General features: G+C 44.8%; 57 protein-coding genes, 1 riboswitch and 1 other annotated feature. Of the genes, 1 reads left to right on the top strand and 56 read right to left on the bottom strand.

The window, feature by feature from the left end:
* Positions 1-100: 100 nt before the first annotated feature.
* From JL57_RS30165 to JL57_RS30030, 28 genes are all read right to left on the bottom strand, one after another.
* A complete protein-coding gene (locus JL57_RS30165) occupies positions 101-1,099 on the bottom strand; it encodes an RluA family pseudouridine synthase (protein ID WP_034145575.1) in 999 nt (332 codons plus the stop codon).
* Between the two features lie 42 nt (positions 1,100-1,141).
* Complete coding sequence (gene lspA, locus JL57_RS30160; protein WP_034145574.1) at positions 1,142-1,636, bottom strand: signal peptidase II; 495 nt, start codon at positions 1,634-1,636, stop codon at positions 1,142-1,144.
* A 342-nt stretch (positions 1,637-1,978) separates the two neighbouring features.
* Positions 1,979-2,647 carry a TraR/DksA C4-type zinc finger protein gene (locus JL57_RS30155; protein ID WP_034145573.1) on the bottom strand — a complete coding sequence of 223 codons (669 nt, stop codon included), beginning with the start codon at positions 2,645-2,647 and terminating at the stop codon, positions 1,979-1,981.
* A 20-nt stretch (positions 2,648-2,667) separates the two neighbouring features.
* Positions 2,668-2,958 carry a DUF5665 domain-containing protein gene (locus JL57_RS30150; RefSeq protein WP_034145584.1) on the bottom strand — a complete coding sequence of 97 codons (291 nt, stop codon included), beginning with the start codon at positions 2,956-2,958 and terminating at the stop codon, positions 2,668-2,670.
* Positions 2,959-3,186: 228 nt separating this feature from the next.
* The gene (locus JL57_RS30145; protein WP_034145572.1) at positions 3,187-3,765 is read right to left on the bottom strand and encodes a phosphate propanoyltransferase; all 579 of its coding nucleotides are present in this window, start codon (positions 3,763-3,765) and stop codon (positions 3,187-3,189) included.
* A gap of 307 nt (positions 3,766-4,072) precedes the next feature.
* Positions 4,073-4,798 (bottom strand): 2-phosphosulfolactate phosphatase, encoded by a 726-nt coding sequence (locus JL57_RS30140; RefSeq protein ID WP_034145571.1) that lies wholly within the window; start codon positions 4,796-4,798, stop codon positions 4,073-4,075.
* A 135-nt stretch (positions 4,799-4,933) separates the two neighbouring features.
* Positions 4,934-5,746 (bottom strand): biotin/lipoate A/B protein ligase family protein, encoded by an 813-nt coding sequence (locus tag JL57_RS30135; protein ID WP_034145570.1) that lies wholly within the window; start codon positions 5,744-5,746, stop codon positions 4,934-4,936.
* A gap of 2 nt (positions 5,747-5,748) precedes the next feature.
* Positions 5,749-6,729 carry a radical SAM protein gene (locus JL57_RS30130; RefSeq protein WP_034145569.1) on the bottom strand — a complete coding sequence of 327 codons (981 nt, stop codon included), beginning with the start codon at positions 6,727-6,729 and terminating at the stop codon, positions 5,749-5,751.
* A complete protein-coding gene (locus tag JL57_RS30125; RefSeq protein ID WP_034145568.1) occupies positions 6,726-7,616 on the bottom strand; it encodes a radical SAM protein in 891 nt (296 codons plus the stop codon). The genes JL57_RS30130 and JL57_RS30125 overlap by 4 nt, the downstream gene beginning before the upstream one ends.
* A 69-nt stretch (positions 7,617-7,685) precedes the next feature.
* On the bottom strand, positions 7,686-9,146 hold the full coding sequence (gene gcvPB, locus JL57_RS30120; RefSeq protein WP_034145567.1) for an aminomethyl-transferring glycine dehydrogenase subunit GcvPB: 1,461 nt from the start codon (positions 9,144-9,146) through the stop codon (positions 7,686-7,688).
* Positions 9,143-10,483 carry an aminomethyl-transferring glycine dehydrogenase subunit GcvPA gene (gene gcvPA / locus JL57_RS30115; RefSeq protein ID WP_034145566.1) on the bottom strand — a complete coding sequence of 447 codons (1,341 nt, stop codon included), beginning with the start codon at positions 10,481-10,483 and terminating at the stop codon, positions 9,143-9,145. The genes gcvPB and gcvPA overlap by 4 nt, the downstream gene beginning before the upstream one ends.
* A gap of 1 nt (position 10,484) precedes the next feature.
* Positions 10,485-10,871, bottom strand: a complete 387-nt coding sequence (gene gcvH, locus JL57_RS30110) for a glycine cleavage system protein GcvH (protein WP_034145565.1) — start codon at positions 10,869-10,871, stop codon at positions 10,485-10,487.
* Positions 10,872-10,965: 94 nt separating this feature from the next.
* The gene (gcvT, locus tag JL57_RS30105) at positions 10,966-12,063 is read right to left on the bottom strand and encodes a glycine cleavage system aminomethyltransferase GcvT (protein ID WP_034145564.1); all 1,098 of its coding nucleotides are present in this window, start codon (positions 12,061-12,063) and stop codon (positions 10,966-10,968) included.
* A gap of 286 nt (positions 12,064-12,349) precedes the next feature.
* Positions 12,350-12,457: riboswitch (glycine riboswitch) on the bottom strand.
* Between the two features lie 79 nt (positions 12,458-12,536).
* Positions 12,537-15,305: an isoleucine--tRNA ligase gene (ileS, locus tag JL57_RS30100; RefSeq protein WP_034145563.1), complete on the bottom strand. Its 2,769-nt coding sequence runs from the start codon at positions 15,303-15,305 to the stop codon at positions 12,537-12,539.
* A 91-nt stretch (positions 15,306-15,396) separates the two neighbouring features.
* Positions 15,397-15,604, bottom strand: a binding site (T-box leader).
* Positions 15,605-15,628: 24 nt separating this feature from the next.
* Positions 15,629-16,099: a hypothetical protein gene (locus JL57_RS30095; RefSeq protein ID WP_034145562.1), complete on the bottom strand. Its 471-nt coding sequence runs from the start codon at positions 16,097-16,099 to the stop codon at positions 15,629-15,631.
* Between the two features lie 86 nt (positions 16,100-16,185).
* Positions 16,186-16,647, bottom strand: coding sequence for a DivIVA domain-containing protein (locus JL57_RS30090; protein WP_034145561.1), 462 nt, complete (start codon positions 16,645-16,647; stop codon positions 16,186-16,188).
* A gap of 11 nt (positions 16,648-16,658) precedes the next feature.
* Positions 16,659-17,381, bottom strand: a complete 723-nt coding sequence (locus JL57_RS30085) for an RNA-binding protein (RefSeq protein ID WP_291300773.1) — start codon at positions 17,379-17,381, stop codon at positions 16,659-16,661.
* A gap of 77 nt (positions 17,382-17,458) precedes the next feature.
* Positions 17,459-17,713, bottom strand: a complete 255-nt coding sequence (locus JL57_RS30080; protein WP_291300774.1) for a YggT family protein — start codon at positions 17,711-17,713, stop codon at positions 17,459-17,461.
* Positions 17,714-17,737: 24 nt separating this feature from the next.
* On the bottom strand, positions 17,738-18,181 hold the full coding sequence (locus JL57_RS30075) for a cell division protein SepF (RefSeq protein ID WP_034145558.1): 444 nt from the start codon (positions 18,179-18,181) through the stop codon (positions 17,738-17,740).
* A 58-nt stretch (positions 18,182-18,239) separates the two neighbouring features.
* Positions 18,240-18,944, bottom strand: a complete 705-nt coding sequence (locus JL57_RS30070) for a YggS family pyridoxal phosphate-dependent enzyme (protein ID WP_045690895.1) — start codon at positions 18,942-18,944, stop codon at positions 18,240-18,242.
* Positions 18,945-19,009: 65 nt separating this feature from the next.
* Positions 19,010-19,945 (bottom strand): HlyD family efflux transporter periplasmic adaptor subunit, encoded by a 936-nt coding sequence (locus tag JL57_RS30065; RefSeq protein WP_034145557.1) that lies wholly within the window; start codon positions 19,943-19,945, stop codon positions 19,010-19,012.
* A 79-nt stretch (positions 19,946-20,024) separates the two neighbouring features.
* Positions 20,025-21,398, bottom strand: coding sequence for a HAMP domain-containing sensor histidine kinase (locus tag JL57_RS30060; protein WP_034145556.1), 1,374 nt, complete (start codon positions 21,396-21,398; stop codon positions 20,025-20,027).
* Between the two features lie 6 nt (positions 21,399-21,404).
* Entirely contained in the window at positions 21,405-22,091 is a 687-nt protein-coding gene (locus JL57_RS30055) for a response regulator transcription factor (RefSeq protein WP_034145555.1), read from the bottom strand.
* A gap of 11 nt (positions 22,092-22,102) precedes the next feature.
* A complete protein-coding gene (gene pgeF / locus JL57_RS30050) occupies positions 22,103-22,981 on the bottom strand; it encodes a peptidoglycan editing factor PgeF (protein ID WP_045690891.1) in 879 nt (292 codons plus the stop codon).
* 234 nt (positions 22,982-23,215) lie between these two features.
* Positions 23,216-23,491: a YlmC/YmxH family sporulation protein gene (locus JL57_RS30045; protein WP_034145554.1), complete on the bottom strand. Its 276-nt coding sequence runs from the start codon at positions 23,489-23,491 to the stop codon at positions 23,216-23,218.
* 258 nt (positions 23,492-23,749) lie between these two features.
* Positions 23,750-24,523 carry an RNA polymerase sporulation sigma factor SigG gene (gene sigG / locus JL57_RS30040; protein WP_034145553.1) on the bottom strand — a complete coding sequence of 258 codons (774 nt, stop codon included), beginning with the start codon at positions 24,521-24,523 and terminating at the stop codon, positions 23,750-23,752.
* A 56-nt stretch (positions 24,524-24,579) separates the two neighbouring features.
* On the bottom strand, positions 24,580-25,305 hold the full coding sequence (gene sigE / locus JL57_RS30035; protein ID WP_034145552.1) for an RNA polymerase sporulation sigma factor SigE: 726 nt from the start codon (positions 25,303-25,305) through the stop codon (positions 24,580-24,582).
* Complete coding sequence (locus JL57_RS30030; RefSeq protein WP_034145551.1) at positions 25,306-26,223, bottom strand: sigma-E processing peptidase SpoIIGA; 918 nt, start codon at positions 26,221-26,223, stop codon at positions 25,306-25,308.
* Positions 26,224-26,742: 519 nt separating this feature from the next.
* Here JL57_RS30030 and JL57_RS30025 point away from each other — a divergent pair.
* Entirely contained in the window at positions 26,743-28,362 is a 1,620-nt protein-coding gene (locus JL57_RS30025; protein ID WP_034145550.1) for a methyl-accepting chemotaxis protein, read from the top strand.
* A 139-nt stretch (positions 28,363-28,501) separates the two neighbouring features.
* Here JL57_RS30025 and ftsZ read toward each other — a convergent pair whose 3' ends face one another.
* The 28 genes from ftsZ to JL57_RS29890 form a co-directional block, all read right to left on the bottom strand.
* A complete protein-coding gene (gene ftsZ / locus JL57_RS30020) occupies positions 28,502-29,563 on the bottom strand; it encodes a cell division protein FtsZ (RefSeq protein ID WP_034145549.1) in 1,062 nt (353 codons plus the stop codon).
* Positions 29,564-29,860: 297 nt separating this feature from the next.
* On the bottom strand, positions 29,861-30,190 hold the full coding sequence (locus JL57_RS30015) for a small basic family protein (protein ID WP_034145548.1): 330 nt from the start codon (positions 30,188-30,190) through the stop codon (positions 29,861-29,863).
* Between the two features lie 20 nt (positions 30,191-30,210).
* A complete protein-coding gene (locus JL57_RS30010; protein ID WP_034145547.1) occupies positions 30,211-30,936 on the bottom strand; it encodes a cell division protein FtsQ/DivIB in 726 nt (241 codons plus the stop codon).
* Between the two features lie 126 nt (positions 30,937-31,062).
* Positions 31,063-32,316: a UDP-N-acetylglucosamine 1-carboxyvinyltransferase gene (gene murA, locus JL57_RS30005; RefSeq protein ID WP_034145546.1), complete on the bottom strand. Its 1,254-nt coding sequence runs from the start codon at positions 32,314-32,316 to the stop codon at positions 31,063-31,065.
* Positions 32,317-32,340: 24 nt separating this feature from the next.
* The gene (gene murB, locus JL57_RS30000; RefSeq protein ID WP_291300772.1) at positions 32,341-33,252 is read right to left on the bottom strand and encodes a UDP-N-acetylmuramate dehydrogenase; all 912 of its coding nucleotides are present in this window, start codon (positions 33,250-33,252) and stop codon (positions 32,341-32,343) included.
* On the bottom strand, positions 33,167-34,030 hold the full coding sequence (locus JL57_RS29995) for a hypothetical protein (RefSeq protein WP_291300771.1): 864 nt from the start codon (positions 34,028-34,030) through the stop codon (positions 33,167-33,169). Before JL57_RS29995 ends, murB begins: the two co-directional genes overlap by 86 nt.
* A gap of 204 nt (positions 34,031-34,234) precedes the next feature.
* A complete protein-coding gene (gene murG, locus JL57_RS29990) occupies positions 34,235-35,344 on the bottom strand; it encodes an undecaprenyldiphospho-muramoylpentapeptide beta-N-acetylglucosaminyltransferase (protein WP_034145544.1) in 1,110 nt (369 codons plus the stop codon).
* A 99-nt stretch (positions 35,345-35,443) separates the two neighbouring features.
* On the bottom strand, positions 35,444-36,538 hold the full coding sequence (spoVE, locus tag JL57_RS29985) for a stage V sporulation protein E (RefSeq protein WP_034145543.1): 1,095 nt from the start codon (positions 36,536-36,538) through the stop codon (positions 35,444-35,446).
* 17 nt (positions 36,539-36,555) lie between these two features.
* Positions 36,556-37,929, bottom strand: coding sequence for a UDP-N-acetylmuramoyl-L-alanine--D-glutamate ligase (gene murD, locus JL57_RS29980; RefSeq protein ID WP_034145542.1), 1,374 nt, complete (start codon positions 37,927-37,929; stop codon positions 36,556-36,558).
* A 77-nt stretch (positions 37,930-38,006) separates the two neighbouring features.
* Entirely contained in the window at positions 38,007-38,354 is a 348-nt protein-coding gene (locus JL57_RS29975) for a PAS domain-containing protein (protein ID WP_291300770.1), read from the bottom strand.
* 34 nt (positions 38,355-38,388) lie between these two features.
* A complete protein-coding gene (locus tag JL57_RS29970; RefSeq protein ID WP_291300769.1) occupies positions 38,389-38,955 on the bottom strand; it encodes a GNAT family N-acetyltransferase in 567 nt (188 codons plus the stop codon).
* A gap of 461 nt (positions 38,956-39,416) precedes the next feature.
* Positions 39,417-40,424: a phospho-N-acetylmuramoyl-pentapeptide-transferase gene (mraY, locus tag JL57_RS29965; protein ID WP_034145541.1), complete on the bottom strand. Its 1,008-nt coding sequence runs from the start codon at positions 40,422-40,424 to the stop codon at positions 39,417-39,419.
* A gap of 15 nt (positions 40,425-40,439) precedes the next feature.
* Positions 40,440-41,861 (bottom strand): UDP-N-acetylmuramoyl-tripeptide--D-alanyl-D-alanine ligase, encoded by a 1,422-nt coding sequence (gene murF, locus JL57_RS29960; protein WP_034145540.1) that lies wholly within the window; start codon positions 41,859-41,861, stop codon positions 40,440-40,442.
* Positions 41,854-43,335, bottom strand: a complete 1,482-nt coding sequence (locus JL57_RS29955; RefSeq protein WP_034145539.1) for a UDP-N-acetylmuramoyl-L-alanyl-D-glutamate--2,6-diaminopimelate ligase — start codon at positions 43,333-43,335, stop codon at positions 41,854-41,856. Before JL57_RS29955 ends, murF begins: the two co-directional genes overlap by 8 nt.
* A 102-nt stretch (positions 43,336-43,437) precedes the next feature.
* Positions 43,438-45,492: a penicillin-binding transpeptidase domain-containing protein gene (locus JL57_RS29950; protein WP_034145538.1), complete on the bottom strand. Its 2,055-nt coding sequence runs from the start codon at positions 45,490-45,492 to the stop codon at positions 43,438-43,440.
* A gap of 53 nt (positions 45,493-45,545) precedes the next feature.
* Positions 45,546-46,028: a hypothetical protein gene (locus JL57_RS29945; RefSeq protein WP_034145537.1), complete on the bottom strand. Its 483-nt coding sequence runs from the start codon at positions 46,026-46,028 to the stop codon at positions 45,546-45,548.
* A gap of 29 nt (positions 46,029-46,057) precedes the next feature.
* Positions 46,058-46,990 (bottom strand): 16S rRNA (cytosine(1402)-N(4))-methyltransferase RsmH, encoded by a 933-nt coding sequence (gene rsmH, locus JL57_RS29940; RefSeq protein WP_034145536.1) that lies wholly within the window; start codon positions 46,988-46,990, stop codon positions 46,058-46,060.
* A 16-nt stretch (positions 46,991-47,006) separates the two neighbouring features.
* Positions 47,007-47,438, bottom strand: coding sequence for a division/cell wall cluster transcriptional repressor MraZ (gene mraZ / locus JL57_RS29935; RefSeq protein WP_291300768.1), 432 nt, complete (start codon positions 47,436-47,438; stop codon positions 47,007-47,009).
* A 259-nt stretch (positions 47,439-47,697) separates the two neighbouring features.
* A complete protein-coding gene (gene lpdA / locus JL57_RS29930; RefSeq protein ID WP_034145535.1) occupies positions 47,698-49,104 on the bottom strand; it encodes a dihydrolipoyl dehydrogenase in 1,407 nt (468 codons plus the stop codon).
* 213 nt (positions 49,105-49,317) lie between these two features.
* A complete protein-coding gene (locus tag JL57_RS29925) occupies positions 49,318-49,818 on the bottom strand; it encodes a LysM peptidoglycan-binding domain-containing protein (RefSeq protein ID WP_291300767.1) in 501 nt (166 codons plus the stop codon).
* A gap of 456 nt (positions 49,819-50,274) precedes the next feature.
* Positions 50,275-50,472: a DUF1858 domain-containing protein gene (locus tag JL57_RS29920; protein WP_034145534.1), complete on the bottom strand. Its 198-nt coding sequence runs from the start codon at positions 50,470-50,472 to the stop codon at positions 50,275-50,277.
* Positions 50,473-50,879: 407 nt separating this feature from the next.
* Positions 50,880-51,944, bottom strand: coding sequence for a methionine synthase (locus JL57_RS29910; protein ID WP_034145532.1), 1,065 nt, complete (start codon positions 51,942-51,944; stop codon positions 50,880-50,882).
* Between the two features lies 1 nt (position 51,945).
* Positions 51,946-54,099 carry a glycosyl hydrolase gene (locus JL57_RS29905; protein ID WP_034145531.1) on the bottom strand — a complete coding sequence of 718 codons (2,154 nt, stop codon included), beginning with the start codon at positions 54,097-54,099 and terminating at the stop codon, positions 51,946-51,948.
* Between the two features lie 156 nt (positions 54,100-54,255).
* Positions 54,256-54,684, bottom strand: a complete 429-nt coding sequence (locus tag JL57_RS29900; RefSeq protein WP_034145530.1) for a Fur family transcriptional regulator — start codon at positions 54,682-54,684, stop codon at positions 54,256-54,258.
* A gap of 228 nt (positions 54,685-54,912) precedes the next feature.
* Positions 54,913-55,083: a DUF362 domain-containing protein gene (locus JL57_RS35970; protein ID WP_291300766.1), complete on the bottom strand. Its 171-nt coding sequence runs from the start codon at positions 55,081-55,083 to the stop codon at positions 54,913-54,915.
* Between the two features lie 114 nt (positions 55,084-55,197).
* Entirely contained in the window at positions 55,198-55,353 is a 156-nt protein-coding gene (locus JL57_RS35965; RefSeq protein WP_291300765.1) for a hypothetical protein, read from the bottom strand.
* An 89-nt stretch (positions 55,354-55,442) separates the two neighbouring features.
* Entirely contained in the window at positions 55,443-56,786 is a 1,344-nt protein-coding gene (locus tag JL57_RS29895; RefSeq protein ID WP_034145529.1) for a VWA domain-containing protein, read from the bottom strand.
* Positions 56,773-57,671 (bottom strand): MoxR family ATPase (locus tag JL57_RS29890; RefSeq protein ID WP_034145528.1); only part of this gene is annotated, 899 nt, incomplete at its 5' end. The genes JL57_RS29890 and JL57_RS29895, both read right to left, overlap by 14 nt.

The following is a 57,671-nucleotide window of genomic DNA, read 5'->3' as shown; positions in this document are numbered from 1 at the left end:
GACAGTCCTCCGACACTTCCGTCTGCCTTCCCAAGCCTCTCAGGACTTCATTAAAGGCCATATCACTTGTCACTTAGTGTACTAAAAGATCGTCCAAAAGTCAATGTGTGCGCAATTTTTTAACAAGTGCTGCAAACACTTTAGGCAAAGGAGCATCGAACTTCATCCACGTCCCACTACGCGGATGTTCAAATCCCAAATGCGTGGCATGTAGCATTTGTCCTTGAAGGCCATAAGGATTTCGCTTTGATCCATACACCGGATCACCAAGAACCGGATGCTTAACATAGAGCATATGAACACGAATTTGATGAGTTCGACCAGTCTCTAAACGTACTTCAAGGAATGAGACTTCGCTAAAACGATCTAATACGGTATAGTGTGTCACTGCCGGTTTCGAATGCTGCATCACTACAGCCATTCGCTTGCGGTTCGATGGGTCACGACCAATTGGCGCATCGACTGTGCCAGAAGGTTCTGACACCACCCCATGAACTAACGCTAAATATTTTCTCTCCATCGTGTGCGCTTTCAGTTGAGCGGCAAGTCCTACATGGGCAATATCATTCTTAGCCACCACTAAAATTCCGGAAGTATCTTTATCAATGCGATGAACAATCCCTGGCCTTAATACCCCATTAATTCCAGAAAGATTGTGACAGTGATATAACAAAGCATTCACCATTGTACCTGTCCAGGCCCCTGGAGCAGGATGAACTACCATCCCTTGAGGCTTATTAACGACTAGAATATCCTCATCCTCATATAGAATCTCCAGTGGAATATTTTCCGGTTCGGCTGTAGATTCCCTTAGTGTAGGGATAGTTACTTCAATCAGATCCCCCAGACGCACCTTATAATTCGCTTTTTTGGGCAAGCCATTTACTCTGACGCACTCTTGAGCAATGATTCCTTGAACGAAAGATCTGCTTTTACCCAAAGCATCCGTCATTCCGACATCTAAGCGAATTCCTTCAGGAAGACTATAGGTTTCTATTTCAGTAAAATGATTAGAATCAAACACTAAATTTTCTTCGTTTAACGCCTGATCGTCTAATTCGAAATCCTCTAACATGACTTCACTCGAAACTTTTTCCATCTCAAAACCGCCAATACTTCATTCTTATTTCTCAGTTATAGACTAACCATTAGGTTGATCTTTGAATTCGCCTTTTGACTCACCTTTAGGTTCATCTTTGGATTTTTCTTCTTGATATACAGCCAGCATCAGTAACCCCGCCCCTACTACAATCATGCTATCTGCAAAATTAAAGACATAGGGCCAAATCTGAAAATCAAGATAATCCACCACACGTCCAATAATAAGTCTGTCGTATAGGTTCCCCAGTGCTCCGCCTCCGATCATTCCTAAAGCCAAGCGTGTGATCGTTTCGTCACGAGAAATTCGATACTGTCCATATATCACTCCGCCCACCACTAAAAACGCGGTAACAACAAAAATCCAAGTTTGGCCGGCCATCAGGCCAAACGCCGCGCCTGGATTGAGGACATATGTCAAATGAAATACTTTCGGGATAACGATCAGCGTCTCGCCAGGAATAAAGTTTGTTTGAACCAGAACTTTAACTAAACGATCAATACCCCATACCCCGATCATTGCAAGCCAAACCAACAACCGACTACCCCCTACTAAATCTTTCCCTCATCTTAACACAGGGCTAGAGTCGGGGCAAACTATTGTAGGGAGGAAGTGTCTTAGCCCGTTCGCACTCGTTCCATTGCTATTCGCTTGAAGATATGGCTAAAACTCAAAACCTCTGGGCTTTCTGCATGTGAACCGTTGAGTTTCTTAACGCCATCTCCTCTGCGCTCATTGACGCAATTCCTCTCACATGCTCTCTAAGCTAAGAAACTTCCTCTGGGCTTGGGTCGACAGGGGTAGAACGGATAGTTAGAAGGGCGTTGGAGTCTGTTATGACTGTTGTGTTTTTGACGCAATGTACTTTTATTGTTTTATTTACGTCCTGCCATGCTCCTTGCTATAGTGGATCATATTGTCCGGTTCCCTCTGGGTTTCGATTGTTTCTATAGATTGGACCGCCCCTATCACCTCATCCGAATCTTCATAGAGGTCATTAGGGTCTGAGACATCCCGATTTGTACCTAAATCTTGAAGGGAATCTGCAGTACCGTAGCGAGCCACAGCCTGCCAGGAGTCCTCACCATCAAACTCTACGCGATCTGTGCCATCGTTAAAGGTTCTAGAAAAGGGTCGATTCAAAATCTCATTCTCGACAGGGTCACGATGTAAGGAATGTTGCTCTTCCTTCTCTTCCTCACGACTACATTCTGCACATACCGTAGTATAAGGTAGGGCCTCCAGTCGTTCAAAAGGGATTTCGTGACTGCAATGTTCACACTTTCCATACTCTCCTTTTTCAAATCGCTCCAAAGCAGCATCAATCGCTTCAATTTTGTGGAGAAGTCGATCATGTTGAGCGACATCCCGAGATCGTTCATAAACTTCTGTACCAACATCAGCAGGGTGATTATCTATTAGCGACAATTCCCCCAAAGACTCTCTCATGTCTACGGTTAAAAGTTCTGCTGCGGTCTCCATTGATTCCTTTTTCTCTTTGCGGAGTGTTTCAATCAATTTACTATAATATGTATTATCCTTCTTCAAATTCTAGCCCCCTATCGTTTCTATGGCTGATTTACATATTTACTTAATTCTGCAATAAACCCTCCAATGACCGGCAAATTAAGGACAACGATGCGTTTTAACAAGAAGTAAGCAAATCCGGCTAGGACTCCCGCTCCCAAAGCTGTACCCAGTCCACGTATAAGACCGATCAAGAAATTAAACCATAGAAGACGCCCTGGACGATTTAGATAAGCAATATATTCGGCCAGTCTCATCTTTTCTAGAGTCTCTGCCAACAAGATAACTTGCTTTCTTAAACCAGCTAACTCTTGTTCAGTAACAGGATCGATTACTTCTTTCTTAGCAGCGAGCAACACGCTCGATTTTGTTTCATTGTCCGAATCGCCCACACTACCACCTCACTAAAGCCTATAGTTAGTCTTCCCACGTCTAGCAAAATTACTACTGAACTCAAACATTAGCTTAAACAAAAAAACCAGAAACTAGTTCTGGTTTTTGGTACTCTCAAAAAAACTCCTACATTAAATTCTAATCTATTCAACCACTAAATGCTACCCCTACTTCGAATAAATTTCCAGTTCCTGGCCATTGACCAAGCCAAAGGCATTGCCTTCATCCGTATCCAAATGTAAATCCAAAGCGTAGTCAGGGCTAACTCGGACAAGTACCCGTTCTAAAATTCCGCCTCTTGGACCAGGAATGGCGACACTTACATGATCCCCATCTTTTACTGAATACTTTGTGGCATCTTCAGGAGTCATGTGGATATGACGAGCAGCAATAATCACACCTTGATCCAAGTGAATACGGCCCTTTGGGCCTTCGACTTCAATACCTGGGGTTCCTTCAAGTTTTCCTGAATCCCGGACTGGAGGTTTAACCCCTATTTTAAACCTATCTGTCTCAGTGAGCTCTACTTGAGATACTTTCCTTGCAGGTCCCAAAACACGGACTCCGGTGATCGACCCTTTTGGTCCGATCAGAGTTATCGTCTCTTCGCAGGCAAACTGACCAGGTTGGCTTAGGTCTTTTGTTTTAGTCAAAGTATACCCCGCTCCAAAAAGAGCTTCAATATGTTCTTCGGACAAATGTATATGTCGATTAGAAATGCCTACAGGTGCTTTAAAAATTCCCATAGAGTTCATACAACCTCCCTATAAAATAGTATACCCTTTCAAACTGTGCCTAAAATATTGTTCAAGCTTAAACCATTCTATTTCAGCTATTATACTCTATTTTAAACAAAAACGACATAACTGTATCAAAATTTTGTCGAATAAACCAATATTTTAAATATTCTGCAGGGTATACACACTTAGTTCTATGTTTATTTCAAAGTCTTAACATCCTTATCTTGAATTTTATTATACACTCATGATATGACTGTGGTTCGAAAAATTTACGAAAATAAAAATCCCGCAAATTACTTACGGGATATAGAAACTACGTTAACCACACTATTTCACCATCTTGAAACACTGGCACAATCGGCAAAATATTAGGTGTAGAACAATAAACTAAATCTCGTTCAAAACCTAAGGAAATGAGCTTTTTTCCGTGCACCGAGCTACGGATCTTGTCAGTAAGATGATCCTCTGAACATTGATATAACATACGCGCCGCTTCACCCAAATCATTGAGAATTACATTTGATCCCAAGGCATCAATGAACATTCCCGCACAAAGTATGTCCGGAAGATCAAACCGTTCTTCCGTACCTGCACAAATCACAACAATCCCTTGAAGTTTATCATTTCTTTCAAATTCCCGTAAAATCGCCAAAACTATACTCTGCATATTTACAAAAGAAGCCATCCAGATCATGGGCGCAGCGATTGAATCTCGTATTGCACGAGTACCGTTCGTGGTTGTCATTATGACTCTTCTGCCCCCCACTTTTTCCGGAACATAGTCAAAGGGTGAATTACCTAGATCAAACCCTTCAATAATCAGCGAATCACGTTCCCCTCCCAATAATGATCCGGGGAGTGTTAAGCGTTTTTCCAAAGCCTCTTCCGAAGTAAGCACTGGTACAATTGCTTGGCATCCATTAGCTAAAGCAGTTACAATAGTGCTTGTTGCCCTTAAAACATCAATCACGATTACTAATTTGTCCTCCAAATAGGGTATCCGTGGAGAACCGGCACTCGGTAAGACTTCAATCTGCATGCGATCACCCCCATTCAAAAAATTGTGAATTACAGCACAATTCTGGACTTGCTAATGTCACTATCATCCAATTTTCTATATTCAACTTTTTTGTCGTAAATCCTGCAAGTTGTTCGAAAAATCGCGAACTACTTTTTAGCGCTTTTTTGTCCAAGCCTCTGAACTATATTTAGGGAGCATTTCTTCCATTAAGATCTTTTCTTGATCTGTTAATTGACTCCTCAAAAGTTCGATCCCCATAATATCACGAAATCCGGAACAAATTTCATATTCTAACTCTTCACGCCCAATGGGTTGAGTCCATACTTCATCCAAAGCACACGCTTTAGCTTTAAACCCTGTCAGTAATCTCTGACCCACCCCCTCACTAGGAAACTTGAGCAATCGAAAGAGGCGCTCTGCATCAAAATGGAGAAGGATTGACCCATGCTGCAAAAGCACCCCCTCTTTCCGCACCTGAGCACTGCCGACAAGTTTGCGACCATCGACCACTAATTCATACCAAGAAGGAGACTCGAAACACACAGCAGAGCGTTCCCGTTGTTTTACCTCACTGGCAACCATTTCTGCCTCAACCCCTAAGGTTCGAAATCCTTTTAGCAAGGCCTGACTAATTCTCAGGTAGGATTGAACCACTGTCCCCGCAACATTAGGGTTATCCTCTGGGGCAATAACGCTATAAGTTAGTTCATATTCGTGCAAGACTGCTCTGCCACCTGTTGGACGACGAACTATATCGATTCCTTCAACCTGGCAGGCCTCTTCATTCACCTCTTTATGGTAACTTTGGGCATACCCCAAAGAAAGTGTCGCTGGATTCCACCCGTAAAAGCGGAGCACAGGTTGAGGATCTTCCGAATGGGCCATGGAGAGTAAGAGCGCCTCATCAATAGCCATATTCTCAGCACCAGAGTACACTGCATAAGGAAAATATCGCCAAGTTGCCATAATTACTCCTTTCTCCTCCCCACATTCTGATCCACATTCGTTCTCAAATATCCCCAAGCTATTTCAACTTCATCCCGGATCAAAGCCCGAGGATAATTATAAAGTTCTTCGCCAGGCTTTTCATTATAATATGGACGGTTACAACCCTTGCAACCAGAGGTTTGAAAGGGCTCTCCACCCCTCGTTTTTTGGAGTTCATCAATACTGAGGTTAAAATCAAGGACCTTACCTTCTCCAAAATGAAATTGATCTACCCGGGCCAAACCCTGCCGAATTAGATCGTGGGCAACCTGTATCCGACGATAATGCGCCATTTCTGGTGGTTTAATCCCCTCCAATCGTGTCCCTTTGACTGGCGTGAAAGCAAAGAGCGCAACAGTAATTCCTCGATCGTACAGGGTTTGAAGACAGCGAACCATCTCTTCTTCATTTTCTCCAAGACCTACAATCAAGTGTGTCGCTAGATGCCCGGGGAACCTTTCTGCTGCTTCACTGAGTAATGTAAAGCGTTCAACCCACGATCCATCTTTAGTTTGAGCATATATTTCTGCTGTCGCAGCGTCTAAGGCAATGCTAATATGATCAACGCCGAGGTCCAATAGTTCTTGCACTTCTTCAAGGGTTCGCGGTCCAGCCGACACACATATAGGTAGGTCCGAATGATTTCTTACCACTTTCACCCATTGCTTGGTTTCCTCCAAAGCGACCTTGTCTTGAACCACTTGAAAACAAACCCTCTGTAAGACCGTTTGGGCCTCGGGAAAAGCCAACCCTTTAACAACCTCTTGCCCTGCAAATTTTGGCCAACTAACTCGTGAAAGGAGATCAGCACGAGCGCTGCTATTACGGGCCTGAGCACAAAAAGCGCAGTCAAATCGACAACGTTCACCAACCATCAGGTAAGCGGTTGTGGGCAAAGCATCCGCTTTAACCTTCTTTAGACCTAACACATTTGCCGTACCTATAGAACAACGGATTGTCATAGTGCACAACACTCCTCTCCTCGGATTACTCGTAACCCCAATTCATTGGCGATACGACGTGCAGCCGGTGTCGGCATAACTAGTCGGTTTAACCCTAAAGAAACTGCTGCTTCATCTAATTTTTGGCGATATCCACCTTTGGGACGCATACAACCTAAGGCTAAGGGCAAGTCTGGAAAACGCAATCTCGCCTTGGCTAAGAAACGAATAACCTCCTCCACAGACAGGGGCTGACGTGAGGCATAGCGAGTTCCAGGCGTTGGAATAAAAACATTAAAAACTAATCCACTGAGACCTAGTTCTTGGAGGGTATCTAAAGCCCTTTCCTCTCCCCCCCACTCTCCCCCTCTCAGGCCAAGCGTTAAATGGGGAATTACACGGACGACTTCTCGAAGTTCAAGGTAAACACGGCGGTAATCTTCCGGACCCTGCTGGAGCCCGTAAACCTCCTGAATCGTTGCGCGGTCGGCAACAAAATCAAACGAGACAACGTCAGCTAAATCTTTTAGCAAAGCGATTTCCTTTTTTTCCAGTAATCCAACATGAAAATTCAAACGCACGTCCTGTTTCAACTTATGAAGAAACTCAAGATGTTTAGCAAAGGGTACCTTCCCTTCGTCAGTACACCCTCCACTAACAAGGGCACTTCGAAAAGGGTAGTTCGAAGTGCATGATTCATCCTGGATCTGAACATCTCCAACGTTCCGCATTCCTTTAAGGTAGTGCCCCCCACAGTGTGCACAATTCAAAGCACAGGACTGACCGGTAAGTGTGATGCTCTCCGTTTGAGAAGGAAAGTCAAACCATATTTCATCGGCAAAATGCTTCTTCCGCACTTCCCAAGCGCGTTGAACCAAGGCCTGAGTCTCTAATTCTATAGTTTCCATCTCTTTCTCCTTCTCGCTACTTTTAGAAAAAGCCGCCCTAAAATTAGAGCGGCTTTTAGTTATGAGGTTTTACTTTTTCTGCCAACGCAAGTTTGGCTTCCGCACCGCACCTACTTCATCTAAGCGCGTTACTAACGTCGTATAAGGTGCATTCTTAACAAGATCTGGAGTGCTAGAGGCTTCCTCTGCGATCTTGATCAGTACGCTGGCAAATTCGTCCAGTGTTTCAATGCTCTCTGTCTCCGTAGGCTCAATCATCATAGCCTCCTCAACAATGATCGGGAAATAGATGGTCGGAGGATGATAGCCATAATCTAATAAGCGCTTGGCAATATCTAACGTATGCACCCCAGTCGCTTTAAGGTTTTTCGGGGTAATAATAAATTCATGTTGACAAACTCTATCAAAAGGCAGGTAATAATGCTCTTTTAGAATGCTCATGAGATAGTTGGCATTCAAAACTGCATTTTCTGAGGCTGTATGCAACCCTTTGCCACCAAGGCTACGTATATAAGCATACGCCCTAACCAATATCGAGAAATTCGAGTAAAATGAGCGAACCCGTCCGATGGAAAGAGGCCTATTACTTTCCAGGGTAAATGTTCCATCCTCTCTGCGAACCACCACTGGCTTGGGCAGAAACGGCGCCAAAAACTTCTTAACCCCTACTGGACCAGAACCTGGTCCTCCACCACCGTGAGGGGTAGAGAAGGTTTTGTGCAGATTGAGATGGATCACATCAAAACCCATATCTCCAGGACGGGTAATACCCATAATCGCGTTGGTATTAGCTCCATCATAATATAATAAACCACCTGCGTCATGAACCAATTGCGTAATTTTCAAAATATTTTCATCAAAGAGTCCCAATGTATTAGGATTTGTCAACATTAGAGCAGCAACTTCATCATTAAGGACTTTCTTTAAAGCCTCCAGGTCAACTCCACCACGTTCGCTGGAAGGGATCTGGATAATCTCATATCCAGCCATGGCTGCTGTCGCTGGATTCGTTCCATGAGCAGAATCTGGGACAATCACTTTTTTGCGTTTCTGATCTCCACGCTGGTCATGATAAGCTTTGATGATTAATATCCCGGTCATTTCCCCATGGGCCCCAGCAGCAGGCTGGAGAGTAAACTCATCCATTCCTGTCAATTCACCGAGGTCTTCTTGAAGTTCCGCCATCAGCTGTAAAGCCCCTTGCGTCATGGCTTCTGGCTGATAAGGGTGAAGGGCCGTAAAGCCGGGCAGACGAGCCAACATTTCGTTCACTTTCGGGTTATATTTCATAGTGCATGATCCTAAAGGATAAAACCCGGTGTCCACACCATGATTGAACGTCGAAAGGTGAGTAAAGTGGCGGACCACGTCTATTTCGGAGAGTTCTGGGAGTTCCGGCTGCTGTTGCCGTAATAAAGAGTTAGGTATCAGGGTTTCGACTGGAACTTCAGGTACATCACATGAAGGTAAACTGACCGCACTTCGCCCATGAGCACTGAGGTCAAAAATTAATGGTTCTAACTCTTTCATTGGATTTCCCCCAATCTGGCCACGAGCCGGTCAATATCTGCTTTACTCTTAGTTTCAGTTACACAGAATAGCAGGTGACGATCTAATTCCGGATAGAATCGAGCCAGCTCCAGTCCGCCAATAATCTGATCTTTCAAAAGCATAGCATTGACTCGCGCAGGTTCAACCGTCGTCTCAATCACAAATTCATGGAAGAACGGACCTGAAAAAGCCAGCTTCATTCCTGGAATTTTAGCAATCTCTTGCGCTGCATAATGGGCATTCTGCAAATTCAAATTGGCTAATTCCTTAAGTCCGGTCTTACCGAGGGCACTTAAATGCATGGTAAAAGCTAAGGCGCAAAGGGCCTCATTAGAACAAATATTAGAAGTCGCCTTTTCACGACGAATATGCTGTTCGCGAGCCTGCAGAGTTAGAACAAATCCTCTTTTGCCGTTTTTATCGGTTGTTATACCAACAATTCGTCCTGGCATCCGCCGTACAAATTTATCCCGGCAAGCCAAAAAACCTAGATATGGACCTCCGTAATTGAGAGGGTTCCCAAAAGGCTGCCCTTCCCCAACCACAATATCCGCCCCACATTCGCCCGGAGATTTAAGCAGACCTAAGGAAACTGGATTGACTGACATAGCCACTAAAGCCCCTTTGGCATGGGCAAGCTGTACGATCTCCTCCGCTTTTTCAATGCCGCCAAAGAAATTTGGATTTTGAACCAGCACACCGGCTATATCTTCTTGAAGGGCAGCCTCCAGAGCTGCTCGGTCAGTCTCACCATTCTTAAAAGGGATTTCTACCAGTTCCACGCCCCGTGGGCGTAGATAAGTTTTGAGTACCTCTCGATACTCAGGATGCACGGTTTGAAGCACAAGTACTTTGTCCCTTCGTGTCGCATCACAGGACATGATAGCGGCTTCCGCTAAAGCGGTCGCCCCATCATACATAGAGGCGTTGGCCACATCCATTCCCGTTAGTTCACACACTAAGGTCTGATATTCATAAATTGCCTGCAGAGTCCCTTGACTAATCTCGGGCTGATAGGGAGTATAGGCTGTATAAAATTCAGAACGCAATAATAACTGGTCAATAAAACTCGGGATATAATGCTCGTAAGCCCCAGCTCCCAAGTAAGAACTGAACTCTTCCACAGTTTTATTTTGATTAGCCAATCCTTTAACGTGTTTGACTAAATCTTGCTCTGACATCCCTCCACGAATAGCCAGAGGGCGTTGTAAGCGAACTTCTTTAGGAATATCCTCAAAGAGTTCCTCGACTGACTTAACCCCAATACGGGCTAAGAGGCGCGCCTTTTGACTGTCCGTATTCGGTACAAAGTTCATTCTAATGTTCCTCCTGTGCTAAAAACGTCTCGTATTCCTCAGCAGACATCATGCTGTCTAGAGCAGATAAATCATCGGCTTCGACTTTAATCAACCAACCCTCACCATACGGATCACTATTTAACAGTTCAGGGGTATCCATAACCAAGGTGTTGACTCCAACGACTTTCCCGCTTACTGAGGCAGTAATATCGGAAACTGCTTTGACCGATTCTACCGTACCATAGGACTTTCCTACAGTGACCGTCGAGCCTTCATCTGGAAGCTCAACAAACACGACATCTCCCAGACTTTCCTGTGCATGGTCCGTGATTCCAAAGGTCACAACATTCCCTTCCACTCTGGCATATTCATGGTCTTTGTTATACTTTAATTCAACTGGATTCATACGATCATCCTCCTCAAATTTTGGTTATCTTACCCTAAGGTTAAATAAACATCCGTTCGTCCCTATGCTCACTTCAGGAGCTTTCGTGCATCGATTATTTGCCACGTTTATAAAACAAGGAAGGAATAATCTTTGCCTGCACAGCCTTTCCTCGAATCATAACGTCTAAAGTTTCACCTAGAACGGCCAGATCTGTACGAACCAGACCCAAAGCTATATTTTTATTAAGAGTTGGAGAAAATGAACCTGAGGTGACAAAGCCAATTTCTTGACCATTCTTTTGAAGTGGATAATGCGAACGGGCAATTCCTCGCTCAATCATTTCTAGGCCAACAAGCTTGCGCGGAACTCCATTTTCCTTTTGAGCAAGGAGCACCTCGCGGCCAATAAACGTTGCTTTATCTAGTTTGACGAAAATACCAAGACCTGCTTCTAGCGGGGTTATCTCAGCTCCTAATTCATTGCCATATAACGGGAGTCGAGCTTCGAAGCGCAGTGTGTCACGGGCTCCCAATCCAATCGGTTGTACCCCTTCAGCAGCGCCAGTTTCTAAGATTTTCCGCCATAATTGACGACTATATTCTGGTGCAACATAGATTTCAAATCCATCTTCTCCAGTATAGCCTGTGCGAGAAATAAGACAGGGTGCCCCATCAACTTCTTCATGAAGGAAGGTATAATATCTAATCTGCGCTAAATCAGCCTTGGTAATACGTTGCAAAATCGTTTCTGCTAAAGGTCCTTGCAAGGCGAGTTGCGCATATTGTTCAGAAACGTTCTCAACGACAACCTCAAATTTTTCGGCTTGTTCCCTAATCCAGGCAAAATCCTTATCCGCATTTGAAGCATTGACGACTAGAAAAAAGCGCTCCAGATTATAGCGATAAACGAGCAAATCGTCTACAATGCCGCCGTTTTGGTAACACATTGGGGAATAAAGAATTTTCCCATCTTCAAGCTTACTGGCGTCATTAGTAATCAACATTTGAACAAATGCCAGTGCCTCTTTGCCTCGAACATCAATCTCTCCCATATGTGAGACATCAAAGAGACCCGCCTTTGTCCGCACTGCATGGTGTTCTTCTATCACACCTGCATACTGGACAGGCATTTCCCATCCGCCAAAGTCGATCAGTTTGGCCTTCCCTGCCGTATGTTCCTCATAAAGTGGGGTACGTTTTACTTCAACCATGTAGAACACCTCCTCCTTCTTTGATCAGTTAGATTTTTTAAAAACTGTGACGCTTTCTGGTACCGACAGACCGTCGGAATCATCGCTCTGAAAGCTCATTAGCATTTGCTATCTCTCATATTGTGTCACTTAGTAACTGATATCACCCATGAAAATGATACCAAAAACTCCATAAAAAAGGACAGAGGAAGTGCGTATCGCACTTCCTCTGTCCTTTAAACCTGAGAGATTCGCCGTTTCCAGCTTCCCCTTTGGTGTTCTCTTTATGAGAAACTCTCCAGAGTCCCGTCAACTAGCAGTACTTTTGCCTGAGAGTTTGCTCCTTAAAAAAGCGATTTTTAAGGGATTTCTCCTTCGGCGCCTGGATTTATCAGATCTCTCCCGCTAGTCTCATTCGGTTATTAAACTTATTATTCAATATAATATGCTATTTCGCCCATTATGTCTACTGGGATTTTATTACTGAAAGGAATTTAAAGACTTTTGACCACCGTACTACAACGCGGGCAAATGGTCGGATGATCAGAATCCTTTCCGACTTCCTCATGGAACATCCAGCAACGCTCACATTTTTCCCCGTTAGCCGGTTGCACCAAAATCCCTAAACCCTCGTGAACTTCTGCTAGTTGTACGTTTTCCGGTCTATTTTCCTGGGGTTTATGCACCGTTAAACCCGAAACAATGAAAATTTCCGCAAGATTAGGAACTTGCTGTAGGAAACCATACTGTTCCTCCGTCGGATAAAGGTCCACCTGAGCGGTTAATGGGTGATTGATCAGTTTTTCTTGACGCGCCATTTCCAAGGCTTTAGAGACGTCGGTCCGCAAGGCTAAGATTTGATCCCAAGTATCCACCATAGTAACGTTCATCCACTCAGCATTCACTTTCGGCATTTCTGCCATTTGGATATTTTCCAAGGTCTTTTCTCCAGGAATATATGGCCAGATTTCTTCCGTTATAAACGACAAAACCGGCGCTAAGAGACGAACCAGAGAATCCAGCACTTCAAATAGTACTGTCTGTGCGGAACGGCGAAGAAGGGATGTTTTTCCTTCGACATAGAGTCTATCTTTAACAATGTCCAAGTAAATGGCACTTAATTCAACCGTGCAGAAATTATGAATGGTATGGTAGACCCAGTGAAATTCATAGGTTTCATAACCCTGAAGTACGCGTTCAACCACTTTAGAGAGCTTAAGCAGAGCCCAACGGTCAAGTTCCTGAAGTTCCTGATAGGAAACTTTATCCTTCGCAGGATCAAAGTCATTGAGATTGCTCAATAAGAAACGAAGGGTGTTACGAATCTTCCTATAGGCTTCGGACATTTGCTTCATAATCCTAGGAGAAGCCGCGACATCATTCTTATAATCGACTGAACTAACCCATAACCGTAAAATATCAGCACCTAATTCTTGGACGACCTTAAGCGGGTCTACACCGTTGCCCAGTGATTTAGACATCTTACGCCCTTGCTCATCGACAACAAAGCCATGTGTCAGTACGTTGCGGTAAGGTGCCTGACCGAAAGCCGCCACTGCCGTAGATAATGAGGAATTGAACCAGCCCCGATGCTGATCCGAACCTTCTAAATAAAGATCCGCTGGCCAAGCTAGGTGATCCCGTTGTTTTAAGACCCCAGCATGACTCGTGCCGGAATCAAACCAGACGTCCATAATATCGGTCTCTTTGCGAAATTTAGTTCCACCACAATCACAGGTAAACCCATCCGGTAACAGTTCCGTAGCAGAATGTGCAAACCAAGCGTCTGACCCTTCTTGACGGAATATCTTCTGCAGAAAGGAGATCGTTTGGTTATTGACGACCACCTTTCCACAATCCTCACAATAGAAGATGGGAATTGGAACTCCCCAAGTCCTTTGCCGAGAAATACACCAATCTCCACGATCGGCAATCATGTTAAAGATTCGATCCTTACCCCAAGCAGGAATCCAGCGCACCTTCTCGATCTCATCTAACGTTGCTTGCCTAAATCCATCGATAGATGCAAACCATTGTTCCGTCGCTCGGAAAATAATCGGGCTCTTGCAACGCCAACAGTGAGGGTAACTATGTTCGATCGTCTCCTCAATGACGAGGTTATCCGTAGTCTTGAGATCTTCCACAATGACTGGATTGGCTTTGCCAGTTTTTTGACCAGCATAGACCCCGGCTTCCGAAGTGAATTTCCCTTGATGGTCAACTGGACATAAGACGGGTAATCCATATTTCTTACCCACCAGAAAGTCATCTTCTCCATGACCTGGCGCAGTATGAACACATCCTGTTCCAGCTTCTAAGGTCACATGTTCCCCGCAAATCAACACAGAGTCACGATCGATCAAGGGGTTTCTGCAAATAACACCCTCAAGTTCTTTGCCAGAGAGGGTCTGCTCGACTGGAAGTTCCATCTTCCACAGAGAACGCAAGGAGTCCAGCATACCCTCAGCAACGATCCAATGTTCTTGCTGTGCGGAGACAACCGCATAGGTTAACTCTGGATGAACGCTGATCGCCAGATTTGCTGGAAGTGTCCAAGGGGTCGTGGTCCAAATTACGACATACGAATTTTCCTGATTAAGGACACCTAACCCATCTCGTACAGCAAATTTGACATAAATAGCAGTAGCCGGCTTATCGGCATACTCGATTTCCGCTTCAGCCAGAGCTGTTTCACAGGAAGGACACCAGTAAACTGGCTTTAAACCTTTGTAAATGTACCCTTTATGGGTCATGTCTCCAAAGACTCCGATTTGAGCAGCCTCATACTCCTTTTGTAAGGTGAGGTAAGGATTTTCCCAATCTCCTCGTACTCCCAGTCGCTTAAACTGTTCGCGCTGAATCCCTACATATTTTTCGGCATAGTCCTTACAGTTCTTACGAAATTCTAACACAGAGACAGCGTGACGATTCACGCCCAGTTTCTTGATCACTTGTTGTTCGATCGGAAGACCATGGGTATCCCAGCCGGGAACATAGGGGGCATCAAAACCCATCATCGTCTTATATTTGACAACGATATCTTTCAATACCTTGTTGATCGCATGTCCAAGATGAATATCCCCATTAGCATAAGGCGGACCGTCATGAAGGATGTATTTGGGACGTCCTGCACGTGCCTTCTGCACCTTTTGATAAAGCTGATCCTCTTCCCATGATTTCAGGATCTCCGGTTCCCTTTTAGGAAGATTTCCCCTCATCGGGAAATCCGTTTCCGGTAAATTGAGAGTAGTACGATAGTCCATTTTGAAATTTCCTCCTTAATTACGATGCACGATCTAGGGCAATTCAACGAATTACCTCTGACTTAAATAGTTAAAAATCTCGTCCCTCTTAAAAAGGGACGAGATCGCTCGCAGTACCACCCTTGTCGCCAAAACAAGTCACTCGGAAGTCATTTAACGGTGACAAACCGTAAGAAACTTACTTAGATTTCAGCCCTACACTCCAAGGTGATTTTTCTGTCAGACTCCACGGGCTTACACCATTTCCCGCTCGCTTTGGGAAAACCTTTGACAAAAACTGTCCTTTTCACTGTGTTTTTCAAGATTAACCTTGATAAATTAAATTAGTCCTTAGCAATGACTTTGCGCAAGATAGTGACCAGCTTGGCTCGTCCTTCCGACTCGATCGGATCCACCATCCACAAACAGAGGAATGAAATCTTTCGTTTCTTCCATTCTTGAACAAGGGGATCCATTTGATCTTTGGAAAAGTGCAAATGCTTATCATCCTGAGAGGGCGTTAAACTGACAACGACGGCACGTTGCTCAATTTCATCCATCGCTAAAAACGCCCGATCCAGCAAATCATCACTCCCAGTCATCAAGACATCTCCTGGGCGAAAATGATGGTCTGCTTCTGCAAATCCAACACTAAAAATCTTGGTATCCTTTTGTGAATCTAAATTATCGACGGAAGGTACAAGTTGGAGCTCTTGTCCTCCTAATTTCCCGACATAAATTTCATTCTCATCCAGATGCAGTCCAAACCCTTGAATGAGAAAATCTGGAGATATCTCACTAATTAATGTATACATCGATTTATAATCCTTCTCCTTCAAATCATCTATAGATTATTTTACCATGAATACAGACAGATTAGCAACATATGCCAACAGAACCTTTACGCAATACCCTCATCTCTTTCCTGCAAGGCTTCCAAATCTAGGTGGGCCAACAGAAAAGATTTAAGCTGAGTCCGTAATAAATCACGTTTTCTCGAAAGTCCTTGAATTTCTTCCTGGATTTCTTCCCACTTTTCTTGGGCTTCTGACACTTTGCTCAGCTTCTTCTGTTCAGCTTCTCTAAGCAGGAGTGCAGCCTCGTGACGCGCAACTTCCTTCACTTCTTCGGCTGTTTGCTGAGCCAAAACAAGAGTCTGTTGCAAGGTATTCTCGATTTTACGATAATGGCCGACTTCCGTTTCCAGCCCTTTTAATTTTTCTTTCAGTTCGAAATTTTCGGTATACGCGGATTCGAACTCTGCGCTAACACTTTCGAGATACTTTTCTACTTCCTCACATTGATAACCCCGCATCCCTTTTCGGAACGTTTTATTTCGAATGTCAAGAGGAGTTATTTGCATTGTTTACCCTCCTAATGCCGTTGTGACCGAAAAAGTACGATTTGCCATGCTGTCCTATCTTTGCGGGTCTGGGAACATTCCAAAAGCTTTATTCTCCCATACCCTCGGCAAGAGATCAGATTATCAGGCTGTACTTCCGTCTCGGCTTTGCTGACCACAACCCCATCTCTTCTTACTTTGCCTTGAGTAATCCATTCCTGAGCAGCTGTCCTAGAAGTCCCAAAAGCATTGGCCACTACCGCATCCAGCCGCGAGGAACTTACAGTAATACGGCGTTCCTCACCTTGGTCAGCATTCACTATTGGTTTCTCACTAAAGAGCGAAACTTCAATCTTCTCACGCCCTGCTTGGGTCCATTGATTAATAATAAACGGAGCGATTTCAGTCGTTGAAGCAACATAAAAACCACCCAGTCCAGCTTGAATATCCCCCAAAACATCCCTCTTAAAACCTAAGGCCATCAGAGAACCCAAGATCTGCCGATGTTCCAGTTGAGCACGAGAATCCAGAGAACGCACCCAAAGCAGCGCAATGTCAGCATCTTTTGAATTCAAAGCTTCTCCCCATGGACCTAGCAGAATCCGAACCCGTTCTGCTTCTGGAAATCCACCTTCAGACATAAAGGAAAGATGTTCTTTTCTAAGCACCCTTTCAGCCCATTCCAGCATGGCTCCAGTTAAAAAAGGTGTAACTTGTTTAGCATCTCCGCTATAAACTGCTTCTACTAGATCCAAGATATGGGCTGCTATTAAACGTGTTTCTTTGTCATCCCAATATCTAAGTCCCCTACGATCTATTGTTAGTTTCACAACTAGAATATTTTATATAAAAGCCACTGGATTACATTCAGAGCAACGATAGCAAAGATTGGGGATAAATCAATTGCCATTGAAGCGTTGCCAATCTGAAAACGTTGAAACGGCTTAATAATTGGGTCTGTGATGTCGTAAATTATACCCACAAATTTATTATTAGCCGGCGACCATTTAGGACCAAGATAGGATGAAATTACTCTTGCAAAAATTGCATATATAAGGATTGAAATTACTTGACTAATAATTTGCACAATGAACAAAATGAGAATCCCTCCTTATTTTGAGCTGGTCCAAAACAATCCTTTGTCTTTCAGCTCATCGCGCATCTCACCAGAAATATCAACATTGTTGGGAACAAACAAAAAGATCCCGTTTCCCACTTTTTGCATGTTGCCATTTAAGGCATAGGTTGTCCCACTTATGAAATCGACAATGCGTTTTGCCAGCATTTTTTCTGCGTTTTCGAGGTTAACGATAACCGGTCGGCGATTTTTCAATTGATCTGCAATGTTTTGAGCTTCTTCAAAGGAATTTGGTTCCATAACCACCACACGCATTTGCTTTTGAGTGTGTATACTTACGACCTGAGCATTTTTACGGCTGGTACGTACCTCTTCTTGAAGATTCTTTTCTCGATCATTTTCTTCCAGAATATCTTCGTCTGGTTCCTCATCTGCAAATCCCATAATACCGATAACTCTGTCAATTAATTTAGCCACTTAATAATCCTCCCTTTCCAGGTTCACTATTCTCTATATAACTATTCTCTATTTACGTTCACAACACATTATCACGTTCACCGAAGATCTGCCGTCCTACACGAACAAAGGTTGCCCCTTCTTCTATAGCCAATTCAAAATCTTGACTCATTCCCATTGAAAGCTCGCGTAATTCAACGCCATCCCATTTCCGGGATTGTAAAGTATCACGAAGATCCCGAAGCTGTCGAAAAAACTCTTGCGTTTCAGCAATGCTAGCCTCCATTGCCCCAATGGTCATCAACCCATGAACTCGGACAAACGGAAAATCCCTAATAGAATTGAGAAAATCCGGAACTTCCTCAGGCGCGAGGCCGGCCTTGGCAGGGTCCTTGGCGATATTGACTTGAACAAGGGTCGACCAAGTAATACCACGCCGTTCTCCATGTGCGTTAAGAGCCTCTAAAAGAGGAAATCTGTCCAGTGAATGAATCATTGTAACGTTTTGATCTAAGTATTTAACCTTGTTAGTCTGTAGCCTTCCCACCAGATGCCATTCACAATCATTGGGAAGAAGAGGAGCCTTCTCTAACCATTCTTGGACACGATTCTCTGCAAATGCTCGTTGTCCAGCCCGATAAGCCTGTTCAATAGAAGCAACTGGTTGGGTCTTAGACACGACTAATAATCGGATGGTCCTGGGATCTCTTGTACCACGCGCTACTGCTTCATCAATCCTTTGCCGGACCTCGACTAAGCGCTGTTCTATATCACTCACTAACATCGGAAAATCCCCTTCGCAGTAAATTCTACGTTCTTTGGCCGTTTCCCTGCTTTTGAAGCCCAAACCTAGATATTTTTTACGTTGGCTACTAATCCTTCTAATCCGTCACGTGGGGTTATCACGACAGGAATACCACTCGGGATATTTTCGATACAGATTTGATTCTCATCCTGGTCAAGGACTTTGATCTTTTTAAATTGCACAACACCCTCACTCGCCAGAAAGACTCCAAGTTCCTCTCCTTTCGTCCACAGCGCACTCTTCGGAACGAGAACACCCGTGACAGCTGGACGATAGATCCAAGTCACTTCATGATGCCTATCAGCCACTGAACCATCGACATAGTGAGGAAACTGTACGATTGCACCTTTGGGTTGATCAGATTTACGTAAAATCTTGGCGTTGACCGTTTGATTTCCAGTCGTTATCCGTAACGTCTTTCCCACCTCGAGTTGATCAGCACTTGGGAGTTCAAGAAAGGCCTTAGTCGGAATGAGATTATTGACGATTTTTCCCACGACTTCCCCAATTTGAACCGTTGCAGCCGAGTTTTTCACATTGCCAGTCTGTGCCAATAACTTTTCTAAATCCATCGTAGTAAGGTTTTCACTGGTTAGAATTAATTCTAAGCCATCGTTCTGGCGAAAAAACAGCCCGCTCGTCACTGCCTGAATCATTTGGTTTTGAGCATTCTCACGTTTAGTTCCAGGGGCTGCACCATCCGCTTGGATGGTTGCTACAGCCTCTCCACGCCTGAAACGTTGCCCATCTTCGCCCACATATTGGATCTTTCCAGAGATTGGAGCAAGCACCAATGTTTCTAGATTGGCAAATGTCGCCATCACTTTTCGTTCATGAGTGATCGTCCCAGTTTCGGCTACAGCATATTTTATAGACCCCGCTGTCAAACTTGAACGATAGAACCATACGACACCACCCGCCAAAACGATGAGCACTATACTCCAAAACCAGAAAATCTGCTTTCTTTTTTTCTCCTCCATTTTTGACCTCCATTTTTGCCTTCCCTGGCTAGTTCGATGTTCGATGTTCGATATTCGATGCGAACTACGAACTATTAACTTACGATATAGCCTTTGGCAAATCACAAGTAAAAACGGTTCCGAGCCCCAGTTGAGAATCAACGCTAATTTTACCACCTATGCCTTCCACCATATGCTTTACAATACTTAGCCCAAGCCCCGTTCCTCCTTGTTCACGTGAACGAGCCTTATCGACTCGATAGAAACGCTCAAAGATCCGTGGCAAAATATCCTCTGGTATGCCACAGCCCGTATCTCCAAATTCAAGGTGGATTTCTTTCAGCCCCACTTGAGCATGTAACCAGACACGCCCCTCGGATGTATATTTAACCGCATTTTCTAAAAGGTTTAAAAGTAGCTGACTGAGTAAGTCTTCTCCTATTAACACAGGCGGTAAATTTTCCGGAAGAATAACCTCTACTTTAATTCCTTTCGCCTCAGCGAAACTTTGGATCACTGGTTTAACTTTTTCATAGGCATTTTGAACATAGCCTCTTTTGTCAGAACTTGCACTCGCCCGATTATCTCGTCCTTCAAAATGGGCCAAGGTTAACAGATCTTCGATAAGGCGCTGCAAACGCAAGGTTTCTGCTTGGATTATGTTCAGAAATCGGTCACGTAAGGATGGGTCATCAGCAGCACCGTCAAGAAGAGTTTCTACAAAGCCCTTAATGGAGGTCAGCGGAGTTCTTAATTCATGAGATACATTAGCAACAAAGTCTGTTCGCATTTGCTCAAGTCGGCGCAGTTCTGTGACATCATGGATTACAATAACCGCACCACGTGGTTGGCCTCGCTCGCCCAAAATTGGGCTAATCTGGCTTTGGACCGTTCTTTGAGCAATCTGAGTTTCTCTTGTAGCAGAAGGCTGCCCTGAAAGTACCTTGCGAATTAGATGTTCCAATTCCGAATCATAAGTCAGCTCTAATAAATACTCCAATTCACGATCCATTCCTCGTCGTTCAAAAATTTTCTCTGCAGCAGCATTCACTAAAACGACTCGCCCTATGTGATCTACAGCCACAACACCCTCTTGCATACCCGCCAGAATTGCTTCCATTTTGTGTGCTTCTTGTGTCCCATTGAGTACAATTTTCTCGACGTGCCGGGAAAGGTTGTTTAGTTCCACTGTAAATTGTCGAAGTTCATCCGTTGAATCCGTTAAATAGATGGGCTCAAAATCTCCCCTAGCTATTCGCTGGGTGGCGAAGTGAAGTTTCTCCATTCGACGAGAAAGTTTGCTAGAGTAGAAGTAAACTACCCCCGTGGGAAGAGCTAAGGCAAGAAACACTACTCCTATATCAAGGCGTTGTTCGGCAGAAACTAGCCTCACGCTCTCTCCCACCCAAAACAAAAGTAGGGAAAGGGCTGTCATTCCAAAAAACAGTCCGGTTAATCGCCATTTAATACTCATCTCTGTTTATCCTTTAAAGCGGTAGCCAATCCCGCGCAATGTCTCAATATACTCGGGATTGGAAGGATCCCTTTCAATTTTTAGACGCAGGTGGCGTACGTGGACATCAACCGTCCGAGTATCCCCGTCATATTCATATCCCCAAACCCGTTCCAGAAGTTCATCCCTAGAGTATACCTTACCAGAATGAGCTACAAGCACGCGGAGTAATTCGAATTCTTTGGGTGTTAACTCAGTTTCCTGTCCACGCACATGGACACGAAATCCCTTAACGTCGATCTGTAATTCCCCTCGAATAATCCGATCATCCGTCTCTTCCTTCGGGTTCAGACGACGCAAACGAGCTTTAATGCGGGCTATTAATTCCCGGGGACTGAAGGGTTTAGTCATATAATCATCTGCACCTAGCTCAAGTCCTAACACCTTATCAATGACCTCTCCTTTAGCGGTTAACATAATGATCGGTATTTGTTGAAAGCTAGGAGTTAGTTTGAGCCTTTTGCAAACCTCTAGGCCATCCATTCCTGGCAACATAAGATCAAGCACAATCAGGTCGGGTTGTTCCTTCGCCACACGATCTAAGGCCTCTTTCCCATCCTTTGCGACACGGACTAGATAACCTTCCTTTTCTAAATTAAATCTCAGCAGTTCTTGAATTGGCTCCTCATCATCTACCACTAAAATTGTCGCCACCGACACACCCCTTAATCGAAGCTCGAGACTCGATGCTCGATGTTCGAATATTCCGTACCGCTCGTGCCTCCGGCCTCGAGCATCGCGCCTCGTATACTGATCCAGCCTGCCATCCGACCTGTCCGAGCGCCATCTCGACGATGAGAAAAAAACCATTCAGTATTGTCTGCGGTGCAGATGGCAGCGACATCTATGTTCTCCGGGCGAACCCCTTTTTCCAAAAACAATCCTCGATTAGCCTCCCACAGGTCAAGCAGGTAATGTCCGTCTTCTTGCGGATGAAGAAACGGTGTTTTGTGGTAATTCGAGCGAAACTGCTCAGCAACCCTCTCATCCACTGAATAACAGCATGGACCGATGCTCGGCCCGATCGCCAGCCAAGCATTTTCAGTACGCCCACCCGCTTCTTCAAAGCGTTCTATGACCTTCTGTCCGATCTTTTGAGCAGTGCCTTTCCAACCAGCGTGCGCAATTCCTACTGCCTTAAGATCCGGGTAATAGAAATAGAGAGGGACACAATCGGCAAAAAAAGCCATTAGTCCAAGCGTCTGCTGTGTCAATAATCCATCCACTCCAGGAATCGCCGTTTCTAATTCTCGAACGCCACGCCCTCCATCTTCCTCATGAACCCATAACACATTTGTGCCATGAACTTGTTCGCCCACAACAACACTTGACCAAGGAACTTTCCAATGTCCTATCCAATGCCCTCGATTTTCCAGAACTGCTACAGGATCATCCCCCACATGAAGTCCTAAATTGAAAGTATCGTATGGAACTTGGCCTGCTCCCCCAACACGAGTCGAAAAACCCAGATTTATTCCTTCTGCTTGCCATTTCGGCAGGGTTAGGTAGGTTAAATTACCTTCACGAAGCCACTTCCAGTTCATCCTCTAACTCCTTTGTTTATATAAGAAAAATTTAGAAATTATCCATACTAGTACAAATATATCATTTAATTTGCCTGAGAACAAACCTGCCAAAAGTCCTATTCATAAGATACTTGTACCTATGAATAGGGGTATATATCTTTAGTATGTTAAATAAGTAAACAAGCATAAAGCCCCTGTTCTCGAAAAGAACAAGCGAATTATGCTTCAAATCTAAGTAACGTTTGCGACGGTCTAGCGACGCTCTTCGTTTTCAATATTAAATTCAGGCAAATCATTGACATCGACTAAAATGACATCCACCCCAATCTTCTTTACGCGATCCCATGGGATAAAGTAATCTTCCGTCTTGCCACCGCCAAAGAGTCCCCAGCTTTTCGAGGGTCCCGGCACAACAATTCCTTTGACAACGCCCCGTTCCAGATCCAGATCTAGGTCCTTAATTGGCCCAAGCCTTCGTCCATCCTTAACATTCACAATATCCAACATTCGTAAATCTGAGACACGCATTGTTACATCCCCCCCTGATCGAGGTTCGATGTTTGAGGTTCGAGGTTCGAATATTGAACCCCGCCCCTCGTGCATCGTATATCTAATCCTATGAGGGAAGGTTTCAAAATAGCCCTAATGCGAGGCGCGATGTTCGAGGCGCGAATATTATATATCACCTCTGACGCATCGCAGATGCTCTAATCGAGCTACAAGGCTCGATATTAGAATACTGAACACACTATAATCACGCATCGCGCTTCGTGCCTCGTGCCTCGCCTAAACATACTTGCGCATGTGTACCATGGCGGCTTTCTCAAGGCGAGAAACCTGAGCCTGAGAAATTCCGATCTCATCCGCGACTTCCATCTGAGTTTTACCCTGAAAAAAGCGCAGTGATAAGATCAATTTTTCTCGTTCACTTAAACGTCGCAAAGCTTCCCGCACGGCAAGCCCTTCTACCCAACCAGTATCCGACTGCTTATCGTCTCCTATTTGATCCATGACAAAAATCGGATCTCCTCCGTCATGATAGATGGGCTCAAACAAAGAGATCGGTTCCTGGATAGCATCTAAGGCAAAAACAACGTCTTCTCTTGGTAGCGAAAGCTTATGGGCGATCTCTGCCACAGTTGGTTCGCAGGAGCGCTCACTAACCAACTGGTCACGAACTTGAAGTGCCTTATAGGCAATATCCCGCAGGGACCGACTCACACGTATTGGATTGTTATCTCTTAGATAACGGCGAATTTCCCCGATGATCATGGGAACCGCATAGGTGGAGAACTTAACATTCTGTCCAAGGTCAAAATTGTCAATCGCTTTCATCAACCCGATGCAGCCTACTTGGAAAAGGTCATCCACATATTCTCCACGATTCGTAAACCGTTGAATCACACTGAGAACAAGACGGAGGTTTCCATGGATAAGTTTGTCCCGCGCGCTGCGATTTCCAGCTTGATAGATCACAAACAACTCTTTCATTTTTACGCTGGATAACACGGGCAACTTCGAGGTGTTTACTCCACAAATCTCAACTTTATTTAATGCCAATCTAAGAGCACCTCCCAGCCAATTCTGTTGGGAAGTATACCCTAACACAGTTTAGGTTATTCCAATCGGCAAAATTCTTTACGCAATCTGCGAATAATCCTCTTCTCGAGCCGCGAAATATAAGACTGCGAGATCCCCAAGCGGTCGGCTACTTCTTTTTGAGTTTTTTCCACCCCATCATCCAAACCAAACCTTAATTCCATAATCACTTTTTCTCGATTTGTAAGTCTACCCATCGCTAAATGCAACAATTGGCGATCTACCTGCTCTTCGATGGGTTTTGAGATAATGTCATTCTCTGTACCCAAAACATCGGATAACAGTAATTCGTTGCCATCCCAATCAATATTTAAGGGTTCATCAAATGATACTTCGGAACGTGTCTTATTGTTTCGTCTAAGATACATTAATATTTCATTTTCAATACATCGCGAGGCGTAAGTTGCAAGTTTTATTTTCTTTTGAGGATCAAACGTATTGACTGCTTTAATGAGTCCAATTGTGCCGATCGAAACAAGGTCTTCAATTCCGATTCCCGTATTTTCGAATTTCCGAGCAATATAAACGACAAGACGAAGGTTGCGTTCGATTAAAATATCCCTGATGGAGAAGTCCCCCATTTCCAGTCGCTCCAAGAGGACCCCTTCTTCATCCGAGTTAAGTGGTGGTGGGAGAGCTTCACTGCTTCCAACATAATAAATCCCACTAACTCCACAGACCTTCTGAAGAAGCAGGAACCAAAGCCGTCTAACCCTATCTTGAACATTACTCCACCACTTCATCTAACTATCTCCACCTTTCTGCACATGTTCTGGGTGTAGTAACGCTTGATATTCACCCTCTGAACTTAAGACTTGTTTGACGAGTGCCACGGTTGCCTGGATTTGTCGGGATTTCTTTTTTTCGTAACATGTTACGCCCTCAGGTCTAATACCAAGAAGCCAACTTTGGCGATCAATTGTTTGAAAGGGGATGAAAACAATCTGTTTTATTAGATCAGGATTACTTTGCCAAACTAAAGGCCGAGGGTTTTCGACGTCTTGCCAAGGGACCTTTAGAAATGCCCTCAAATTATCGGGCATCGCACTTGCTGCGACCTCCTCTTCAAGTAGAATAACCGGGTGGCCAGTCATTGGATCTCGCAAATGATTTCCAGTGTCCATTAACGCTTTAATGCGCACTACTTCACGTTCATCACCGCCAAACCTGATTTCCAAATCGTAGATAATTTGATTTAGTAAGGAGTTTCTGTCCTGCCATCTCTGCCAAACAAGCTGTAATAACCACCACATCACTGCCGCTAACGGAAGAATCCACAAATTGCTTAAAACCAGAGTTAAGCGCTCACGACCCAATCCATCCTCAAAATTAAACCACCCCCATAAGGCATACACAAATCCACCAAGACCTGCAGAAAGAAGCCAAAACCCTATCAGCGCTTTGAGAAATCCCCTCAATTTCCTGGTTGGGAAAGCAACCCCAACCATAAGAAAGGGAATAACCCATTTGCTTAATGTGGTCCACGGAGCTACAGAATAACAGGCTAAAACCACTGGAATCTCACCTAGTATAGTCGCAACCAAGATTCTGTACGGTCGGATTGGAAAACGAATGAGCCTACCAATCAGGATAAGAAGCAGAGTGTCCATTCCCCCGTTAATGAGAATATCCAGATCGAGATAAGTCTCTGCTACGTCCATCTGGTACACCCTTTCTAACACTTCTGTAAAAATTATATCTAAAGAAGCTAATAAAACCTGTCGCTTTCAGGGGGGCGAAATGGAATTTTTTAGGAAAACCAATGCGAGTGGTGTAGATTTTTCTCCGAGAAACATATAGGTCGACAGGATATGCAAACTCACCTTCACTTAGGCACTCTAATCATCCTTCACCACACCATAAACGATCACGACATCAAACTCTAACTCCTTTGCCATATTGGCTGGGATTACTAAAGCGCCCTTCACAATTAATCCGTTTTGTGGTTTGACCAGAGATAGCCAATTCGCTCTTTTCCATGACGCTCAAACGAAGCATTGGTTGGCTCTACATACATCGATGCGCTTATAAAACAATTTTAATTGTAAAAATATTGAGCTCGTGTTATTGTAAATTACCTCCCTCATCTACAATTTGGAGAGAGTACTTCTTTCCACAAATCTCCTTCCTTTCATTTTCGCATTCCCATAATACATAATACATAAAGGTGGTAGAGGATCATGGCTATAACTCAAAAAGTAAGTTATACTCAGCAGAAACGTGGCTTAGAAACCATTTCTCACATCGCCAAAGAGTTGCAGGGCATCCTAGATCAATATGAGGATTTAACAAGTGCCGATAAACCCATCAGAGAAGCAATCGATCGCAACCTCGGACCCCATGAATTCTTAGTGCTTTGTGACTTAAACGGACTGGCGTTAGTTCACTCGAATCGTTTACGGGAAGGTATTTACTTTAACAATGAGATTGAGCTCAAAGCTGCTCAATGTACTCAATCCATTACTCAGATTTACCATCGTAATACAGGTGAAGTTTTACTGGACGCTGCAAGTCCAATTTTCATCAAAGGACAGCATCTTTATACTGTGCGTTTAGGTATTCCTCTTCAAAAGCTTCAACTATCCAAGCAGTTGTTTACAGGAATACTTCCCCTTCTTTTTCTCGGTGGAGCCTGGGTTATTTTAAGCTCCTTTTCAACAGTTTCTATTATCTCTTCGCTGATCGCTCTAGGGGTACAAACTCTTTATAGTGTCTGGCTAAAGAATAAATTTAAGACTGCTCTTAACGAAACCTTTAAAGTGACTAAGGCGATCGCCAAAGGGAATTTGAAACTTCTAGCCAAAGCGCATACAGACGATGAATTGGGTAACTTATCTTATGAAGTTAACAAGGTATCTCTCGGCATGAAATCAATCATCACGGATCTGGCTTCTTTTTCCGAGCGAGTTCAGGATATGAGTCAAACTCAAGCCACCCATACTCACACTTTAGTGGAAAATCAAGAAACAATAGCAGCCACATTAGAACAGTTTAGCGCTGGAGCTACTGAACAAATTCAAGGAATGAAGATGTCCCAAAAACAAGTGGATGAAATCCAATCCGCTTCTCAAAGTATCTTAACCAGTACTCAGCAAGTCCTTTCCTTAGCAACATCCGCTAAAGCCACGAGTCATGATGGCAGCTTAGCGGTCAAAGAAGCAATTCGGGAGATGGGCGTTATTTATCAGGTTACCGAGCAAGCCCATCATTCGATTCTGGATTTAGCCGAGCAGGCACAAAAGATCGGGGATATCATCTCAGTTATCAACGGAATCTCCGCTCAAACCAATCTATTGGCCTTAAATGCAGCTATCGAAGCTGCCCGGGCTGGAGAACATGGCAGAGGGTTCGCCGTCGTTGCAGATGAAGTCAGAAAGCTTGCGGACAGTTCAGCTCATTCTTCTCATCAAATTATGGAATTGATTTCTAATGTTCAAGGGATGGTCAAAACAACGGTTGAAAACATTAGTCAAGGAATGGGTGAGGTTAATCATGGCAAAGAGGTGATTGAAAAGGCTGGAAAAGCAATCACCTCTCTAGACGAAGTGATTAATGCTACCTCGATTAAAGTCGACGAAAACCTCCAAAATGCCGATCGATTGCTAACTCAGAGTCAACTCTTAGCCGAAGCTCAAAGGCAAGCTACGTCGATAGCCACTCAATTTGCTGAAGGGGCAACTCAAGCGGCAACGACTGTAGAACAGCAAATGGATTCGACCCAGGAAATAGCCGCCATTTCTGCAGAATTAGCTAAAACTTCGTCTCAATTACACCGTGTTATTCAACGTTTTGATTGGTAGCAAGAATGCATCATAAATAAAGCGGGCAGCTCTTCCGAATGATCTGCCCGCTTTTGTAAGTTTAATAACCCCCACTTCTAGAAGTGGGGGTTATTAAACTTTGGTAAATTGATTTAACCGTTTGCATACTTGCTTTTAATTAACGTCTGCGCCGCAGGAACTCGGGGATATCAACGTCACTTTCCTTGGAAACTGTCTTAATAATGTTCTCCTGAACTTTTCCTGGGGCTACTCCAAATCCAGCCCAATGCTGGTCAAATCCAGTAGCAATCACGGTGACCCTTATTTCTTCCTTAAGATTCTCATCAATGACTGCTCCAAAAATAATATTGGCTTCAGGATCTGCTGCTTCCGCGATAATTCCAGCTGCTTCGTTCACTTCAAAGAGCGTTAAATTAGTCCCACCGGTAATGTTCAGGAGCACACCTTTAGCTCCCTCAATCGAAGTCTCTAGCAAGGGACTGGAAATTGCTTTTCGAGCTGCATCTGCAGCACGATTTTCTCCAGTTGCCTGACCAATACCCATGAGTGCAGAACCTGTATTGGACATAATAGTTTTAACATCCGCGAAATCTAAATTAATCAGTCCAGGAACCGCGATTAGATCAGAAATACCCTGTACCCCTTGCCTCAGGACATCATCAGCAATCCGAAACGCCTCATGAATCGTTGTATGCTTGTCCACTACTTGCAGTAAACGATCATTCGGGATAGTAATCAGTGTATCCACTTTACTTTTGAGTTCAGCAATCCCTTTTTCAGCCTGCATAGCTCGCTTACGGCCTTCAAAGGTAAATGGCCGTGTAACCACCCCTACCGTTAACGCACCCATTTCTTTGGCCACTTCTGCTACAATAGGAGCCGCACCAGTACCTGTTCCGCCTCCCATCCCAGCCGTAACGAAGACCATATCCGCCCCTTTGAGCACCTTAGCGAGTTCTTCGCGACTTTCTTCCGCTGCTTTAGCTCCAATCTCCGGATTAGCGCCAGCTCCAAGTCCTTTAGTCAGCTTTATCCCGATTTGTACCTTTTGACCCGCGCGGGAAAGCTGTAAGGCTTGTGAGTCTGTATTGACTGTTACGAAATCCACCCCTTGTAATCCAGCGGTAATCATACGATTAACCGCATTGTTTCCACCACCACCTACACCAATTACCTTTATTTCTGCAAATTGGTTTAAGTCCGTATCAAATTCCAGCATTTAGGTTATAACCCCCTCGCTTCATTCTAACCTGCTATCCCTTGGAAAGTATCAGGTCTCTAATATTCGGCTTTGCCGTCCAAGCACCTGCATTTGTAAAACCACGATGCCCTAAACTTACCCTACTGCTAATCCAATAATTTCGGTGTTGAACATGCCCATTAACATAAAAATAAAACATTTCATTAAGATAAATTACATACGCTGATACAAATTCTATATGTTAATGCTTTATCCCTCTATTTGAAAAAAAGTTTTTACAAAGTTCCCATAAGATTATCTCAGGCTAAACTCACTTTATTTTTTTATAAGATGCCGTCGAATGCTTCCTAAGTTTTGGAATATACGGACCCCAAATGCCACCACAGCCGCTAAATAAAGATCCACTCCGATACGATCTCCCACGTAGGCTAACAGGGCTGCAAGGAGCATATTACTAAAAAATCCTGTTAAGAACACGGCGCTATCAAAATGATCTTCTTGAGCAGAACGTATCCCTCCTAAGACAGAATCCAAGGCTGCCAGGATTCCGACGGATAAATATTTAGCATATTCAATAGGGACCGAAAACGGGCTGACATACCCAATCGCCAATCCTAATACTAGGCCTAAGAGCGGTAACCACATTTTTACATTTCCTCCCTGATTTAGCGGCCAATCACTGGCTTTACCGCAGTAAAATCTATGTATCGTACCCCTTGTTGAATCGATGTATACCCATTGTCGCTAATAAGTTGATATAAGGCCTTTAATTTATCGATCCAATCATTGGCTTGTCCCAATCGAACTTCTACTCCACTAGTTAAGAACAAGGTCATTTGTTGTATTTCATTGACATGCAGCTCTCCTATCTGTAAAAGCAATTCGGGGGGAGCTTGTCCCAGTAAGCGAAGCGCAGCCGTGAGCAGAGGATTCGCTAGACTTTGACCTGGTCCTACCGTGTCGGAAAGAGTTATTCCACTAATAACAGGATAATCTATTTTGGGCCAACTTTCCAATCGTCGTAGAAATATACCTTCGTTATCGACCTCCAAGACTCCGTTCGGGACCGCGACCAACGCAATCGGGGTTCGTTCTGTCACCTGTATGATAAGAGTGTTGGGAAGCTTCCGCTGGAAATGTACGCTTTGAACAAGCGGGTGTAAAGAAATTTTATGACTTAAGGCCTTTTGATCGAAGAGCAAACTGTTTTGTCCTTGTATCCCATGCGCCAATTTTAAGATATCATTTTCAGAAATCACACTAAGTCCCTGCACAATGACATGTTTAACTGCAAAGGCACCCGAGCGCACAAAGAGCACCATACCCAGTGCAAGCAGCATCGTCAAACCTGCGACATAGAGAAAGGACGTATTCATTTTCTTGGGTTGCATTTTAGCTTTCCTCCTCGTCCCAGTATAACGAATACAGTCCTATTCTGTCATGCTTTTTTAGGAGACTTTTATTGACAAAATATGTCATAAGTTTTTTTTTACACCTTCGACGCTGATTGACTTCAATTACACACGCACAACCTTGGCTCCTAATTGGCAATATTTCTCTTCTAGCCTTTCATACCCACGATCAATAAAATCTACCTTTTCAAGGACTGTAGCTTCCTCTGCCGCGAGTGCTGCCAGAAAAAGGGCTGCACCAGCTCGGAGGTCAGTAGCCTCAACGAAAGCACCTTCTAGAGTTTCCACCCCACGAATCACTGCCGTTCTCCCCTCAACCGTTATTTGAGCTCCCATACGCCGTAACTCATCCACATGCTGAAAACGATTTTCAAAGATCGTCTCAGTAATGATACTAGTTCCTTCCGCACAAGAAAGCAACGCCATAAACTGTGGATGCATATCCGTGGGAAATCCAGGATAGGGCATTGTCTTAAGATCTACACTTTGAATTCTTCCCCGTTGTTGAACACGAACTGCTTCATCCATCAGGGTTATACTGGCTCCTGCTTGGCGTAATTTAGCGATTACCGGTTCCAGATGTTCTGATACTACATTCTCGATCAGCACATTTCCTTCGGTCATGACCGCAGCAATCATATGGGTACCCGCCTCGATCCGATCCGGTATGACAGTATGTTCTGCAGGGTGGAGCGCATCTACCCCGTCGATTCTCAAGACATCCATTCCTGCTCCGCGTACTTTTGCTCCCATTCTATTTAAAAATAGTTGTAAATCGACAATTTCCGGTTCACGTGCCGCATTGCGAATCACCGTTACACCTTTTGCTAAGACTGCAGCCATCATAATATTTTCTGTAGCCCCTACACTTGGGACATCCAAGTAAACATCTGCCCCCTGTAATCGATCCGCCCAAGCTTCGATATAGCCATGTTTTTCTTTTACTCTTACACCAAGTTGTTGAAGCCCCTTAATATGTTGATCCATAGGACGTGAGCCTATGGCACAACCACCAGGTCTAGAGATTTTCACCCGCCCATACCGAGCCAATAGTGGACCTAAAATTAAATTTGAAGCACGCATTTTGCGCATGAGTCCTTCATCGACATCACAGGACTCTAAAGCCCCAGCATTAACAAGTAAAGCCTCATTTTGACGCACAACCTTGCATCCTAAATGCTCAAGTACCTCAACCATATGAGTAATATCTGCTAAATCCGGTATTTCTAATAAGGCTGACGACCCCTCAGCTAGAAGGGTTGCTGCCAATAAGGGAAGGGAAGAGTTTTTCGCTCCACTTACCCGGATATTTCCTTCTAACCGTTGTTTTCCGGTGATGACATACCGATCCATCGCCATAATCCAACCTCCTCTTCACAGGTGTCAATTCTCTAAATCTTTTGCAAACACAAGATTTTCGGAGGAAATACTCTCTACTTCTGTTTGCAAAGTGATTCCATATTTGCTGCGAACATCCTTCATAATAGCCTCTATTAAAGCAAGTACATCTTTCGACTTGGCCTCACCGGTATTGACGATAAAATTTGCATGTTTCTCAGAAACCTGAGCACCACCCATACTTTTCCCCTTCCAACCTGCAGCTTCAATTAATCGGCCGGCTGAATCACCCGGAGGATTACGAAAAACACTTCCCGCATTAGGTTTCTCGAGGGGTTGATTAGCTGATCTCTTGACTAAGTTTTCTTTCATGGTCTTTAAAATTTGCTCCCGATCTCCTCTGGAAAATGCTAGTTGGACTTCAATCACCCAAGCCTGGTTCCGTAAAGAACAGAAACGGTAAGCAAATTTAAGTTCTTCACGTTCTAACCTTTTCAGCGTGCCATCCATCTCCAGTACGGTGACACTCCTGATTTGAGAAGCTATTTGAGAGCCATGGGCTCCGGCGTTCATAATAACTGCACCGCCAATAGATCCAGGAATTCCCCGTGCAAACTCTAAACCGCTCCAACCTCGTTCCCCCGCCTCTTGCGCCAAGCGGGCCAATGGGTACCCCGCTTCGACTCGAACAGTGTAATCACCCCAATGAATCTCTCGCAATGCAGTGGTCACCATCGTTATTCCAGGAAGACCTTCATCTGGCAACAGTAAATTAGACCCTCGTCCGATCAACCAAACAGGAATTTCAGCCTCTTTGGCACGTTGCCAGACACTTAACAAATCCTTAGCATTTTCAGGCCAATATACGACCTCAGCGGGCCCACCAATCTTCCAAGTGCTCAATTGGTTCAGTGGATATTTTCTCTCCACACGTCCCGTTATTCCATCCAAAATCATTGATTTTCCACCTCATGTTATCCACCATTCGTGTGGTCTTCCAAAGAGTGTCCAGAGCCAACCTAATATCCAGCCAAGAAACCCCCATATCAAGACACAAAGCTATAGTCTGACACGCCATTTGTTCTTCTAAGGGTTCTGGCCAACGCGGCATATGACCTAGATAACAATGCCTCCTCGTACAGCGATAAAAATCAACCTGAGTTTCTCGGACTACCCAAGTCGTTTGTTCATTTTCTCTAAGCTGCACTCTTCTTCCTAATCTACTTTTATCGACAAGTCCCTCCAACCATGATTCTGGAATCAACCAATGTAAGCCTTGCTTCCGCTCACATTGCCATTCTCCATCTGCCCTCGGCCAAAGTATCGTCGGTTCAAACCCAGCCATCTCTAAAATATGTCCTAACAAGGGACGTCCATCGATGAGTACCGTCGGTTCAGAAATCCATAAGACGAGTTCATCCTCCAGAAGATTATGTATCAAGGATTGTATAGGTAATTGATTTATCCCTTGGGCAAGTGCCCGTTTTCTCCAGGAATCATGCTCCAACGCCTCTGGCCAATATGCCAATTCTGTCACAGGCTGCCATTCACCAGACTTGCACATCTCTGGGAAAGGTTTCTCCATCCAGCATTCCGAAGGTTCTTCAAGTAAATCCTCCGCAGATGGTTCTAACTCAGAGCATTCTAGCTGAATCCCTTTCAACACGGCCCGTACCCCCTTAATTCCGGGAGCCGCAGAAGAAGCGACCAGTTGAATTTTACGTTTTGGCCACACCACGCTCACTCCTTTACTTTGTTTACTGCCATATGCTATGCATCGGAGTAAAAAGGTGTGAGCATTCTCGATGTTCGATATTCGATATTCGTAGTTCGAACGACGCACTCGATATTCGTTCTTTAATTATTCCCTTCTCGAACCACAAACTTCATTATCGTTCTCCTCTTTTCGAACCACGTACCTCGAATATCGAACCACGAGCTAGTGCCAAGCAATTTCCCTACAAAGATCTACGATTTTAGTTAGAGCTTGAGGTTGCGCAAGCTTTCGTGCAGCGGCTCCCATTGTAGCGAGAAGCTTTGGTTGAGAAATCAGACCATCCACTTCTTTCCATAACCGTTCTCCATTACACTCTGAGTCCAAGATGATTTGCGCAGCACCAGCCTGAACGAGCGCTTGGGCATTATGTTCTTGATGATTCTCTGCAGCATAAGGATAGGGAATTAATACACTGGGAATGCCAGCCACCATCAGCTCCGCTAAGGAAGCTGCACCAGCCCGACCTATGTAGAGGTCAGCACAAGCCAAGGCTTCAGGCATATCGCTCAAATATTCTAAGACACGCCAACCAGGACGTTGCCACGTAATTCCTCGTTTTTGAAGTTCTTCGATCGTTTGGGAGTAGGTCATTTGACCGGTTGCCCAAATCACCTGAATATCCGTGCGTTGGGCGAGATGCTCTAAGACAGTGATCATGGCCTTATTTATGGTAAGTGCACCCCGGCTCCCACCCGTTACTAGCAAGGTCAAACGCTCAGCGCGTAAACCAAACTTCTTCGCGCCCACCTCTCGAGTGACCTTTCCTATTTCCGCACGAACTGGAAGCCCCACTAACTCCAGTTTTTTCAATGCGCCAAAATGTGAAATACTTTCGGGAAACGTAACCATTACTCGGCGAACAAACCTTGCTAAAACTCGATTCGTGATTCCAGGTAAAGCGTTTTGTTCATGAAGCAAGGTTGGAATATTGAAAAGAGAAGCTGTCAAGACAACCGGTCCTGACACATATCCTCCAGTTCCTATGACTAGATCTGGATGGAACTGTCGTAAAATAGTCTTTGTTTCCCAGAGGGCCTTTAGACTTTTACCTAATACTTTTATCGTATCGGGGCTTAACCTGCGAGGAAGCCCTTTTCCTGAAACCCCCACAAACTCGATCCCAGCCTCTGGCACTAAACGTGCTTCCATACCATCCTTAATTCCCACATAGAGAATTTGAGTCTCAGCGTCACGCGCCAATAATCCTTTGGCAATGGCTAAGGCCGGATATATATGCCCCCCTGTTCCACCACCAGTCAAAATCACACGCACTATCTATATACCCCTTTCTCCACTTCCAAGACTTCCACTCTCAAGCCCCACAAACCCACATGCACTCGAACTTCGAACCTCGAACATCGCACTTCGAGTTCACCTTACTTCTTTGGAAATATTCAGGAGCACTCCAACCCCTAACATTGTAAAAACGAGCGATGTGCCCCCATAGCTTATAAAGGGTAAGGTGATCCCAGTAACTGGCAATACCCCGCTCACAACGCCCATGTTGATCATCGCTTGGATTGACACCATAGCCGTTAGCCCCACCGCCAGAAAACCTGTAAACGCGTCTGGAGCCCTCATTGCTACCCGAAACCCTCGCCAAGCGAAGAGGAAAAAGAGTAGGATAATCAAGGTAGCACCGATAAAACCCAGTTCTTCTCCAATCATGGCAAAGATAAAGTCCGTGTGGTTTTCCGGCAAATACAGAAACTTCTGGCGACTCTGCCCTAACCCTAAGCCAAATAATCCTCCTGGACCTAATGCTAAGAGTGACTGGATCGTCTGGTATCCGTTTCCTAACGGATCGGCCCAGGGATCTAAAAAAGCAAAGATACGCCGCATGCGATAGGGCGCAGCGGCAATAGCTGCCACGACTAAGCCGAGCCCTGTTCCTGCTAAGGCAAGAAGATGACTAACCCGTGCGCCTGCCGCAATCAACATAAAAAACGTCGTAGCCGCAATAACCAGTGTTGTTCCTAGATCCGGCTGGAGCATGATAAGCCCCGCAATTACCCCGAGTAAACCAAGGATAGGTAGAACCCCCTTGCGAAACGACTCGATCTTATGAGGATCAAAGGCTAGTAAATGGGACATCATCAAGACCATAGAAAGCTTAATCACTTCCGAGGGCTGGATTGACAGAGGTCCAAGCCCAATCCAACGATCAGCACCATTGACCTTTCTACCTATGCCCGGGATTTTAACGGCTATAAGTAAGGCTATTGCTAGAAAAAGGGCAGGCTTGGCAAATTGACGCAACCAGCGCAAATCAACCCACATACTGAAGAACATCGCTACTAGTCCCATCGTTACCCACATTATTTCCATCTTGAGATAGTGATAAGGATCGTCAAACTGTATGAACCCTCTGACAGCACTTGAGCTGTAAACCATGATAAACCCTATCCCTAACAGAGCTAAAATCGCTCCCAGCAAGACCAAATCAGGTCGATGATACTTTCGCATTGATAGTTCCCCCTTTATTATTGAATGGGTTCCCTATAATGCCTACGCACTAACTCCTTAAACAATTCCCCTCTTTGCTCATAATTCTTAAACATATCCCAACTTGTACAAGCAGGGGATAATAAAACAACATCACCAGGAATCGCCTCGGAAATCCCCGTTTCTACACCCTCCTCGAAGGTGTTCACCTTAATAATCCTCTGCACCCCTTCGTCCCGGGCAGCTTGTTCCATCTCATCGGCCGCTTGCCCCAATAAAACAAGGCTCTTAACCTTGCCTCGAACAACTTTCATAAACTCGTGGAAATCAAGTCCTTTATTTTTACCCCCAGCAATCAGCACCAAAGGTTCGTCGAAGGCTAACAAAGCCTTGGTAGCTGCATCCGTATTAGTCCCTTTGGAATCATTGATAAAAAGAATCCCTTCAAACAATCCCACAACTTCTTGTCGATGTTCTACTCCTTTAAACTGTCGCAGACCTTCTGCAATCTCTGTCCATGAAAGGCCAAACGCCCTCGCTGCAGCTGCAGCTGACATAACATTTTCTAGATTATGTGCGCCACGAAGCTGAAGGTCTTTCTTGGAAATAATCGGTATCATCGTCCTCTTTGCCTTTTCAGCATAGACGATCTGGTCGTGCCAAAGACTAATCCCATCCTGCAAAAAAGAGGTCGGACTGAAATACATGACCCTACTTCTCAATTTTGGTCCTAAATCTCGGACTAATGGATCATCCCAATTCAGGATCGCTAAATCCATTTCCGTTTGGTTCTCGAAAATTCGAGCTTTGACCTTCAGATACTCTTCTAGAGTACCATGCCTATCCAAATGATCTGGCGTAAGATTAAGCAAAATACCAATCTGGACCCGGAGCTTATGGATAAACTCCAATTGAAAACTAGAAAGTTCAGCCACGACAATGCTGTTTTCATCCATCTTGTCCACCTGTCCACTTAAAGCGACCCCAATATTCCCTGCGACCATCGTAGACCGACCAGTCAGCTTCGCTAATTCCCCAATTAAAGTGGTGGTTGTCGTTTTACCATTCGTTCCAGTGACCCCAACACAAAGTGCAGGGCAATCATACATAGCCAGCTCTACTTCGCTCCACACGGGTATATTAAGGGAAATCCCCTCCTGTACCAAAGAAAGCTTAGGCGATACCCCAGGAGATAAGATAAGTAGCTCAGGCTTAATCTCCCCAAAGTTCGGTACAAATCCTAGCAGCAAGTGATCTTGATCAAGTCCTAACTCTTCAACCCCAGCGAGCCTCTCACTTGACTGTTGATCTGTCAGGAAAACCTCCGCACCCAAGTTCTGCAGTTTCCGAACAGCCCCCTGCCCGCTAAGCCCTGCACCAATTACCAGAACACGTTTATTCATCCAATTCACGTTCTTCGTCCTCCGCAAACCACAGATTTTTCGGCTCAAATAGCTCCATTACATATCAATCATATGCTCAGTCAGACCTATTTTTGCAAGTTCATTTCAAATCTTTCAAAGTATCCTAGCAAGTCTCCGTTCTCATCTCTTACCGGCACAATATAAATTCGTTCATTTCTCTGATTAACCTTCAAAAAGACTTCATTAGCATGATTTTTGAGTTGTTCGACGACAGATTTTATCATTTCCTCTGATTTAGGATTCTGATGGCAATCAAATATCGACTTTCCGATTAAATCACGGTAACCACGTTCTTGATAATAATGGTATTCTGCCCTTTTATTCAAGTACTTTATAACATGATCACAATCGACAAATACAACCGGATATGGGTAAGCATCCAAAATATAAGACAGCATTTTTTCTCTATCCACAATAGACCTCCTAATGGTTTTCGTGCAAGCTCTCCTATAAAGTTTTCCCAAGTACCAACAAGGCAAAAGAATCCTTGGCAAGCACTTTATCTCCATGATATTTCAAAATTGTATTGAACCCTAATTTCGTCCAAAAATATAGTCCTGACCAATTTCTAAGTGTTACTCCAAGCCTAGCCTGACGAAACCCTAATTCAAGTGCTTGTTCACATAATTTGTTGATGACCTCTTGACCATAGCCATTATTACGACAATCTTCACAAAACAAAAGTGTAGCAATGTATAGTACCTCTTTGTCAGGATAGCCATGATAGAATTCAATAAATCCAACAATTCGAGCTGAATCCTTAAGAGTAATTAATTGAATCTTATAAAACTCTTTCATTCCATTAGGCGGTAAATTACCTTGCTTAACACCATTAAGTATATAGTCAGTAGTCACTTCATGATCCCTAGTCCATCCCTCCGCACTTTGAGACTGTATGTATATTTCCTGTAAACTGTCCACATCAAGTAAATTCGCATCTCTAATAATCAATCTCTCTGTTTCCCATAAGTCTGCTATCAAAGATTTATTATCCACTAATTCTCTACTCAGCACAACTGATTTCTCCCCTATTTTACGTTTCAAGATATTAATTTGTGGTTTAGATAAAACACCTAGAAAACAGAGAAGAGAAGACGGTTCTTAATGCAAGTCAAGAACCGTCCCCAACTTGCACAAATCACACCAAGCGCATTTGCGTCCATAACGCAAACAACCCCCACCTTATTCTTCTCCCGTCGACCCAAGACCAGAGGAAGTTTCTTAGCTTAGAGAGCATGTGAGAGGAATTGCGTCAATGAGCGCAGAGGATATGGCGTTAAGAAACTCAACGGTTCACATGCAGAAAGCCCAGAGGTTTTGAGTTTTAGCCATAGCCTCAAGGGAATAGCAATGGATCACGATAGTCTCCGGTGGAGAGTATCGCCGAAGCCGCTGATCCCAAAAGGAACACTTCGCGGCGTAGGATGTGCGAACGTGCTAAGAAACTTCCTCCGACTTCCTCAGTGCTTCCCCCTCTACCCCAACGTCGGCATATACCCTATAATCCCCAGCACAGCACAAATCAGTGCCACCGTCCAAAAAACGATGACCACTTTCCATTCACTCCAGCCTACGAGTTCAAAGTGATGATGAAGTGGACTCATCTTAAAGACTCGTTTCCCCGTCGTTTGAAACGAGATAACCTGAATAATCACTGAGAGTGCCTCCATTGCGAATAATCCGCCGATAATGATCAGCACTAATTCGCTCTTTGTCAGCACAGCCAAACTAACTAAAGCCCCACCTAAAGCCAATGAACCCGTGTCCCCCATAAAGACTCGGGCAGGATAAGTATTAAAGCGCAAAAATCCTAGACACCCGCCAACCAAAGCAGCCGCAAAAACGGCCATATCTGTCTCATGCGCCAGAACAGCTACCCCACCTCCATGAATTGCCGCTAACAGAGCAATTACCACATAACTTGCCCCGGCAAACATGGTAGTTCCCGCAGCCAAACCGTCCAATCCGTCGGTGAGGTTTACCGCATTCGTCATGACTACAACAACTAAGGAGATCAAAACATAGTAAAACCAGCCCAGTTCCAAGTGAATGGCTGTGAAAGGAATCGCCACATCCGTTCCCCGACCCAACCAATAAACCGAAACCCACAAAAGAATAAAGGCCAATCCAAACTGCCCAATCAATTTTTGATAGGCACGCAGCCCTAAAGAACGATGCATGACTACCTTAATAAAATCATCTATAAATCCGATTAAACCATATCCCAAGGTGATCCCTACTAAGGTGACCATTTCCAGGGAGGTAGGTTGTTCAGCAGAAAACAAAGCACTCACAATGATACCGACAAGAAAAATCATCCCACCCATCGTAGGCGTTCCAGCCTTTTTCAAGTGTCTTTTAGGACCATCATCTCGTACTGTTTGACCGAACTTAAGAATTCTCAAGACCGGTATCAAAAATGGACCTAAAACTAAGGTAATGATTAAGGCTAATCCTGCCGCTAAGACCAAACGCTCAGACATGTGTCATTCCATCCTTTACTCTGATCTTTCGATTCGGGTAGTAATCTCTTCCATCTTCATACCCCGAGAACCTTTAATTAACACCCAGGTCCCTGGGCCAAGCAGAGTAAGGAGATCCAGTGCCTTCTCGATCGCCTCTTCACGCGTATTCGTCACCTTAATCTGATTCTCAAGATATCCGGCCATTCTAGCCCCCTGGGCAATTTCCTCTGCTAATTTACCCACAGTGATCAGTCTACTGACCCCCAACTCAGCAAGGGTCTGACCTACTTCACGATGACCTGATTCAGCCGCAGTTCCAAGTTCATACATCTCGCCTAAAATTGCCAGGGATTTATTCACACCCGCTCGTCCTTTGAGAACTTGTAAGGATGCTTTCATCGATACCGGATTCGCATTATAGACATCATTGAGCAGGACAGTTCCCCCAACTCCTTGACGAACCTCTAAGCGCATTCTAGATAATTCTAACTCTTCTAATCCTACACACCCCTCAGCTAATGAAACACCCAAAGCCGTGCCGACCGCAAGGGCTGCTAAGGCATCTAACACATTATGAGTACCGGGGAGCGGAAGTTTAGCCTTGGCCGTTTCGTCTTGAAAAGTCACATCAAACGTTGTCCCCAAGGCCCCCCAAGAATTAAGCTGTGCCCCTTTTATCTGAGGTAACGCAAACTCACCCTCAATACCATAATATCGAATTAAATGCGAATCGTTCTTCGCCATCTTTACTGAAAACAAGTCCTCAGCGTTAAGGATCGCTATTCCCTCTTCCGGTAGAGACTCAACCAATTCCCACTTTGCTTGGGCAATTCGCTCTTGAGTTTGTAATAGCTCTAAATGAGTGGTGCCAATATTCGTGATAACCCCGATATCTGGTCTAGAAATATCGCACAAGGCTTTGATTTCCCCTAAACCCCTCATCCCCATCTCCAAGATCAAGAGTTCAGTACCCAGTGGAGCGTTAAGGACTGTTATCGGAAGTCCCAATTCATTGTTCTGATTTTCCTTATTGCGATGAACTCGAAAACGCTGAGAGAGCACTGCTGCGATCATGTCCTTCGTGGTAGTTTTCCCGTTACTACCAGTAACCCCGACCACCTTACAGCCTAATTCTCTACGCCAAGACCTAGCTAATTCTTGTAGTGTATTAAAGACCGATTTGACAAGCAGGAGAGCTTTCCCTTCTGGGACAGCAGGGCTGTTTACAAGTGCTTGAAAGCGAGCCTCTTCAGCAATTACCAGAACAGCCCCATTCTTCCAGACAACGTCAATATAATCATGTCCATCCACTTTTTCTCCAGGTAGCGCGAAAAACATCTCCCCGCCTTGTGCTTGACGACTATCTATAATACACCCCTCAACCTCAAGATCAGGGTTGCCGATCAAGGTTCCCTTGACAATTCGGGCTACTTCCTTAGTGGTCCACTTACGCATAACCTAGCCCCCTCACTGCTTCACGCGCTACTTCTCGGTCATCGAAAGGATGAACCTCCGCCCCAAAGATCTGGTAAGTTTCATGTCCTTTGCCAGCAATCAGAATTGTGTCTCCAGGTTTCGCCATGCGACACGCTGTCCAGATAGCTTCACGCCGGTCTGGTAAGGCGACATAGTCTACTCCTGACACTCCCGTTAAAATTTCTTGGATGATCTGATCAGGATTTTCTGAACGAGGATTATCCGAGGTCACAAAGAGAAAATCGCTCCCCCGCGAGGCAACCTCTCCCATAAGAGGTCGTTTACTGCGATCCCGGTCTCCCCCACACCCAAAGATAGTGAAAAGTCTCCCCTTCGTAAAATCCCTAGCGGTCCGCACGACGTTTTCTAAGCCATCGGGTGTATGAGCGTAATCCACGATGACCTGGAATGGTTGACCAAGTCGAACACTTTCAAAACGACCCGGTACGCCAGAAATATCTGCTAATGCTTCTGCTACTGCTGCGCTATCATATCCTCGTTCAACACCCCAGGCGAAGGCTGCCAAAGCGTTATAAACACTAAAGAACCCTGGGGTAGCATACTCTATCTCCTGGCTATGCTGGCGGAAACGAACCTGAAATCTAACCCCCTCAGTGGTGACCTCAACGTTCTCTGCGCGGTAATCCGCCTCGTTGTGAATTCCATAACTCACGACTGCAGCCGCGGAAGCGTGACTTAATTCAAAAAATGCCGGATCATCTCCATTTAAGATACTAATCTTTGGAGAGGATTTCTTACCTTTTAAATAATGCGCAAACAAACGAGCTTTGGCCTCAAGATAATCCTCCATTGTCTTATGATAATCTAAGTGATCTTGTGTCAAATTTGTAAAAATTCCTGCGTCAAATTCGCAGCCTACTACGCGCCCAAGAGCCAAGGCATGGGAAGACACTTCCATCACTGCTAGGTCTACACCTTCAGCAACCATTTCTCCTAAGAGTTTTTGAACCTCAAGAGCTTCTGGTGTCGTTCGCTCTCCCGGAATATCCCGGCCATCAATCCGTGAACCCAGGGTTCCGATAATACCGACTTTCTTGTCTTGCTTTGTCCCGATTTTCTCAATAAGGTAGGTTATGGTCGTTTTTCCATTGGTCCCCGTCACACCCACCAACTCTAGTTGTTCACTGGGTTGACCATAAACATTAGCCGCTAAGAGTCCCAAGACCTGGCGGACGTTTGAAACCTTGACTTGAGGAACATCGAGGGGTAAAAACCGCTCAACGATTAACGCCACAGCCCCGGAAGAGATGGCACTTGCTGCGAAGTCATGACCGTCCACTGTAAAGCCAGGTACGCAAGCATAAAGATCGCCCGGCTGAACGTGCCGAGAATCCATCGTTATCCCCTGAATAATGACTTGGCTATCCCCAGATGCCTCAAGCACCTCAATTCCGTTCGTTATATCTGATAATGGTTTGCATACTGTGGGCATGCCTCATCTTCCTTTCCAACGTTTTCCGAACGACCCATCTTATAATTAATCCAACTAATTTATTATAGACAAAATACCCCTTCGACAGACCTGAATGAGTTTCTAATGCCCTAGTGAACTGGCGGAGATTGGAATACGCCCCGTCAGACTACGAATTGCTTCGATATCTTCATCCTCATCTTCCCACCATCTCGCCAGGGTTGGAGTGGATGCATCCGCTCCAAGGTAGAGGAGTACATTGGACTCAGCTTCTACTTGCGCATCCCCATGAGGAATTTGATCGAGAACCATCTCGCCCTTACCCTCCGTTATAGTCTTAAACCCTGCTTGAGCTAAAATCTTTTCCGCTTCAGCTAAAGGCTGGCCTAAGACTGAAGGAACGATAGCCGCCTTTTTAATAGGTGGGAATTCAAGGCCAGGCAAAGGTTTACCAGGTGTCAATGGTGCCTGAGGATCTGGTTTAACACCCAGGTATCTTAAAGAATCTAGCAGGACAGTCTGGACAACGGGGGAGGCTACGACCCCGCCGTAAAACGGAACACCATCGATGACACAAAGTATAGCCAGTTTTGGTTTGTCTGCAGGGGCAAACGCCACAAAGGAAGCGACATACTCCCCTTGAATATATCCCCCGTTGGCTACCTTCTGAGCTGTCCCAGTCTTGCCTGCCACTCGATAGCCAGGGAGGAACGATCTCCGTCCGGTTCCATTAGTCACGACAGATTCTAAGACTTCACGTTCTAATTTAGAGGATTCTTCACTGATGACTCGGCGAATTTCTTCCTTTTCAAAGGGGGTAATCACCCTTCCGCTGGGGCCTACAATCTCTGCTACCAGTTGGGGTTTCATTAAGGTCCCACCGTTAGCCACCGCTGAAACCGCGGCCAATAACTGGATAGGGGTAACATTATTCGTTTGCCCGATGGACATCGTCGCTAAGTCCAGCGCCGTTGCTTTTTTCTTATTGGCCAGAATCCCTAGCGCTTCACCGGACATTTCAATTCCTGTTTTCTTGCCAAACCCGAAATCACGCAAATACTTATAAAAATTATCCATCCCCAGACGCTGTCCCATTTCGATAAAACCTGGATTACATGAATTTTCAGCTACTTGCAAATAGGTTTGGTCGCCATGCCCTCCCGCTTTCCAGCAACGCACATTTTTCCCTAGTACCGTATAAGCCCCTTTATCAAAAAAATGCTCTGTAAGCTTAATTTTCTTTTCCTCAAGGGCTGCTGCTAGCGTGATAATTTTAAAGGTCGACCCTGGTTCATAGCCATTCTGAATCGCAATATTTCGTCGCGTACTAGGATCTGCTTCTTGATAGTGATTCGGATCAAAGGTCGGTGCTGAAGCTAAGGCCAGCATTTCCCCCGTATTGGGATCCATCACCAAAATAGAAGCGTTTTTAGGGACCTTGCCGTTCATATTGATTCCTTGACCGGTCATCAGCTTTTGTAACTCTCGCTCCGCAAAAGCCTGAATATTTTTATCGATGGTTAATCGTACAGTGTCGCCTTGTTTAGGAGCCAAATACTGATGTTCCGCCTGAGGAAGTGGAATCCCATTGGCCGCAAATTCTTGGAGAATACTGCCGGGAATCCCTTTCAGCTCTGTTTCCCGGGTCAACTCTATCCCTTCAAGGCCCTGACTGTCAATTCCTGCATATCCGATAATATGGGCAGCTAAGGTTCCGTTCGGATAATACCTTTGGCTATCCTCCGTAGTCCCTATTCCTGGTAAATTTAACGCCCGTACTTGGGCTGCCACTTCTGGCTTAACACGCTTCTGAACATATTCTAAAGCCGAACGTTTAGTGATCCGCGCTTCAATCTCTTGTGCAGTTTTCCCCAGCAGTGGGGCTAAGATAACCGCCATCTCTTTGGCTCTACCGGACTGCCGAACTTCTGCGGGAACAGCATAGACCGTTTCACTACTGACACTCATCGCTAAGATATTTCCTTGACGATCCTCAATATTTCCACGTTTAGGCGCCACAGGTACACCACGGAAGTGAGAATCATCCGCTTTTTTGCGCAAATCAGCTCCCTGACTCAGTTGCACGAACCCCAATCGAACGATTAAGACGATCAAAAAAATACTCACACACAAAAAAAGAAAAGCGATTCGTTTACGCATGACGACAAAAGGACTCATTAGTCCTCACCCCCACCTTTCTGGGGTCTCCGCGTACCCAAAGCGCCATTCTCTTAACGTTGTGTTGAAGCAAAGAAGCTCGTAAAAATATGTGAAAATTGCTGAAGTGTCGTGGGGTTAGCTTCAGTCGGTTGATCTAAGGCTTGGGTCGTAGGATCCCCTTTTTGACTTTTGACCGCAGGTACTGCACCTGCCATATACACTTTTCCGGTTGGTTTTTCCATACCCATAGATAATGCTACACTTTCAATTCTCCCCACTGCCCGAAGTTTGTCAGCCTCCATCTGAAGCAGATCATTCTTCATTTTGATGGCAGAAATCTCCTTTTCCAGACTCCGTACCTGCGCCCCCTTGACGACAGTGAGCTGGATTGTTTCCGCACCAATTGCACCAGTCAGCCCAACAATGCAAGCCAAGGCCATGATGCACTTGATTTTGTGGTATTCTTTCCCCTTTTTTGTGGTTCGAGGATTTCTCTGGGCCTGGGTTTGGGTTAATGGTTCTTGCCAATCTATCGTTTCTTGCGCCACTACCATGGGTATTCTTCCTCCTTAAGCTTTAGACTTTATATTTTTTCGGCAACCCGTAATTTTGCACTTCTTGAGCGCGGATTCTGCTCAACTTCCTCTTCTGAGGGGAGAATAGGTTTACGTGTCAATACCTTAGCTATAGCCTTTGCCTCACATCGGCAAATGGGCAGTTCTGGTGGACAAGTGCAGCGCCCAAGCCAAGATCTCATTCGCTCTTTGACGATCCGGTCCTCAAGTGAGTGAAACGTAATTACGCCCATTCGTCCACCATGATCTAAGCAACGCATGGCTTGATCGAGTACGCGATCTAATACCCCTAATTCATCGTTTACAGCAATCCGGATCGCTTGAAATGTCCGTTTGGCCGGATGAGGTCCACTACGTCGCACTGCTGCCGGAACCGCTGCTTTGATCGCTTGAACTAAATCGCCTGTGGTTTCAAGCGATCGCTCATGGCGTGCTTGAACAATAAATTGGGCAATTCGTTTCGACCATTTTTCTTCCCCATACTTCCAAATTAGCTGCGCTAACGCCTCTTCGCTCCACGTATTGACGATTTCCCGTGCATTTAAACTACCTGAAGGATCCATACGCATATCCAAGGGGGCATCCTGCATGTAACTAAAACCCCGTTCGGCTTCATCTAGTTGAGGGGATGAGACCCCTAAATCGAATATGATTCCATCGACAGGCAGCAGGTCTAATTCTTGAAGAGAAACTTCTAACGCTTCAAAGTTGCGATTAATCAAAGTGACCCGCTCATCCTGGCCTAAAATCTCTTCAGCATGTTGGATAGCTTGTCTATCCTGGTCAAAGCAGATCAGTTTTCCAGAAGCTCCCAGCTTCGAAAGAATCCTTTGGCTATGTCCGGCTCCACCTAATGTGCAATCGACATATCGACCCGTTAGATTCGAAACGACTGCATTCACAGTCTCATTCAATAACACTGTAACATGATGAAAATCCAAGCAAATCCGTTCCTTTCTATATACCGAGCTGAACTAAGGATTCAGCAGCGCTGGCATAAGCACTTTCTGCTTGCCGACTGTAGTCTGTCCAAAGTGCCTGACTCCAAATCTCGACACGACTTGACACTCCTACCAGAACTAGATCCTTTTCCAACTGCGCATAATCACGCAAATTTGCCGGCAATAGAATTCTTCCCTGCTTGTCCAGTTCACATTCTGTCGCCCCAGAGAAAAAGAAACGGACAAAGGCACGAACATCTGGTTGGGTAAACGGTAACGCACGGAGCTTCTCTTCTAAAATACTCCATTCTGAACGAGGGTAAACAAACAAACAGTGATCTAAGCCTTTGGTCACAATGAATTGTTCCCCCAAGCCTTCTCGGAATTTCACCGGAATTATTAACCGGCCTTTTCCGTCAATCGTATGAATGTGTTCCCCCATAAACATAGTGCTCACCCCACTGTAGTGGATATCCGCCCCACTTTACCCCACTTCTTCCCACTATTCTCCATGCATGATGATAATCCTGCTTCCTTATTCACTTTTTTTAATAAAAGTCCAAAGACAGGAATAAAGTCCTACCGTATCTGCCCATTAGCCTATGACACTTTCTCGCACACAAAGAGGCTGTAACAAACTCGGAATGAGTTTGTTACAGCCTCTGGTGTCTGCTCTCTGCAATCACATTGCATTGCTTAGTACTATTCTATGCTAAATGAAGTGGTTTACCGTCGATCCCGTGTGCTGCCTCCATAATGGTTTCTGGCAACGTTGGATGGGCATGGACCGTCCGAGCAATATCCTCTGCCCGCAGTCCTTTTTCTACCGCAATGACTAATTCTGAAATCAAGGTGCTGGCCTGCGGTCCCATGATACTAGCCCCCACAATCACTCCTTCAGCATCAGCTAAAATCTTAACAAGTCCAATGCTTTCTCCTAAGGCTAAGGCCTTGCCATTCGCGGAGAATGGGAACTTGCTTACACGGTAATCCTTACTAGAAGCTTTAAGTTCCTGCTCGGTATACCCTACTGTGGCAATCTCGGGATGCGTAAAAATGGCGCTTGGTATAGCGCTATATTTCATCTCTACAGAATGACCTGCAATATGTTCTATTGCTATAATTCCTTCAGCAGAAGCCACATGAGCCAACATAATCCCACCGACTACATCACCAATGGCATAAACATTAAGAAGGTTCGTCTGCATCTGAGCATTTACTTTGATAGCGCCTTTTTCAAGCTCCAGACCCAATTTATGAACGTCAATTCCTTGGAGATTGGGTTTACGACCGGTGGATAGTAGTACCCGATCAGCAGGAATATCTTTTAATCCTTTGGCATCTTCAACCTGGACTACAAGACTTTCTCCATCTTGAGAAATCTGTTTAACTGCTGTCTTAGTAAAAACATCGATTCCAGATCGCTTTAACAGCGGAGTTAAGCGCTTGGGAATTTCCTCGTCTAAGGTTGGCAGCAAAGTTGGCAGCATTTCTACGACACTTACCTTGACTCCAAAGGCTTCATAAATCGACGCAAATTCTAAGCCAATCACACCTCCTCCGATGACCACAAGGCGTTTAGGCAACTCTTTTCCTTCCAGAATTTCCTCACTTGTTACCACCCCGGGAAGATCTGCGCCAGCAATCGGAATACGCATGGGTACTGAGCCTGTTGCTATAACAACCTTCTCAACCTGGATATGTTCAACTCCGTTATCCGTCGTCACAGAGATTTGACCAACTTGATTAAATTCTCCCCAACCCTTGATTACACGGATGTTTCCCGCTTTCATCAATTTCTCAACACCACTCACGAGCGCATTAACAATTTGATCCTTACGGGCGTTCACAGCCGCAAAGTCTACACGCTTTTCGCTCACAAACAAGCCAAATTCCTCAGCTCGTCCCATCTCACGCCATAAATCTGCGCTTTTCACCAAAGCTTTGGTAGGTATACACCCTCGGTTTAAACACGTACCACCTAATCGTTCTCCCTCAATCAGCACAACTGATAAACCCAATTGAGCAGCTCTTAGTGCGCAGACATATCCTCCAGGCCCTCCGCCAAGAATACCAACTTGATAATCCACGTTAACTCTCTCCTTCCATACCATTCTCCAGTATTCTACTCACATAGTCATTTTCCCTGCCTGTTTTATCAACTATGTCCAAGACAATCACTCCCTATGCACATGCCTAATTTCAACGTGCAGGTAAACTCCTTACAAAGACCTAAACCCTGAGTTTCACTCAGGGCTTAGGTTTAGTTATATTATAAGCTCTCATCTTGAAGGTTTTAATCATGACACCTGAATGGTACGTGTGATCTACCCTCTGAATTCTGATACTCCTAATACTCCTGTTAATCTTGATGCTCCTGGAATAAATAAGATTTGTCCTGGGTAAATCAGATCTGGGTTACGAAGGTTATTCGCAAGAATTATGGCTTGCATTGTTGTACCATAACGTTTTGCAATTTTATAAATTGTATCCCCTGTTTTTACTACATAGACTTCCGGTTCAGGGGTAGGGGTAGGGATAGGGATTGGCATCGGAGTCGGCATTGGACAATGTTGCTGATGATGCATCATGTGTGGGCCGCACGGTGCACAACCCATCTGGCTGTCGAGATCAAGTGTTGCGAAACCAGGATCCATGTCAACGTCCAAATTAACAAAACCACCTTGTGGGTACATACCATGACCCATCATACCTTGCATACCCTGCATTCCAGGCATACCTTGCATGCTTTCCATCCCTTGCATACCTTGCATACCACCCATACCAGGTGCGAGAGTTGGATTATAAGCAACGGAACGTAATTCCATATTAATTTCCTCCTTTTAACTGTTGCAAGACAATCTAGTGTTTATCTTTGTTTTCTTGCCTTTAATTAATAACAATATATGGCAATTATGGTATAGTGTGTATGTACCTTTAATTTATTTTATTTTTTTAAAAATATTTTACATTAGAGCATGCGAATACGGCCCTTATTTGCAGTCAGTAAATAAATTAATATCCTATACAGTGACTTGTACAAAAAAACGCAACAATCACGTTCCCTTGATATTTATAATGTGAACTTTATGCACGTACGTTGGACAATATTGTTGTTTAAAGATAAGCCCAGTCATTGGGTATCTTAGCTTCCTGTTGGGAGGAGTGAGCCTCGTCTTATAAGTATCATAGGCATTCTGCCTATCACAGCTTCATTCTAAATCGTCAAAAAAGAGAGCTACCCTAATCGGTTAGCTCTCTTGATACTTTATGCAATGCATATGTTAGACTTCTGCAATAGCCTTATTCAATTTTGCAACAAGCTCATCTGCATTCTGTCCATGGGTTAACGCCGCTCCTTCAATGCTTTCCATTGTGGAAGACGGACATCCTAAACAGTGCATCCCAAGTTCTAGGAAAACCTGAACAGTTTGGGGATATGATCGTAACACTTGACCTACAGTCATCTCTTTAGTTAACATATAAATGTTCCTCCTTTGGATTCCTAGTAAAACACTTGGTTTTATTATAAAGCATATTTGTCGGATATGCAACCTCATCGAAGCTCGAGTGCAAGTCACGTGAAGTCACGAACCTTCCCCGACTTGCATCTGCATCCATAACCCGTTCCAAGCCCGGGACGCAGAGTGATACATCAGCGACGTCTTTATGTATGCAGTATAGCAAACTTCCGTATAATAGACCCCAGATAAGGGGCAGCGCACAAGGTCCCTTATCGCCATCCATGGCGGAACTCTAACCTCGAACGTCCTGTTCGAGTCATGGTCGTCGGTTGGCGAGTCTGGAGGGTATATCGCTCCCCATAGTAGGAGGTTGAACGGTTAGTTTGCTCTGCTTCGTAAGCACCGAGGCTGTGTGATACAAGTCCTCACACAAGTCCCCTCATTTCCGCTAAAAGTTTATAGACATGTTCTGCCAAGTCTGTTTGAAGTGTTCCCGTCCCACAACTCGGGGTTAACATACTTTGTTGGCGAAGAAGTGCTTCGTCGACCCCTCGTTTCACAAGCTCTTCGATGTTCTGTTCCAATCGAAGGATAAGGCTTTGAGCAGTTTCTTGCCAGGCTATCGGATTTGTGGGAACAATCCCCCAAGAAAGAACCCCTCCCCGAGCTAAGTACCGGTTGATGGGCTCAGCTAAGACCATCATACTTTGCATATAATCATAAGCATCGAAATTTACAACCTGCACCTTGGAGTCAAAAAGAAGGGTCCAATCCATCCCTGCGCAGACATGCACACCAGGAATCCCACCTTGACGAAGAATTCCTTCAATAATCACATTCAACTCTTCAATTAGTTGCTCACGATTTAAGGTAACATGAGTTGAGGCACCGAAGCCATAAAGCGCTGGATCATCAATAGTCATCAAGACTGGCAACCCGAACTTTCGAAGCCGTTTGGTTTGCCACTCAGCGTGCATGGCAAGGGTTTTAACTAGCATATCCCGCAGAGTGTCATCATAATAACTTGAGCGTCTATTTTTATCTGTAATCTGCATCCCTAGTGTCAATGAACCACTAACTTGTCCCTTTAAAAGCACAGCATCCCGTGTTCCGAAACGTTCAAGATCTCGGCAGAAAGCTTCAAACCCCTCGCCACCTTGCGCACTAAATCCAAAGCTCTCCAGAGCTTGTTCATGTCCCTCAACAGCCTCCAAATATTGAGTATAGAAGACCGTCATCCGTTCGGCCCAATCCTCAGCCTCAACTTGAAACTTTGGAACTTTAACATCCGCAATGACTCCAGCTTCCAGCAGAGCATTGAGGTATTGCCCAACAAAAGAGCTTTCTGCACCAAGGCCGGGAAGTTGAGGCCAATGCGGTGCAAGCGGTACACTTTTCCAAATCAATTCCAAGGCATCTTCACTCTTCTTTTGAGGTACACTTCCTACACCGGAAGCCAAAAAGTAGGGTTTAAAACTATTAGTTTGCATATTAACCTCTTCCTATCCAGTAAATTATTGTTTCAGACAGCATATGCCACAGGTAAATCCAATCTGCAACGTAAAAAACGGCCCAAACCAAGACTGAACCAACTATGATCCCGGGTACCCACAAAAACGGTAAGTAATTCCCTCCTGTTCGGTGGATATCACGCACACGAATAGGCAGAAACAAGAAAACAAACGCCATATAGCCTAGAATTGGATAGTAGAACGGAACTCCCCAGGGTATTGATGCCCATCCGATGGCAATAAAAACAGCCCAACGATAGCGACGTTCCAGCCAATAAACAAGTCCTACAGCATGCGGAGCGTCTGGCATATGGGGAGCTACCACTCCGACTTGAAGTAATCGCATCAGCATAAAGAACACGCTCAACATTGCCCAGGTCAACCAGGGGGATTGCGCTTGTATCAATTCAATCCCAGGCCACAAGTGTGAAAACCATGGACTACTATGAATCGGGATACGGAATACTCCCGAAGTCACTAATCCTGCCAACATGGCCTCACGCGCAAATACGAACAATCCATCCCAGCGCCAAGCACTACGCAAGCGACGTCTCGGCTTTCTTGCTCCAATTTCCTTATAGCGCCAGGTTACTGACCGGATATTCATCCAAGCCAAGAAAACCATTAATAAAGCCCATACCTTACTAGCAATTGGTTCTTTGACCCAAAGGGGACTTGAGGTTAATGAGGTCTCGACCGTTACCTGTCCCCAGTCTCCTTGAATTTTATTTCCCTGAATAACGAGCGACTGCTCCGCAGAGAGGTCTGCAACACCATTATGCATCGTTTCGAGGGCAAAGGCTATATTAGGTTGAACCTCTTGCCCTGCTCGGAGGAGATAAGACTTGGTCAAGCCGTCGGAATCCAACCCTTTTCCAACGGTCCATGCCCATAGAGAGGGATGTAGCATTTTTTCCTTAATCATTTTTCGAAAGACAATGGGTTGCGGGAGTCGTTTGGAGGGCATCAGTTCAACGGGCAATTCTGCCCATAATCCCATACCAACACGGTCTGCCGCTTGTAACCAGAGCTCGTCAGGAGACTGACCGATAAAATAGATTAGGTTCACTCCATTTTGGCGCTCGGATCTCAGCCAAGCTTCCACCTCTTCGACATGCCTAAGCTGATACTCTTCCTCTGGAATTAAGGCCTTCCCCACAATGGGGATCACCTGGTCATTCAATATCCAGTTCCCAGCCAAAAAAGCGATCGTACGCAGCCCTATGGGTAACGCCAAATCATCTTTATCCCCTTTACTGTTCGTAACCGTTAAATGCAACTGATAGAGAAAGGGCTCCTCTAAGGTCCAACGTCTAGCATCTGGCACAGAAAAAGTCAATATCACTGGCGAAATATCCACCTTTTCTTGAGGGGACACAGTTAGCATCTGTTCCGCCACACCAGCTGAGCCATCGGAGAGTACCCCGTAAACAGTCCAAGGACCTTCTTGAGAAAAACCTCGATGCAGTAGATTAGATTCTACAGTTATTTGTGCGGTAGTTCCATTCCACACTACTTGCACCTGCGGAGGCATTATCGTCGTTTCAACCACCGCATCCAGGCGAATACCACCCGTAATGCGCCCTGCTTTTGGCCAACGGGAGCCCAAAAACGAAGCTCGTTGTTCAGCGCTTCCGGCAAGCTCAACTAAGAGAATATTATCCTCTCCATAGCGAAATGCCTTGGCAGGAATCTCTAATTCGTCCGCCCCGCCGCTTCCTTCAAATTCGCCAATTTTTTGGCTGTTTGTGATCCCATTTAAGTATATGTTCGCCTGCCCTTGAACACCATTCAACGTGAGCAACATAGTTCGGGAACTCCATTCTCCTGGGATTCGCAATCGTTTTGCCACGACCGTAAATCGCTCACTCGAAGGTAGGGTTAAGGGCTTCCCTCCCGTTAAAAAGGATTGATTGTTTATTCCTTTAGCACGTTCGGATTCTGTTGTCCAAGCTTGGCGCAATGAAGAGAACTGATCCCAACTCCCGTTTAAATTCTGCGTAAAACGTGATGCACTTATACCAATTTGCCCATGTTGAAGAGATTTCCCTTGAGGACTTTGCCAGTACCACCATAATGCTCCTAAAGTTAATGCCCATAAAGCAATAAAAATCATTAAGCGACGATTGAACATAAAATCCCCTCTTTATATCTACACGCAAATTGCGATTAGTTGACTTATTCGTGAAAGATCTTCAAAACCCTTGCACCTAATAAAAATAAACCCATAGGTAACCAGCTTCCAGCGAAGCACGCTTACCCATGAGTTATGTTTAAATCTATTCCTAGTTTAATTCAGCTGCACACCTTTGAGACACTCTGGACAAACTCCATGAAACTCCATGCGATGCCCTAAAACTTGAAACCCTGATTGCTCCCCGACTTCTTGATCCATGTCGATTAGAGGGCGATGGAGATCCGCCACCTTACCACATCTTGAGCAAACAATATGATAATGATTCTCGGGATTGCCGTCAAAGCGACTTGACATATCACCATAGGACAACTCCAAGAGGTGCCCATGCTCTTTCAGCATGTTGAGTGTATTATAAATTGTACCTAAACTTACTCCCGGAAATTTCGCCTTAACGTGGTGATAAATTTCATCTGCCGTGGGATGGGATACAGTTTCCAGTAGGAATTCTAAAATCGCCTGTCTCTGTGGTGTAAAACGGACACCTTTATTTTTAAGTTGTTTGAGAATTTCGATGGCATCCATACCCATATCTCCTTTTATCATTATAATTTAAAATTATTGTTATTTAGATAATAAATTAATCTAATAAATTTGTCAACATTATTTCTCAACCTGAAAATCATATGAATCTAAACAGGGATGTTCGAGGTTAGCAATAGCTTATTTGCATTTCTCAGTCAAAGGGGTCTGACTAGTATCAAAAAGGAGAGTTTATTAAACTCTCCTTTTTAGTAATATTGTTTATGAGTATTACGCTGGATTTGGTGCTTCAACTGGACAAACCGTGGCACATGACCCACAATCGATGCAAAGTTCCGCATCAATAACGTACAAGCCATCACCTTCACTAATTGCGGAAACTGTGCACTCGCCTTCGCAAGCGCCGCAACTAATGCATTCTGAGTTAATAACGTATGCCATGTTACTACATCCCCTTTTCTCTCACTTCAAAAACAAATATACCAAAGCTTCAGAGAAAAGGCAAGCTATAAAAGCAGATAGTATTTCCCATTGACACTTCAGATATACAACAATTTACAGATCTTTTTCTGGTCGATATGGTACTTGATAAAGCCGGCGCAGACAATGTGAGCAATAGGGTAAAACACGATTACTCACGTGATTCCTTCGGAATAAGATGTGACCTAAATCTTCATGTTCAAAACCGCAAGCCCGACATTTTTCTAACATAAGTATACCCCCCACGCTTTGTGCGTTTCTGTACAAATAATCTATCTATAGTATGCTCCTTTTGTCCATAAAATAAACAAGCAATTCGCTTAGAATTGCTTGTTTAGAATCTGTGTTAAATGATCTAGGGTAAAACATTCATACATCAAACAGGAGGGCAGAAACGCTTTAACATGGGGTGTCTCCACCCAGCGACGCTCAGGGAGTGTATTGAGCCAAAGCACCTGACGGACCTGACGACGAATTTTCCCCAGTAAAGCCGCTGCTTTTTCCCCTTCAAGCGTCTGTGCATCACTTACAATCAGCAGCAATGTTTGCCTAGAAAGTGTATCAGGGAACCTACCCTGCAGGCTTTCCAAGGCATTTGCTAAATTCGTCCCTCCTCCCCATTCCTTTCCAGATACGGAGAGGGCTTCTTTAACCATTACCTCGAATCTCTGACCTTTTCTAAACTTATCGGTTAAAGGAATCAAAGTTTCCCCAAAGGCGAAGGTTTTAATCCCACTAACCACCGTAGATAAGCCATAAACAAATTGCCAAATAAATTCAGTATACTTAAGCATTGAACCCGAAATATCACAAAGTAAAATAATTCTCGGACGACCCATCCGACGGCTGCGATAGCTTCGCTCCACAAGCACCCCGCCATAGCGTAAATTTCTCCGTAAGGTCGCGCGCATGTCTAGTCCACCACGTCTTCGAGCTGCCCGGTAGCGACGAGTTACCTGGCTGGCAAGGCGTTGACTAAGGCGGCGAATTAGGCGGATGACCTCTGGCCACTCTTCGGGAGAAATCTTCTTTAAATCTCGGCTTAAAACCTCCGCTTCCCGATCGCGAAGTGCACGTTCCACTTCAGAGAGCACCCCATCCGTGGACCCTGGTAAGGAAATTGGCTCTTCTTCGTTTAACTTCTTACGCCAATACTCCAAGGATCCCCGCAGAACCCGTTCAACCATAGGTTGATAAGAATGATCGACTGGTATTCCACTTCTCGTGCCATTGGACGATCTTTCCAAGAAATCACGCAGGCGTTGTTTGTCTTTCTCTGGAAGGCTAGCATAAATAGCTCGCTGTTCCTCATTAATATCCAACTCATTTTCCTGAAAACGCAGGTCTTTTCGGGTATTCTCGATCTGCTCGTTCCACTGAGTAGCCTTCTCTGCTACGTCCTTCTGCCATGCTTCTTTCTGTTCTAAAGACGCGAAGTACGCCCGAAAGGCTTCTTTAAAGGCAGAAATATGTTGGATATTTTTTACGAGAGTTGCCTGGAGCACGGCCTCTACCCTTTCACGATCCGCTAAACCAATCACAGCTAATCCGTCTGCGGCATCTGAAATTTCAGAAGGGCTAACCTTAAGTCCCACTGACCTTAACAATTGAGCAAACTCCACTAAATGTCGATCCAACTCACTGGCTCTATTATGATTGTCCATGAGCACGTCTTTCTCCCTGTGCTAACTTACTAGACTCAAAAAGGAGTTGTTCAGCTCCCATCTCCCGATAGAAAAGTTCCACATCGTCCTGGCTCTTAAGCAGCAGGGTCAGTGTCGCATCAACCCAAGCAGGATCGAGGCCAGTCTTACCCATCACGAGCAACGCCTTAGCCCAGTCCATGGTTTCGGATACCGAAGGAATCTTATTAAGAACAAGCCGCTCTCTAAGTATATTAACAGCCCTGGCAACTTCTAAAGCTAATCGTTCTGGCAAATCGGGAATTTTGGCCCGAAGAATACGGACTTCTTTGTTCACAGAAGGTGGTTCCACGTGCAGGAAAATACAGCGTCGTTTTAATCCGTCGGAAAGCTCCCGTTCTCCATTAGAAGTTAAAACCACGATGGGACGTTCTTTGGCGACAATTGTCCCCATCTCAGGAATAGTCACTTGAAACTCACCCAAAAGTTCAAAGAGAAATGCCTCAAATTCCGAATCCGTCTTATCAATCTCGTCAATGAGCAACACAGTTCGCTTCTCACTCAATAGTGCCTGAAGCAAGGGTCTGGGCAGTAAATAATCTGTTGAAAAGAGGTCAGCTTCTGAGAGATGCTCTCGACCCATTTGAATCTTTAAAAGTTGACGCTGATAATTCCATTCGTAAAGGGCTTTAGTTTCATCGAGCCCTTCATAACACTGCAAGCGGATCAGCGGAGCCCCAAAGACCTGACTCAACACTTTAGCAATTTCCGTCTTGCCTACCCCTGCTGGCCCTGAGACCAAAAGTGGTTTACCTAATTGCGTCGCTAAAAACGCCGTCAGCGCGATTCGATCATCCCGTTCGGTAATATAACCGACGGATTCCAACTCATTTTCAAACTGATCTA

Source organism: Desulfosporosinus sp. BICA1-9, from assembly GCF_000802135.1.
This window is presented reverse-complemented; position numbering and strand designations above follow the sequence as displayed.

Bases quoted from the DNA above. Each gene is read 5' to 3' on its own strand.
- JL57_RS30070 (WP_045690895.1), bottom strand. From the start codon at position 18,944: ATGTTAGTGAGTGATATAGAACAGCGCTTAGTCGAGGTCCGGCAAAGG.
- gcvT (WP_034145564.1), bottom strand. From the start codon at position 12,063: ATGGTTGAAGTAAAACGTACCCCACTTTATGAGGAACATACGGCAGGG.
- JL57_RS29945 (WP_034145537.1), bottom strand. From the start codon at position 46,028: ATGGTAGTGGCGCAAGAAACGATAGATTGGCAAGAACCATTAACCCAA.
- JL57_RS30060 (WP_034145556.1), bottom strand. From the start codon at position 21,398: ATGAGTATTAAATGGCGATTAACCGGACTGTTTTTTGGAATGACAGCC.
- gcvPB (WP_034145567.1), bottom strand. From the start codon at position 9,146: ATGAAAGAGTTAGAACCATTAATTTTTGACCTCAGTGCTCATGGGCGA.
- JL57_RS30125 (WP_034145568.1), bottom strand. From the start codon at position 7,616: ATGGAAACTATAGAATTAGAGACTCAGGCCTTGGTTCAACGCGCTTGG.
- JL57_RS29925 (WP_291300767.1), bottom strand. From the start codon at position 49,818: ATGGAATTACGTTCCGTTGCTTATAATCCAACTCTCGCACCTGGTATG.
- JL57_RS29895 (WP_034145529.1), bottom strand. From the start codon at position 56,786: ATGGACAATCATAATAGAGCCAGTGAGTTGGATCGACATTTAGTGGAG.
- JL57_RS35965 (WP_291300765.1), bottom strand. From the start codon at position 55,353: ATGTTAGAAAAATGTCGGGCTTGCGGTTTTGAACATGAAGATTTAGGT.
- JL57_RS30045 (WP_034145554.1), bottom strand. From the start codon at position 23,491: ATGCGTGTCTCAGATTTACGAATGTTGGATATTGTGAATGTTAAGGAT.
- JL57_RS29955 (WP_034145539.1), bottom strand. From the start codon at position 43,335: ATGCCCACAGTATGCAAACCATTATCAGATATAACGAACGGAATTGAG.
- mraZ (WP_291300768.1), bottom strand. From the start codon at position 47,438: ATGTTTATGGGGGAACACATTCATACGATTGACGGAAAAGGCCGGTTA.
- pgeF (WP_045690891.1), bottom strand. From the start codon at position 22,981: ATGAACTGGAAGTGGCTTCGTGAAGGTAATTTAACCTACCTAACCCTG.
- JL57_RS29905 (WP_034145531.1), bottom strand. From the start codon at position 54,099: ATGTTCAATCGTCGCTTAATGATTTTTATTGCTTTATGGGCATTAACT.
- JL57_RS30165 (WP_034145575.1), bottom strand. From the start codon at position 1,099: ATGGAAAAAGTTTCGAGTGAAGTCATGTTAGAGGATTTCGAATTAGAC.
- gcvH (WP_034145565.1), bottom strand. From the start codon at position 10,871: ATGAATCCAGTTGAATTAAAGTATAACAAAGACCATGAATATGCCAGA.
- JL57_RS30090 (WP_034145561.1), bottom strand. From the start codon at position 16,647: ATGCAAATAACTCCTCTTGACATTCGAAATAAAACGTTCCGAAAAGGG.
- JL57_RS29910 (WP_034145532.1), bottom strand. From the start codon at position 51,944: ATGCAAACTAATAGTTTTAAACCCTACTTTTTGGCTTCCGGTGTAGGA.
- JL57_RS30025 (WP_034145550.1), top strand. From the start codon at position 26,743: ATGGCTATAACTCAAAAAGTAAGTTATACTCAGCAGAAACGTGGCTTA.
- JL57_RS29920 (WP_034145534.1), bottom strand. From the start codon at position 50,472: ATGTTAACTAAAGAGATGACTGTAGGTCAAGTGTTACGATCATATCCC.
- JL57_RS30145 (WP_034145572.1), bottom strand. From the start codon at position 3,765: ATGGGAATTTTTAAAGCACCTGTAGGCATTTCTAATCGACATATACAT.
- JL57_RS30135 (WP_034145570.1), bottom strand. From the start codon at position 5,746: ATGGCAACTTGGCGATATTTTCCTTATGCAGTGTACTCTGGTGCTGAG.
- JL57_RS30030 (WP_034145551.1), bottom strand. From the start codon at position 26,223: ATGGACGTAGCAGAGACTTATCTCGATCTGGATATTCTCATTAACGGG.
- ileS (WP_034145563.1), bottom strand. From the start codon at position 15,305: ATGGACTATCGTACTACTCTCAATTTACCGGAAACGGATTTCCCGATG.
- JL57_RS30130 (WP_034145569.1), bottom strand. From the start codon at position 6,729: ATGACAATCCGTTGTTCTATAGGTACGGCAAATGTGTTAGGTCTAAAG.
- lpdA (WP_034145535.1), bottom strand. From the start codon at position 49,104: ATGGTATGGAAGGAGAGAGTTAACGTGGATTATCAAGTTGGTATTCTT.
- murF (WP_034145540.1), bottom strand. From the start codon at position 41,861: ATGCGTAAGTGGACCACTAAGGAAGTAGCCCGAATTGTCAAGGGAACC.
- ftsZ (WP_034145549.1), bottom strand. From the start codon at position 29,563: ATGCTGGAATTTGATACGGACTTAAACCAATTTGCAGAAATAAAGGTA.
- JL57_RS29900 (WP_034145530.1), bottom strand. From the start codon at position 54,684: ATGGATGCCATCGAAATTCTCAAACAACTTAAAAATAAAGGTGTCCGT.
- JL57_RS30140 (WP_034145571.1), bottom strand. From the start codon at position 4,798: ATGCAGATTGAAGTCTTACCGAGTGCCGGTTCTCCACGGATACCCTAT.
- murA (WP_034145546.1), bottom strand. From the start codon at position 32,316: ATGGCGATGGATCGGTATGTCATCACCGGAAAACAACGGTTAGAAGGA.
- JL57_RS30095 (WP_034145562.1), bottom strand. From the start codon at position 16,099: ATGTATACATTAATTAGTGAGATATCTCCAGATTTTCTCATTCAAGGG.
- JL57_RS35970 (WP_291300766.1), bottom strand. From the start codon at position 55,083: ATGGCATACGTTATTAACTCAGAATGCATTAGTTGCGGCGCTTGCGAA.
- JL57_RS30015 (WP_034145548.1), bottom strand. From the start codon at position 30,190: ATGTGGTTACCGCTCTTAGGCCTAGTATTAGGATTGGCGATTGGGTAT.
- JL57_RS30010 (WP_034145547.1), bottom strand. From the start codon at position 30,936: ATGCAACCCAAGAAAATGAATACGTCCTTTCTCTATGTCGCAGGTTTG.
- JL57_RS30065 (WP_034145557.1), bottom strand. From the start codon at position 19,945: ATGGAGGAGAAAAAAAGAAAGCAGATTTTCTGGTTTTGGAGTATAGTG.
- JL57_RS29950 (WP_034145538.1), bottom strand. From the start codon at position 45,492: ATGAGTCCTTTTGTCGTCATGCGTAAACGAATCGCTTTTCTTTTTTTG.
- sigE (WP_034145552.1), bottom strand. From the start codon at position 25,305: ATGAAGTGGTGGAGTAATGTTCAAGATAGGGTTAGACGGCTTTGGTTC.
- mraY (WP_034145541.1), bottom strand. From the start codon at position 40,424: ATGTCTGAGCGTTTGGTCTTAGCGGCAGGATTAGCCTTAATCATTACC.
- spoVE (WP_034145543.1), bottom strand. From the start codon at position 36,538: ATGCGAAAGTATCATCGACCTGATTTGGTCTTGCTGGGAGCGATTTTA.
- gcvPA (WP_034145566.1), bottom strand. From the start codon at position 10,483: ATGAACTTTGTACCGAATACGGACAGTCAAAAGGCGCGCCTCTTAGCC.
- murB (WP_291300772.1), bottom strand. From the start codon at position 33,252: ATGATTTTGGATGGAATAACGGGACGTGTGGAGAGAAAATATCCACTG.